At 57.3% G+C, this 56529-nt stretch carries 56 protein-coding genes (1 of these 56 only partly in view); 35 read left to right on the forward strand and 21 right to left on the reverse strand.

Features of this window, described 5'->3' with window-relative positions:
- Positions 1-73: 73 nt before the first annotated feature.
- The 7 genes from ADIMK_RS10560 to ADIMK_RS10590 all read right to left on the reverse strand — a co-directional run bounded on the left by ADIMK_RS10560 (position 74) and on the right by ADIMK_RS10590 (position 8871).
- Positions 74-493 (reverse strand): acyl-CoA thioesterase, encoded by a 420-nt coding sequence (locus ADIMK_RS10560; RefSeq protein ID WP_036187566.1) that lies wholly within the window; start codon positions 491-493, stop codon positions 74-76.
- 26 nt (positions 494-519) lie between these two features.
- Positions 520-2376, reverse strand: a complete 1857-nt coding sequence (locus tag ADIMK_RS10565; protein ID WP_036187570.1) for a feruloyl-CoA synthase — start codon at positions 2374-2376, stop codon at positions 520-522.
- A gap of 95 nt (positions 2377-2471) precedes the next feature.
- Positions 2472-4253 carry an acyl-CoA dehydrogenase family protein gene (locus tag ADIMK_RS10570; protein ID WP_036187573.1) on the reverse strand — a complete coding sequence of 594 codons (1782 nt, stop codon included), beginning with the start codon at positions 4251-4253 and terminating at the stop codon, positions 2472-2474.
- 15 nt (positions 4254-4268) lie between these two features.
- On the reverse strand, positions 4269-5036 hold the full coding sequence (locus ADIMK_RS10575; protein WP_036187574.1) for a 3-hydroxyacyl-CoA dehydrogenase: 768 nt from the start codon (positions 5034-5036) through the stop codon (positions 4269-4271).
- A 29-nt stretch (positions 5037-5065) separates the two neighbouring features.
- The gene (locus tag ADIMK_RS10580) at positions 5066-5827 is read right to left on the reverse strand and encodes a crotonase/enoyl-CoA hydratase family protein (RefSeq protein WP_036187581.1); all 762 of its coding nucleotides are present in this window, start codon (positions 5825-5827) and stop codon (positions 5066-5068) included.
- A gap of 233 nt (positions 5828-6060) precedes the next feature.
- Positions 6061-7269: a thiolase family protein gene (locus ADIMK_RS10585; RefSeq protein ID WP_036187583.1), complete on the reverse strand. Its 1209-nt coding sequence runs from the start codon at positions 7267-7269 to the stop codon at positions 6061-6063.
- A gap of 39 nt (positions 7270-7308) precedes the next feature.
- A complete protein-coding gene (locus tag ADIMK_RS10590; RefSeq protein ID WP_036187585.1) occupies positions 7309-8871 on the reverse strand; it encodes an acyl CoA:acetate/3-ketoacid CoA transferase in 1563 nt (520 codons plus the stop codon).
- Between the two features lie 275 nt (positions 8872-9146).
- Here ADIMK_RS10590 and ADIMK_RS10595 point away from each other — a divergent pair, with 275 nt between their 5' ends.
- From ADIMK_RS10595 to ADIMK_RS10625, 7 genes are all read left to right on the forward strand, one after another.
- Complete coding sequence (locus ADIMK_RS10595; RefSeq protein WP_036187695.1) at positions 9147-9629, forward strand: MarR family winged helix-turn-helix transcriptional regulator; 483 nt, start codon at positions 9147-9149, stop codon at positions 9627-9629.
- A 156-nt stretch (positions 9630-9785) separates the two neighbouring features.
- On the forward strand, positions 9786-10841 hold the full coding sequence (locus ADIMK_RS10600; protein WP_036187587.1) for a TRAP transporter substrate-binding protein: 1056 nt from the start codon (positions 9786-9788) through the stop codon (positions 10839-10841).
- 5 nt (positions 10842-10846) lie between these two features.
- Positions 10847-11359, forward strand: coding sequence for a TRAP transporter small permease (locus ADIMK_RS10605; protein ID WP_036187589.1), 513 nt, complete (start codon positions 10847-10849; stop codon positions 11357-11359).
- On the forward strand, positions 11356-12675 hold the full coding sequence (locus ADIMK_RS10610; protein ID WP_036187591.1) for a TRAP transporter large permease: 1320 nt from the start codon (positions 11356-11358) through the stop codon (positions 12673-12675). The genes ADIMK_RS10605 and ADIMK_RS10610 overlap by 4 nt, the downstream gene beginning before the upstream one ends.
- Positions 12676-12851: 176 nt before the next feature.
- The gene (locus ADIMK_RS10615) at positions 12852-13301 is read left to right on the forward strand and encodes a MarR family winged helix-turn-helix transcriptional regulator (protein WP_036187593.1); all 450 of its coding nucleotides are present in this window, start codon (positions 12852-12854) and stop codon (positions 13299-13301) included.
- Between the two features lie 168 nt (positions 13302-13469).
- A complete protein-coding gene (locus ADIMK_RS10620; RefSeq protein WP_036187595.1) occupies positions 13470-15797 on the forward strand; it encodes a putative bifunctional diguanylate cyclase/phosphodiesterase in 2328 nt (775 codons plus the stop codon).
- On the forward strand, positions 15794-16666 hold the full coding sequence (locus tag ADIMK_RS10625; protein ID WP_036187596.1) for a phosphate/phosphite/phosphonate ABC transporter substrate-binding protein: 873 nt from the start codon (positions 15794-15796) through the stop codon (positions 16664-16666). The genes ADIMK_RS10620 and ADIMK_RS10625 overlap by 4 nt, the downstream gene beginning before the upstream one ends.
- Here ADIMK_RS10625 and ADIMK_RS10630 read toward each other — a convergent pair.
- Positions 16656-17579, reverse strand: coding sequence for a LysR family transcriptional regulator (locus ADIMK_RS10630; protein ID WP_036187598.1), 924 nt, complete (start codon positions 17577-17579; stop codon positions 16656-16658). The genes ADIMK_RS10625 and ADIMK_RS10630 overlap by 11 nt on opposite strands.
- A gap of 132 nt (positions 17580-17711) precedes the next feature.
- Here ADIMK_RS10630 and aptA point away from each other — a divergent pair, with 132 nt between their 5' ends.
- Positions 17712-19046 carry an omega-aminotransferase AptA gene (aptA, locus tag ADIMK_RS10635; protein WP_231517037.1) on the forward strand — a complete coding sequence of 445 codons (1335 nt, stop codon included), beginning with the start codon at positions 17712-17714 and terminating at the stop codon, positions 19044-19046.
- A gap of 54 nt (positions 19047-19100) precedes the next feature.
- On the forward strand, positions 19101-20594 hold the full coding sequence (locus ADIMK_RS10640; RefSeq protein ID WP_036187602.1) for a CoA-acylating methylmalonate-semialdehyde dehydrogenase: 1494 nt from the start codon (positions 19101-19103) through the stop codon (positions 20592-20594).
- A 136-nt stretch (positions 20595-20730) separates the two neighbouring features.
- On the opposite strand, the gene thpD is transcribed toward ADIMK_RS10640, so the two are convergent.
- Together thpD and ADIMK_RS10650 are read right to left on the reverse strand one after the other, a co-directional pair.
- Entirely contained in the window at positions 20731-21651 is a 921-nt protein-coding gene (gene thpD / locus ADIMK_RS10645; protein WP_036187604.1) for an ectoine hydroxylase, read from the reverse strand.
- 367 nt (positions 21652-22018) lie between these two features.
- Positions 22019-22912, reverse strand: coding sequence for a D-hexose-6-phosphate mutarotase (locus ADIMK_RS10650; RefSeq protein ID WP_051692856.1), 894 nt, complete (start codon positions 22910-22912; stop codon positions 22019-22021).
- A 167-nt stretch (positions 22913-23079) separates the two neighbouring features.
- On the opposite strand from ADIMK_RS10650, the gene ADIMK_RS10655 reads away from it, so the two are divergent.
- Together ADIMK_RS10655 and ADIMK_RS10660 are read left to right on the forward strand one after the other, a co-directional pair.
- The gene (locus tag ADIMK_RS10655) at positions 23080-23487 is read left to right on the forward strand and encodes a GFA family protein (RefSeq protein ID WP_036187606.1); all 408 of its coding nucleotides are present in this window, start codon (positions 23080-23082) and stop codon (positions 23485-23487) included.
- A gap of 34 nt (positions 23488-23521) precedes the next feature.
- The gene (locus ADIMK_RS10660; RefSeq protein WP_036187608.1) at positions 23522-23944 is read left to right on the forward strand and encodes a GFA family protein; all 423 of its coding nucleotides are present in this window, start codon (positions 23522-23524) and stop codon (positions 23942-23944) included.
- 7 nt (positions 23945-23951) lie between these two features.
- Here ADIMK_RS10660 and ADIMK_RS10665 read toward each other — a convergent pair whose 3' ends face one another.
- The 4 genes from ADIMK_RS10665 to ADIMK_RS10680 form a co-directional block, all read right to left on the reverse strand.
- A complete protein-coding gene (locus ADIMK_RS10665) occupies positions 23952-24638 on the reverse strand; it encodes an SRPBCC family protein (RefSeq protein ID WP_156042884.1) in 687 nt (228 codons plus the stop codon).
- 33 nt (positions 24639-24671) lie between these two features.
- A complete protein-coding gene (locus tag ADIMK_RS10670) occupies positions 24672-26414 on the reverse strand; it encodes a sugar phosphorylase (protein WP_036187610.1) in 1743 nt (580 codons plus the stop codon).
- Positions 26411-27634 carry a glycosyltransferase family protein gene (locus ADIMK_RS10675; RefSeq protein WP_036187612.1) on the reverse strand — a complete coding sequence of 408 codons (1224 nt, stop codon included), beginning with the start codon at positions 27632-27634 and terminating at the stop codon, positions 26411-26413. Before ADIMK_RS10675 ends, ADIMK_RS10670 begins: the two co-directional genes overlap by 4 nt.
- An 86-nt stretch (positions 27635-27720) precedes the next feature.
- The gene (locus ADIMK_RS10680) at positions 27721-28548 is read right to left on the reverse strand and encodes an HAD-IIB family hydrolase (RefSeq protein ID WP_036187614.1); all 828 of its coding nucleotides are present in this window, start codon (positions 28546-28548) and stop codon (positions 27721-27723) included.
- 350 nt (positions 28549-28898) lie between these two features.
- Here ADIMK_RS10680 and hexR point away from each other — a divergent pair, with 350 nt between their 5' ends.
- The 11 genes from hexR (at position 28899) to ADIMK_RS10730 (ending at position 36779) form a co-directional block, all read left to right on the forward strand.
- Positions 28899-29762, forward strand: a complete 864-nt coding sequence (gene hexR, locus ADIMK_RS10685; protein WP_036187616.1) for a transcriptional regulator HexR — start codon at positions 28899-28901, stop codon at positions 29760-29762.
- Positions 29763-29985: 223 nt separating this feature from the next.
- Positions 29986-30240: a hypothetical protein gene (locus tag ADIMK_RS10690; RefSeq protein WP_036187618.1), complete on the forward strand. Its 255-nt coding sequence runs from the start codon at positions 29986-29988 to the stop codon at positions 30238-30240.
- Positions 30241-30488: 248 nt separating this feature from the next.
- Positions 30489-31652, forward strand: coding sequence for a homocitrate synthase (gene nifV / locus ADIMK_RS10695; RefSeq protein WP_036187621.1), 1164 nt, complete (start codon positions 30489-30491; stop codon positions 31650-31652).
- Positions 31636-31791, forward strand: coding sequence for a hypothetical protein (locus ADIMK_RS21970; RefSeq protein ID WP_156042887.1), 156 nt, complete (start codon positions 31636-31638; stop codon positions 31789-31791). The genes nifV and ADIMK_RS21970 overlap by 17 nt, the downstream gene beginning before the upstream one ends.
- A 23-nt stretch (positions 31792-31814) precedes the next feature.
- On the forward strand, positions 31815-32603 hold the full coding sequence (gene cysE / locus ADIMK_RS10700; protein WP_051692858.1) for a serine O-acetyltransferase: 789 nt from the start codon (positions 31815-31817) through the stop codon (positions 32601-32603).
- 4 nt (positions 32604-32607) lie between these two features.
- The gene (locus ADIMK_RS10705) at positions 32608-33132 is read left to right on the forward strand and encodes a hypothetical protein (protein ID WP_036187623.1); all 525 of its coding nucleotides are present in this window, start codon (positions 32608-32610) and stop codon (positions 33130-33132) included.
- Positions 33133-33143: 11 nt separating this feature from the next.
- Entirely contained in the window at positions 33144-33476 is a 333-nt protein-coding gene (nifW, locus tag ADIMK_RS10710) for a nitrogenase-stabilizing/protective protein NifW (RefSeq protein ID WP_036187625.1), read from the forward strand.
- Between the two features lie 4 nt (positions 33477-33480).
- Complete coding sequence (locus ADIMK_RS10715) at positions 33481-33951, forward strand: nitrogen fixation protein NifZ (protein ID WP_036187628.1); 471 nt, start codon at positions 33481-33483, stop codon at positions 33949-33951.
- A complete protein-coding gene (gene nifM / locus ADIMK_RS10720) occupies positions 33935-34813 on the forward strand; it encodes a nitrogen fixation protein NifM (protein WP_051692859.1) in 879 nt (292 codons plus the stop codon). The genes ADIMK_RS10715 and nifM overlap by 17 nt, the downstream gene beginning before the upstream one ends.
- Complete coding sequence (gene clpX, locus ADIMK_RS10725) at positions 34810-36108, forward strand: ATP-dependent Clp protease ATP-binding subunit ClpX (protein ID WP_036187631.1); 1299 nt, start codon at positions 34810-34812, stop codon at positions 36106-36108. The genes nifM and clpX overlap by 4 nt, the downstream gene beginning before the upstream one ends.
- 170 nt (positions 36109-36278) lie before the next feature.
- Positions 36279-36779, forward strand: coding sequence for a DUF6653 family protein (locus tag ADIMK_RS10730; protein WP_036187633.1), 501 nt, complete (start codon positions 36279-36281; stop codon positions 36777-36779).
- Here ADIMK_RS10730 and ADIMK_RS10735 read toward each other — a convergent pair.
- Positions 36773-37714, reverse strand: a complete 942-nt coding sequence (locus ADIMK_RS10735) for a LysR substrate-binding domain-containing protein (protein ID WP_051692860.1) — start codon at positions 37712-37714, stop codon at positions 36773-36775. The genes ADIMK_RS10730 and ADIMK_RS10735 overlap by 7 nt on opposite strands.
- Before the next feature lie 199 nt (positions 37715-37913).
- Here ADIMK_RS10735 and ADIMK_RS10740 point away from each other — a divergent pair, with 199 nt between their 5' ends.
- Positions 37914-39443, forward strand: a complete 1530-nt coding sequence (locus tag ADIMK_RS10740) for an AAA family ATPase (RefSeq protein ID WP_036187636.1) — start codon at positions 37914-37916, stop codon at positions 39441-39443.
- Between the two features lie 73 nt (positions 39444-39516).
- Here the strand turns inward: ADIMK_RS10740 and ADIMK_RS10745 are convergent, their stop codons facing one another.
- The 5 genes from ADIMK_RS10745 to ADIMK_RS10765 form a co-directional block, all read right to left on the reverse strand.
- On the reverse strand, positions 39517-40062 hold the full coding sequence (locus tag ADIMK_RS10745) for a flavodoxin (RefSeq protein WP_036187638.1): 546 nt from the start codon (positions 40060-40062) through the stop codon (positions 39517-39519).
- A 224-nt stretch (positions 40063-40286) separates the two neighbouring features.
- Positions 40287-41429, reverse strand: a complete 1143-nt coding sequence (gene modC / locus ADIMK_RS10750) for a molybdenum ABC transporter ATP-binding protein (protein WP_051692861.1) — start codon at positions 41427-41429, stop codon at positions 40287-40289.
- Positions 41426-42091: a molybdate ABC transporter permease subunit gene (gene modB, locus ADIMK_RS10755; protein WP_036187639.1), complete on the reverse strand. Its 666-nt coding sequence runs from the start codon at positions 42089-42091 to the stop codon at positions 41426-41428. The genes modC and modB overlap by 4 nt, the downstream gene beginning before the upstream one ends.
- Positions 42092-42096: 5 nt before the next feature.
- Complete coding sequence (modA, locus tag ADIMK_RS10760; protein ID WP_036187641.1) at positions 42097-42849, reverse strand: molybdate ABC transporter substrate-binding protein; 753 nt, start codon at positions 42847-42849, stop codon at positions 42097-42099.
- 39 nt (positions 42850-42888) lie between these two features.
- Positions 42889-43647: a TOBE domain-containing protein gene (locus tag ADIMK_RS10765; RefSeq protein ID WP_051692862.1), complete on the reverse strand. Its 759-nt coding sequence runs from the start codon at positions 43645-43647 to the stop codon at positions 42889-42891.
- A 272-nt stretch (positions 43648-43919) separates the two neighbouring features.
- Between ADIMK_RS10765 and ADIMK_RS10770 the strand changes: the two genes are divergently transcribed.
- From ADIMK_RS10770 to ADIMK_RS10780, 3 genes are read left to right on the forward strand one after another with little or no spacing between them, the layout of a single operon-like run.
- Positions 43920-45320 carry a Wadjet anti-phage system protein JetA family protein gene (locus tag ADIMK_RS10770; protein WP_036187643.1) on the forward strand — a complete coding sequence of 467 codons (1401 nt, stop codon included), beginning with the start codon at positions 43920-43922 and terminating at the stop codon, positions 45318-45320.
- Complete coding sequence (locus ADIMK_RS10775; protein WP_051692863.1) at positions 45320-46081, forward strand: DUF4194 domain-containing protein; 762 nt, start codon at positions 45320-45322, stop codon at positions 46079-46081. Before ADIMK_RS10770 ends, ADIMK_RS10775 begins: the two co-directional genes overlap by 1 nt.
- Positions 46068-49505 (forward strand): SbcC/MukB-like Walker B domain-containing protein, encoded by a 3438-nt coding sequence (locus tag ADIMK_RS10780; RefSeq protein WP_036187645.1) that lies wholly within the window; start codon positions 46068-46070, stop codon positions 49503-49505. The genes ADIMK_RS10775 and ADIMK_RS10780 overlap by 14 nt, the downstream gene beginning before the upstream one ends.
- A 40-nt stretch (positions 49506-49545) precedes the next feature.
- Here the strand turns inward: ADIMK_RS10780 and ADIMK_RS10785 are convergent, their stop codons facing one another.
- Complete coding sequence (locus tag ADIMK_RS10785; RefSeq protein ID WP_036187647.1) at positions 49546-50202, reverse strand: hypothetical protein; 657 nt, start codon at positions 50200-50202, stop codon at positions 49546-49548.
- 50 nt (positions 50203-50252) lie between these two features.
- Here ADIMK_RS10785 and ADIMK_RS10790 point away from each other — a divergent pair, with 50 nt between their 5' ends.
- From ADIMK_RS10790 to ADIMK_RS10830, 9 genes are all read left to right on the forward strand, one after another.
- Positions 50253-50603, forward strand: a complete 351-nt coding sequence (locus tag ADIMK_RS10790) for a hypothetical protein (RefSeq protein WP_231517038.1) — start codon at positions 50253-50255, stop codon at positions 50601-50603.
- A 36-nt stretch (positions 50604-50639) separates the two neighbouring features.
- A complete protein-coding gene (locus ADIMK_RS10795) occupies positions 50640-52010 on the forward strand; it encodes a DUF3422 family protein (RefSeq protein ID WP_036187649.1) in 1371 nt (456 codons plus the stop codon).
- Positions 51994-52314: a BolA family protein gene (locus ADIMK_RS10800; protein WP_036187652.1), complete on the forward strand. Its 321-nt coding sequence runs from the start codon at positions 51994-51996 to the stop codon at positions 52312-52314. The genes ADIMK_RS10795 and ADIMK_RS10800 overlap by 17 nt, the downstream gene beginning before the upstream one ends.
- A gap of 40 nt (positions 52315-52354) precedes the next feature.
- Entirely contained in the window at positions 52355-52918 is a 564-nt protein-coding gene (locus ADIMK_RS10805; RefSeq protein ID WP_036187654.1) for an acyl-CoA thioesterase, read from the forward strand.
- Between the two features lie 241 nt (positions 52919-53159).
- Positions 53160-54053, forward strand: a complete 894-nt coding sequence (locus ADIMK_RS10810; protein WP_231517039.1) for a MotA/TolQ/ExbB proton channel family protein — start codon at positions 53160-53162, stop codon at positions 54051-54053.
- The gene (locus tag ADIMK_RS10815; protein ID WP_036187656.1) at positions 54043-54435 is read left to right on the forward strand and encodes an ExbD/TolR family protein; all 393 of its coding nucleotides are present in this window, start codon (positions 54043-54045) and stop codon (positions 54433-54435) included. The genes ADIMK_RS10810 and ADIMK_RS10815 overlap by 11 nt, the downstream gene beginning before the upstream one ends.
- On the forward strand, positions 54432-54863 hold the full coding sequence (locus ADIMK_RS10820; RefSeq protein WP_051692864.1) for an ExbD/TolR family protein: 432 nt from the start codon (positions 54432-54434) through the stop codon (positions 54861-54863). The genes ADIMK_RS10815 and ADIMK_RS10820 overlap by 4 nt, the downstream gene beginning before the upstream one ends.
- The gene (locus ADIMK_RS10825) at positions 54860-55654 is read left to right on the forward strand and encodes an energy transducer TonB (RefSeq protein ID WP_036187659.1); all 795 of its coding nucleotides are present in this window, start codon (positions 54860-54862) and stop codon (positions 55652-55654) included. The genes ADIMK_RS10820 and ADIMK_RS10825 overlap by 4 nt, the downstream gene beginning before the upstream one ends.
- Before the next feature lie 127 nt (positions 55655-55781).
- Positions 55782-56529: the beginning of a TonB-dependent receptor gene (locus ADIMK_RS10830; RefSeq protein WP_051692865.1), read on the forward strand. It continues 1493 nt past the right edge of the window; only the first 748 of its 2241 coding nucleotides appear in the window; its start codon is at positions 55782-55784; its stop codon lies beyond the right edge, outside the window.

Here is a 56529-nt window from a genome sequence, read left to right on the forward strand (position 1 = left end):
ACGCGTTTGACGCTGACAAGTAGTTTCATGTTGTGCTTAACCCTCGGATATCACTCAAGCGCTTTGTGTCTGCTTAGGTGTTAGCGCTGCTCAGTAACGCAATCACATCATCGGGAATCGCTCTGGGTTTTGGCTTTTCAGGATGCTCGCCAAGCCAGACGCGGGTCTCCCAGCATTCGATGGCCAGCTGGCCATCCTCTTTGAACACCTGATGAAGGATGTCGAAACTGGTTTTTTTAAATTTTTCGACACACGTGTGGATCTCGATCACCTCGCCGTAGCGGGAGGGGATCTTGAAGCTGGCGCGTGTATCGACCATCGGAAAGCCGACAATGTTGTATCGCTTTCGTAGATCGAATTTTTCCAACCCGGCCGTTCTGAACAGATGTGCGGTCGAGGCGTCGAAATAGGCGAAGTAGCGGGGGTAGAAGACGATCCCAGCAGGATCGCAGTCTCCCCACTCAATTAAAACCCTACGTTTGCTGATCAGCATGACGTCACCCTCATCTCATGCTGCTATCAGCGACCCAGCCCAAACACCTCCTCTGACGGCGTGTCGCTGTAGAGATCCTGCACCAGATCGGCGCGGTTCTTGAGCACAGCGCGCTGGTTAATCGAGCCTTTGTCAGTTACCTCGTTGAGATCGATCGATGGCGGCTCAGCCAGCAGGCGCATACGGCGTACGCGGGTTGAGCTGCCGGTGCTGGTCTCGGCCATTTGCTCCAGCAGGCGCTGGAAGGTCTCGCGCAGATGCGGGGCCTGCAGAATCTCTTTGTCCGACAGGTTTTCACTGTTCGGCACCAGCGAGCGGCAGTGGCCGATGTCGGCAAACACCATGGCCGAAACATAGTCTTTGTCGTGACCGGCAATCACCACGTCCTGAACATAGGGCGCGAAGAAGTGGATGATATGGGCGCGAAGCATGCCGACGCTCACCCAGGTGCCGGTATCCAGCTTGAAATCTTCCGATACACGGCCGTCGAAGCGGAAGCCGCGGTTGGGCTGCTCCGGGTCGATATACTTCACCGCGTCGCCCAGGCAGTAGAACCCCTCTTCGTCATACGCCTTGGCGGTCTGCTCCGGCGCGCGCCAGTACCCCGGCGTTACGGTAACCGCGCGAATACGTGCTTCGAGCTTGTCGCCGTTGGGTACCAGCTTCATCTCGACGCCGGGCAATGGGGTGCCGATGACACCGGAGGCGCACTCTTCGATGGAGGCAAACAGTGCCGACGGGGCGGTTTCGGTGGCTCCAAGCCCTGTGATCATCGGCACTTTCTTGCCGGTGTGTTCGATTGCCAGCGCATCCAGTGCATCCCAGATATGCTGTGACAGACCCGCAGCGGCAAAGTGCGTGAGCTTCAGGTTGGAGAAGAAGGTCTTGGCGACATCCGGAAACTCGCGCAGCTTCTTGACCAGCAACTCGTAGCCCTTGGGCACGTTGAAATAGACGGTCGGTGCGATATCACGCAGGTTGTTCAGTGTAATGTCGAACGCCTTTTCGGTCGGTTTGCCGTGGTCGATATAGAGGCTGCCGCCGTTATAGAGCGCGATACCGATATTGTGGTTGCCGCCGAAGGTGTGGTTCCAGGGCAGCCAGTCCAGCATCATCGGGGGTTCGTCCTTCAGAAAGGCCATGATGCTGCGGATCATCTCCTGATTGGCGCAGATCATGCGCTGGGTGTTGATCACCGCTTTCGGCATGCCGGTGGAACCGGAGGTGAACATGAACTTGGCGATAGTATCGCCGTTGACCTGTGCCTTGGCTGTTTCTGCCTCGACCGAAGGCGCGGTTGAGAGCAGTTCGCTGAACTTTGTTACCGGATTGGACAGGTCGTCGTCACCGTGAGCGCTGGATACCGCCACGATCGGCAGATCCTCCGGTACCACGGCATCGATAGCGTCGCGGTAGGGCCCCAGGTTATCGACAAAGACCAGCCCCGGTGTCAGCACATCGAATACGTGGCGCAACTTGCCATAGTCGGTGGAAACCAGTGAATAGGCCGTTGAGATCGGGGAGTAGGGGACGCCGATATACATCGCCGCCAGCATCAGCAGCAGGTGTTCGTTGCTGTTGCCCGAGAGGCAGATGATCGGACGCTCGACGTCCAGATCGCATTTCAGCAGCCAGGCTGCGATGGCGCGGACGCGGCTCAGGGCCTGACTGTAGGTGATCTCGTCCCACTTGCCCTCGGCGTTGCGTTGAGCGACAAAGACCCGGTCCGGGGCCACCTCGGCCCAGTATTCCAGTCGATCGGTCAAACGCTCCGCGTAGGCTCCGAGGGGGCTATCACAGCGCACGATCTGCTCGCCATTGGCGCGCGCCTCCACCTTTACCGCGAAGTTGTTAACGTTAACGGAATGAAAGTCGGCTAACATGTTGGGCTTCTCCCTCACCAACCGTTTTTTTCTATTTGTCACGGTTGGCGATGTTGTGAATTTATTTTTGTTCTGTATATCCGAGCCGTTGCCGCTCAGATGTCGAATCTGTACTGCTCTATGCCCGCATCCGCCTGCCTGAATGTTGCCAGACGTGCAGCGATGTTGGGTACTGAATGTGCGAAGTAGAACTTCGCCAGCGCCATCAGGTTGCGGTGGTAATCCGGATCCTGACCCTCACTAAGACGCGATTGCGCCACTTGCGCGAGCTCGGCGAGTTGCCATGCACAGCACAGAGTACCCAGCGCTTCGAGCAGGGGGACAGCACCTGCGTTGAGTTGCAGGAGGTTGGCGCCATCGCGGTTGACGATAGGAGCCACTGCATTGGCAACACCGGTGCAGATATCGCCCAATAGCTGTCCGAGACCTGCCAGCTCTGAATCACTGCGCAGCGATTCGGCCAGCGTGCGGATCTCGTTCAGCAGGGCATTGATTGCGGCACCTTCATCGCTCTGGATCTTGCGGAACACCAGATCACGCGCCTGAATACCGGTTGTACCCTCGTAGATCGTGGTGATGCGGGCGTCACGCATCAGCTGGGCTACACCTGTCTCTTCAACAAAGCCCATGCCGCCAAATACCTGAATAGTCGTACCGGCCATCAAGTTGCCGCGCTCAGTGGCATACGCCTTGAAGATCGGAGTCAACAGGGCGACACGGGCGTGCAGCGCTCGGCGCTCGTGGGCATCGCCGGTAAAGTCAGCCTTGTCGATAAGTGCGGCGATCAGGTAACCGAGCGAGCGCAGCCCCATCACTTCCGAGCGCATCGACAACAGCATGCGTGCCACATCCGGGTGATGGGCGATCAGTACACGCTGTTTGCCGGTCTCGAAATCGCTGCCCTGGGTACGTTCAAACGCGTACTCATGAGCACGCTGATAGCCCATCTCGCCGATGGACACACCCTGCATACCGCAGCTCAGACGGGCTTCGTTCATCAGCACGAACATGGCGGCCAAGCCTTTGTTCTCCTCGCCGATCAGCTCGCCGTAGCAGGCGTCATTGTCGCCATAGCTGATCGAGCAGGTCGGGCTGCCGTGCAGACCTGTCTTGTGTTCGATGCCGGTACAGCTGATGTCGTTGGCCTCGCCGAGGGATCCGTCGCTTTCGATGCGGATCTTGGGCACGGCGAACAGGGATATACCGCGACTGCCCGCCGGCGCATCCGGCGTGCGTGCCAGTACCAGGTGCACGATATTTTCAGCCATATCGTGCTCGCCGTAGGTGATAAAGATCTTCTGGCCCTTAATCAGGTAACGGCCATCGCCCTGCGGAACTGCCTTGGTGCTCAGTGCGCCGAGATCGGATCCTGCATTGGGCTCGGTCAACGCCATGGCGATGGTCCACCGGCCGCTGATCAGCGGCTCCAGATAACGCGCCTTCTGTTCATCGGTGCCGAAGTGCAGCAGGATCTCACTGCCACCCTGAGTCAGGGCCTGAAACATGACAAACGCGAGGTTCGCCGACAGCCACATCTCGTTGACCGGCTGAGCAATAAACTTTGGTAGCGACTGGCCACCAAAGTCAGCCGGCAGCGCCAGACCCATCCAGCCAGCCTCACAAAACTGCTGGTAGGCCTCTTTCCAGCCCTCGGGCGTGGTTACCTTGCCGTTGTCGAACCGGCAACCCTGGGTGTCACCAACGGCGTTCAGCGGGGCCAGCTCACCCTGTGCGAACTTGCCGGCCTCTTCGAGCACTGCGCCGATCAGTTCGTCATCGAACTCTGCAAGCTCCGGCAGATCGCGCAGGCCAGCCTTGGCAACCGCCAGGCCGACCAGAAGCTGCATATCTTTCAGAGGCGCCTGATAAAGACTCATGCGTCACCCCGTCGCTTACTTGGCTGCCATGCGGATACCGCCGTCAAGGCGGATCACTTCGCCGTTGAGCATGCGGTTTTCGATGATGTGTTGAGCCAGGGCAGCAAACTCGTCAGGATCGCCAAGGCGCTGCGGGAAGGGCACGGAAGCGCCGAGCGATTCCTGAACCTCCGGTGGCAATACATCCATCATCGGCGTCTTGAAGATGCCCGGGGCGATGGTCAGAACACGAATGCCGAAGCGGGCCAGTTCACGAGCGATCGGCAGTGTCATCGCACAGACACCCCCTTTCGAGGCGGAGTAGGCGGCCTGACCGATCTGGCCATCAAATGCGGCGACCGAGGCGGTGTTGATGATTACGCCGCGCTCGTTGTCGATGCCGGGCTCGTTGTGCTGCATCTTGTCGGCACATATACGGATCATGTTGAAGGTGCCTAGCAGATTGACGCGCAGGGCACGTTCGAAACTGGCCAGGCGGTGGGGGCCTTCGCGACCGATTACACGCTCTGCACCCGGGATACCGGCGCAGTTGACCAGACCGCTGATCGGGCCAAAGCGGTCGATGGCGGTGTCGATACTGCTCTGGACGGACGCCTCGTCGCTGATGTCGGTTGTGCAGAACTGGGCGAGTTCACCCATTGATGCGGCCACCTGCTCGCCGCGTTCGGCGTTGACATCGGCCAGGGTTACGCGTGCGCCAAGACTGTGCAGGCGGCGGGCGACGGCTTCACCAATACCGGAAGCGGCACCGGTGACGACAAAATGGCTGTTCTGAATATTCATCTGTTATCTCCTTCTGGTCGGCGGTCGGCTTACTTTTTCTTGCGGTTCAGGAAGGCGTCGATGCGCTCTTTCACCTCTGCGCTGGTCTGGGTAATACCGGTGATCAGTGATTCGGTATACAGACCGTCGTCGGCCGACATGTTGTCGATGCGGGACAGACCGGTAGCCATGGCCCAGTTGGAGTAACGGGAGTTGGTCGCGATGGTGGCCGCCAGCTCGCAGGCCTTTTCGTACGCCTTGCCCTTGGCAACCACATAGTGTGCAAGGCCGATGCGCTCGCCTTCCTCTGCATTGAGGGTACGTCCGGTCAGCATCATCTCGGTCATGCGGCCTGCACCGATGACACGTGCGACATTCACCGAGGCACCTCCGCCAACGAAGATGCCGTGGCGGCCTTCAGGCAAACGGTAAAAAGTGGTTTCGTCGGAGACACGTACATGGGCGCAAATCGCAAGCTCCAGTCCACCGCCGATGACGGCGCCGTGCATGGCGGCAACGACCGGCACACCCGAGTTGCGGATGTAGCTGAACACGCGGTGCCACATGCGCGAGTGCTGCACAACTTCGAACGGCTCGCGTGCGGTGTGCTCGGACAGATCAAGGCCGGAGCAGAACTCGGCGCCGTTGCCGGAGAGGACGATCACATTCAGGTCGGCGGGAAGGTTGCGGAAAACGTCCTCGATCTCAAGGCAGAGCGCATCGTTGATGGCGTTCTTTTTCTCAGGACGGTTCAGGGTCAGGTAGCCGGTACCATCCTCAACGGAGAAGGTCAGGTGGCGGTATTCACTCATCGGTTGACAGCCTCTTCTTATTCTGGGAACCGAGCATCGGAAGTGCCCTGTGGGCGTGCGAGCTGCTCTTTGTTCGAATCTTGTTTAGTTTTTAATAGTTGTATATTACAACAAATATAATTGCAAATTATTTGTGCGCTCCAGTTGTGAGGCGCAATCGACCGGCGCAGTACCGGACTCTATTGGGAAAAGCGTAGAAGAACCGGGAGCCGTCCAGCGACTCCCGTTCGAGATCAACGTGCTTCGACGCGAATCACCGTCGCCATGCCGGTATCGCCTGCTGCACAGCCTGTGAACAGGCCGTAGCCGCCGCCGAGCAGCACCAGCTCCTCGATCAGCTCGATCACGGCGCGCATACCGGTGGGGCCTTGCGGGTGTCCCCAGATCATCGAACAGCCATAGTTGTTCATCTCCATGACATCGACACCGGTGGCTTTGGCAAAGGCGACATCGTTGACCGCAAAGGGGTTGTGGGTCTTGATCGCCTTGATCTCCTTGTACGTTACGCCAGCCATCGCCAGCGCCCGGGCCGCAGCTTCGATGGGGGCGGCCGGCATATGGGCCAGCTCGGTACGGGACTGACCAAATCCGCACAGGCTGATCTTGATCGATTGATCACGACTGAGCTCGCGCGCCTTATCCGGAGTGGTCAGGATGACAGACGCATTGCCGTCGGCCGGGTGGGTCATGTTGCCGTAGGTGACCACGCCGCCTTCATAAACAGGGCGCAGCTTTGCAAGCCCCTCGGCGGTCGTCGGGAAGACCCCTTCGTCACCTGTGAGGACAGTGGCTTCTTTCTTGAACGAGGGGTTGGGCACACTGAACGGTAGCGTCATGTAGCGCTTCTGGAACGCCTGGTCGTCCGCCAGTGCCGCCTGATACTGCTCGAAGCGGCGCAGTGCCACGGCATCAAGCTCTTCACGGCTGATGTTGAACTGCTTGGCCACGTTCTCGCCGGTCTGGATCATCGAGTGACCGGCAATGGCGTCGTTCTGCATGTTGTAGGTAACCTGATCCTCCGACTGCCCATAGCCGCCAGCACCGTTGGGGGAGGGGTAGTAGATATGCGCACCGTTGGAGCAGCGGTCGGCCGTCATCAGAAGCGTTGTTTCGGACATGCCCAGAGCAATTTCAGAAGCGGCGGAGAACAGGCCGCGCACACTGGTGGCACAGACCTGACCCACCACATGGCCCGGGGCCAGCTTTGCGCCGAGCTCATAGAGCGGCCAGGGGGCGCCATAGAAAGACTGATACTGAGCGTTGGTCATGCCCAGTACGCCCGAGTCGAAAATGGCCGGGTCGATGTCGCGCTTGGCCAGCTCGTTCTTGGCCACCCAGGCGGCAAACTTCATTGAGTGCAGGTGTTGCAGCGTACCCTGCCATTTGGTGAAAGGGGTGGACCAGTATGCGCCGTAGGGGATCTCGACATTGTTCAGTGACATGGGATCTCTCTCTTTATTAGCTGTGGATTCGCGAGCCTGTTACTGGCCGGCTTTCATGATCTGTTTTAGGCCGCCCCAGCGTTCCTGGAACAGCTCGATCGGCATTTCGCGCAGGTCGTCGGCGACTAGAGGTCTGAAGTCCATCGCGGCCAGTACGTCGCGCTCGAGGTCCAGTCCGGGGGCAATTTCAGTCAGCGTCATTCCCTCATCGCGCAGTTCAAATACGGCGCGCTCGGTGATGTAGATAACCGGCTGGCCATTCTGACGCGCGATATCGCCGCTGAAGGTGATGTGATCGACAGCCTCTACAAACTTTTTCGCCTTGCCTTCCTGCAGCACCTTCACGCCGGTTTCGCTGAATTCCACCTTCGCACCGGCTGTCAGCGTGCCGCAGAACACAACCTTCTTGGCGCTCTGGGTGATGTTGATGAAACCGCCGGGGCCGACAACACGGGGGCCGAACTTGCTGACGTTCAGGTTGCCCTTGGCATCCGCCTGAGCCAGACCCAGGAAGGCGATATCAAGACCGCCGCCGTCGTAGAAATCGAACTGGGCATGGTGCTCGATGATCGCATCGGCGTTCCAGGCGGCGCCGAAGTCGCCGCCGGACGCGGGTACACCGCCGTAGGTGCCAAGCTCAGTGGTAAGGGTAAACTGGTCGACGACGCCCTCTTCGGCGGCCACGGAGGCAACACCGTCAGGTACGCCGATACCGAGATTAACCAGTACGTCCGGGCGCAGCTCCATCGCCGCACGGCGGGCGATCAGTTTGCGCTCGCTAAAGGGCATAGGCGGGATGGCGCCAAGCGGTACGCGCACATTGCCGGCCAGTCCCGGGTTGTAGAGCGTGGTGATGGTTTGTTTGTGGTTTTCGGGATCGGCGACTACCACGTAGTCCACCAGCACGCCGGGAATCTTCACATCTTTCGGGTGTAGCGACTTGGCCTCGGCGAGATATTTAACCTGGGCGATGACGATGCCGCCGGTGTTATGGGCGGCTTGCGCCATCGGCAGAGCTTCGCTGATCTGAGCCTCTTCCTCGACGGTGAGGTTGCCGTTCTCATCGGCAGTGGTGGCCCGGATGATGGCAACATTGACGGGGAAGCTCTTGTAGAGCAGCCACTGCTCATCTTCGATGTCGATCAGCTTGACCAGATCTTCGGTGGTCTTGTCGGTGACCTTGCCACCGGAGATGCGGGGGTCGACAAACGTACCCATGCCCACCTTGGTGATGACGCCCGGCTTATGCCCGGCAATCTGGCGCCACAGTGTTGCCAATACGCCTTGCGGCAGAAGATAGGCTTCAATCTGGTTGTCGGCGATCAGTTGTCCCATCTTCGGCGCTTGACCTGTGTGCCCGGATATCAGGCGCTTGACCAGTCCGGGATAGGCCAGATGGGACATGCCCGCGTCCTTGCCGTCGCCACAGCCGCAGTCGTGCACAGGTGTTATGCCCTTGGGCGAGCCCGTTTCAACAAAGCGCTTTTCCAGCGCCTGTGCAATCTCTTCAGCGAAGTAGGACATGCCGATGGTTGTCCATGCGACGGTATCGCCATCCTTGATCAGTTCGGCGGCCTGGTCGGCGGTAATCACTTTAGTCATCGATGAGAACACCTTTTTATTCTGTTGAGTAGCGACAGCCGGCGCGCAAGAGGGGCGATAGGCTGTTGCCGATGTTTGGTTTATATATTTAATTGTTGTGCATATCAACAGTAATGACCATTAATTTGTTTGTGCTTCATCTTTACGGGTCGTTCGGAACGCGGGGCGGCAGGGGAGAAATCGATGGATTTACAATATGTTTTGTTTATCTACAGTTAATATGTGCTATTGATAATCTATAAAAATAATTTTCGTAACATGTGATGGGTTTTGCTGTGAAGACAGATGACGATGCCAAGCCGGGTGATGCCGATATCGATTTCGGTACGCTTCATGAATTGACGGGTTACTGGTTGCGCAGGGCGCAGCTGAACACCTACCGCAATGTAAGAAACTTCTTTTTCGATGAGTTCGAGATGACGCCCGGGCTATTCGGTGTGCTCGAGATTGTCTTTAGAAATCCGGGTCTGACACAGACAGCGGTGGCCAACGCGATGGGCAACGACCGGTCCGCGATGGTGGCGATCATCGACAAGCTCGAAAAGAGGGGATTGATCGAACGTCGACCTTCACCGGTGGACCGGCGGTCGAAGGCACTGTACATGACCACTCAGGGTGAGGCATTCCAGGCGCGCGTGCGTAGCCGCGCCTTGCAACACAACCAACAGTTTTTTGATCTGCTCACAGTCGAGGAACATCAGCAGTTCGTCGACATGCTCAAGCGGGTGGCGGAGCGGGCAGACGAAAGCAGGTGTTGATACAACTTGTGTTAAGGGTAAAAAATTGGATCCAACATATGTTGTATTGATAAACAATGTGTGCCATAAATAGTGCCAGCAGATGAGTGACGGACCCCTTCCAGTTGCTGACTGCAAGCGTTACAGATCTGATAAAACAATAACAAGGTGCTGAAAATGCGTATAAAAACTCTCGTTGCAGCGGTTTCGCTGTCCATCGCCGGGGCCACTCTGTCTACCAGCAGCCTGGCGGCTGATCCTGAATTCTCCTTCAAGCTGCATCACATGCTGCCGCCGATGTCGATGGCGCATACCAAGATCCTGACCCCCTGGGCTGAAAAGATCGAAGAGGAGTCCAACGGTCGGATCCATATCGAGGTCTATCCCGCCATGCAGCTCGGCGGTAAACCGCCCCAGCTGTTTGATCAGGCGCGCAAGGGTATTGCCGATATCACCTGGACCGTAACCGGTTACACACCGGGTCGTTTCCCGAAATCCACCGTCTTTGAACTGCCGTTCATACCGGCCAGTGCCAAGACAACCAGCATGGCGATGCAGGAGTACGCCGAGAAAGAGATGGGCGAAGAGCTGAAAGATGTCCATCTGCTGGCGGTGCATACCCATTCACCGGGCTCATTGCACTCCCGTGAGAAGCCTGTTCAAACGGCTGCCGATCTGGAAGGCACGAAGCTGCGTGCGCCTAATAAGGTAATGGCCGACGCATTCTCGGTATTCGATGCCAACCCCGTGTTTATGCCGGTAACCCAGATGCCCAGTGCACTGTCCAAGGGTGTTCTCGATATCGCGGTTCTACCGTTCGAGGTGGTTGCGGCACTGAAGATCCACGAATTGGTCAAGTATCACACCGAGATCGAGGGACAGCGCGGACTGTACGTTAACACCTTCCTGTTCACCATGAACAAGGATGCCTACGAGTCGCTGCCGCCGGATCTGCAGAAGGTGATTGACGATAACTCCGGTATCGAGCTGGCCGGTCGCATGGGGCAGCTGTTCGATGAAACCGAGGCGGTGAACCGTCAGATCGCGGTAGATCAGGGTAATACCTTCTACACCCTTCCCGACAGTGAACGTGATGCTTGGAAACAGGCAATGCAGCCGATCACCGATGCCTGGATTCAGGATATGACCTCCGAAGGCTTCGATGGTCAGGGCCTATATGAAGAGGCCAAAGAGCTGATCAGCAAATACGAAAAACTCAACGGGGAAGCATAAGCGTCATGAACCTGGATCAATCTGCTTGCCAGACGGCTGTCGGCAGGGGGTTGGCATGGTTATCCCGCCAGTTTGCGCTGGCGGGAGGTCTCATCATGCTAGCGCTGGCCGTCATGACCGTTGTCAGCATCATCGGTCGAAGCACCATCGGTGTATCGGTAGAGGGTGATTACGAACTGGTTGAGGCCGGGCTCGGTATAGCGGTGTTTCTGTTTCTTCCCGAGTGCTACGTCAAACAGGGACACGTGGTCGTCGATCTGTTTACCGCACACTGCCAGATGGTCACGATCAGACGGCTCGAGATGATCAGTGATCTGCTCTTTACCCTTGTGTCGGCTGTTCTGATATGGCGCATAAGTCTTGCCGGTATGGAAGCCTACGAGTACATGGAGCAGTCGATGATCCTTGAGCTTCCGCTCTGGTGGGTATTCGCCGTTGGCGTTGTGTCGATGTCGCTTCTGGGCTTGTGCAGCCTGAACAATCTCTTTATCTATTTCTTCCGGAGGCTGGTGCGATGACCGATATACAGCTGGCTTTCGCTATGATGGCGCTGCTGATGGTGCTGATGGGGTTCCGTATCCCGATTGCACTGTCGATGCTGGGTTGCGGCGCGCTGGGCTACACGCTGTTGGCGGGTATGCCATCACTTCTGGAGTATCTGGGGACCGCTCCGGTCGACAAATTCTCCACCTACGATCTGTCCGTCGTGCCGCTGTTTATCCTCATGGGTGAACTGGCGACGCGGGCGGGTATTACCGCCGAGCTGTTCCGTACCTGTAATACCTGGGTGGGTCACATGAAAGGCGGGCTGGCGATGGCAGCGGTCGCCGGCTGCGCGGCATTCGGTGCTATCTGTGGTTCCTCGCTGGCCACGGCATCGACCATGGGTAAGGTCGCGTTGCCCGAGATGAAACGCCTGAAATATGCCGGTGGACTGTCGGCCGGCTCATTGGCAGCCGGGGGCACCCTGGGCATTCTGATACCGCCCTCCATGGTGTTGATCATCTTTGCTGTGCTGACCGAGCAGAACATCTCGAAGATGTTTATCGCCGCCTTCGCGCCGGGTTTTCTTGCAGCCTTCGGTTACATGCTTGCGATCGCCATTTATGTGCGCCTCTATCCCAACTCGGGGCCGCGTGGCGAGAAGACCAGCTTCAAGGACAAGCTGCGCTCGACCAAGGACGTCTGGCACATCACGCTGATTTTTCTGATTGTACTGGGCGGTATCTACCTCGGTTTCTTCACGCCTAACGAAGCAGCTGCGGTGGGCGTCGTGCTCACGGCGATACTGGCCTTTACGCATGGCCGCATGTCCCTGGCGGATTTTCGCGAGAGCATCCTGCGTACGGCGGTATCCTCGGCGATGATCTTCTTTATCGTGTTCGGGGCTGACCTGTTCAGTGTGTTTATCGCACTGTCGCAGCTGCCGGCAGCAGGTGTCGAACTGATTGAAAACTCGGGCCTGTCGCCTTATACAGTGCTGATTCTGATGCTACTGACCTATCTGGTCATGGGATGTTTTCTGGACAGTCTGGCGATGATTCTGCTGACCATTCCGATCTACTTCCCGATGATCATCGCCATGGACTTCGGCTTCCCGGTTGATGATGTGGGGATCTGGTTCGGCATCCTGGCACTGGTTGTGGTTGAAGTGGGCTTGATCACGCCACCAGTGGGTATGAATGTCTTCATCATCAAGTCATTCGACAGTTCGCTGACGCTCGGTGCCTGCTTCCGCGGAGTAGTGCCATTTTTGATGTCGGACATCGTGCGTGTGGGCATGCTGGTCGCTTTCCCGTCGATCACACTCGCTCTGGTTCATCTGTTGGGTTGATGCCCGACAACCCCGCCTGAGGTTTTTAAACCTTGTGTCGCCTTCAGGGGAGCCGTTGCTCCCCTGTTTTTTGCGTTAAAGAAATAGGCTTGTGCGAAAAATTTATATGTTTAAAATTTAATTGTTGAGATTTTAAATATATCGTTTTTTGGCCTATTTTCGGCTGTGGAGGTTTGATGAGCAGCTCTCAAGGAGCGACGGACGAGATCAGCTTCGGTGTTCTCGGTGAAATGCTGGGTTACAGGTTACGGCGTGCACAGCTTACGTTCTTCAACAATTTTTCGTCTGTTTGCTCAGACCTCGGCGTCAGTCCAGGGCTGTTCGGGGTGCTGTCGATCGCCAAAGAGAACCCGGGCCTGACCCAGACTGCAGTTGCGCAGGCGCTGGGCAATGACCGCTCTGCCATGGTGGCCGCGGTCGATCGGCTGGAGAAGCTTGAGCTGATCGAGCGTCGTCCGTCCAAAAAGGATCGGCGTTCATATGCACTCTACCTTACCGAACACGGTGAGCGTTTTTATGAGGATCTGGTCAATCGTGTCCAGCGCCATGAAGAGCAGTTGTGTGAACGTTTGAAGCCGGGTGAAAAGGAGTGGTTGCTCGAAGTATTGGGACGTTTTTCCTCGTAGAAACGGGTGTCTCGATAAAACCCTACAAGAAGGTGCCGTCCGGCACCTTTTTTGCGTTATCTCCCCTGTTGCTGATCTGTCTGAAGCGACCGCTGTAAGATGCCTGTCACCGAATTGAAGTAGTTTTTTAAAGGCTATTTAACGTCGGAACGGATACCGAAACGCTTCATGAAAGGCACAGCTTTGTCGTCATTCAATCCAATCCAGTTGGCTACTGCTTTACTGGGGCTGGTGTTTACCGGCTTTCTCTGGTCTTTCACCTATCACCAGATGGAGACGATTCGTCTCGAAACCCTTGATGCCAGCGCCGCCGAGCAGACGAATCTGGTGACGATCGTGACCGAAAACCTGCGCCAGATAACCGAGCGTGCGCGTCTGATTGCCAACCTGACGGTTCTGGGCAGTGCGCCGAGCGCCAGTCAGCTAGCGGCCCTGGATGTGCTGTTGGCCAGTGACCCGGTATTCAACCGGATCTCGATCTACGCGACCAGCGGTGGCCTTATTTACGCCTCCTCACCCGGAGCAGGACAGCATCTCGAGGCGGATGTGCTGCAGCTGCTCGATAATCATCAGGACCGATTCGGATCGGGTACACCTCTGTTGAGACCGGAGCCTGCCCACACCGAGTCTTACTTTGTTCCGCAGTGGCGTTTGCCGTTCGTGGTGTCGGTGCGTAATCCCCGAGAGCCCGGGAAGGATCGGGTACTGTTGATTGAGCTGGACCTCGGTTACCTGTTGAGTCTGTACCAACGGATGGATTTAGGACGTTCCGGACTGATTCAGATTTATGACGCTGGCGGACAACAGCGGGTACGCGCCAACAGCGCCGGTATCATTATCGGTGGTGGCGAATTTCCGCAACCGCCCGAGGCTCAGGGGAGTGACCCCCTGCGTTTCCGGCAGCAGATCAGCGGTGAGAATGACCCCTATCAGTCGGTGCTGATGCCGATGCCGGAACTGGGACTATCCTTTGTTTTACGCCGCAGCGAAGCTGAGATACTTAAGCCTTACCAGGCGATTAAACAGCGCTATCTGATTGTACTGATGCTGACCAGTGTGATGATTCTGAGCGTGGTCGCCTGGCTTTTATGGATGCTGCAGCGACGACAACGCACGTTGAGTGCACTGCATCTTGCGCATGACGACAACAGCCGCCTGATCGAAAGGCTAGAACGTGAGCATCAGCGCAGTACTCATGCCGCCGCCACCGATCATCTTACTGGGTTATTGAACCGCCGCAGTTTTGTCGAGCAGGCGCAGCAAGTGCTAGACGATTTGGGCGCTCCGGCGCTGATTGCTGTGTTATTCATCGATCTGGACCGGTTCAAGTCAATCAATGACTCGCTTGGTCATCGCACGGGCGATCTGTTGCTCAAAGCGGTGGCGGGCCGAATCGAAACGCTAGTCACCTCGTCGGATCGTGCGGCGCGCTTCGGTGGCGACGAGTTCGTGTTGATGCTGATTGGACGGTTGGGCCGCAGCGATCTTGAAAGCGTCGTCATCCGCCTGCGAGATGGCCTGAGCGCACCTTACCAACTCGAGGACAAGCGTGTTCATGTTAGTCCCAGTATCGGTATCGCCTGGACCGATGGCCGCGAGCGAGACCTTGAGACACTTATCCGCCATGCCGATATTGCCATGTACAGCGCCAAACGTGCGGGGCGTGGCCAGTATCGCTATTTTCAACGCTCGGAGAGTGAGCACCGCACCGAAGAGTTTGAACTGGAGCAGGGACTACAGGCTGCCTTGAAACATAGCGAATTCGAGTTGGTTTACCAGCCGATCGTCGATCTGGTCAGCGAGCGCCTGCTCGGGCTGGAGGCGCTGGTTCGCTGGCGTCATCCTCAGCGAGGAGTCTGGCCCGCTGAGCGATTTATACCGGTAGCCGAGCGTGCCGGACTGATGAGTGAGCTGGGTATCGAGATTCTGCGCATCGCCATGCGTCAGATGAGTCGTTGGCGCCAAGCCGGTGTAGATCGTATGCCGGTATCGGTGGATGTCTCGCCTCAGCAGCTGCAACACAACGGCTTCTCGGAATGCGTGCTGGAGTTGCTCGATAACCTGTCGATCGACGGCGCTGAACTCAGGCTCGAAGTCAGTGAGAGCGCGATTTTGGGCACCAATACACAGGTTTATGACCAGCTTGAACAGCTCAGTCAGGCGGGTATCGGCATCACGCTGGATCACTTCGGACGCGGATATGCGGGCTTTGCCCAGCTGCAGAGGCTGCCGTTCAGTACCGTGAAGCTGGATCGAAAACTGGTTGGCGAGATTCGGCGCTCAGACGAAGATCCGGCGATTTTGTCCGCCACCATAGCCCTTGCCAGAAAGCTCTCGCTTGAGGTTGTTGCCGAAGGGGTCGAGACGCTTGAGCAACTCGCTTGCCTTCAGCGTCTGGGCTGCAATAGCGGGCAAGGGGCTCTGCTGTATCCACCTCTTGTCTGCGACGAGATTACACCGTTACTGCAATCTCAAATAGACAGGAGAGACACATGATCCGAACACTGCTGTTGGGCGTGATACTTCTTGTGTGGGGGCCGCTCAGTATTGCCGCCGGCTCTGATGATGAAAGCTGTAATGTCAGTACGCTGCGTTTCTCGATGATACCCAAGAACAATGTGGAACGTCAGGTCGAGGGCTACAAAAGCCTGACCGAACTGCTTGAGCAGCGCTTGCAGGTGCCGGTGCAGATTATTCGTCCTACCTCTTACAACTCGGTTGTGGAGGGGGTGGTTACCGGAGCTGTTGATTTAGCTGTACTGGGCCCTGCCGCCTATGTGCGTGCGCACGGGATGGATTCGCGTGTGACCGCTTTTGCCTCGCTCTCCTATGCGGCTGATTTTTTCACGCCCCGAGGCGAGTATTACTCCTCTATTCTGGTTGCGAATGCCGACTCCCCATTCACCGATATAAAGCGACTTCGGGGCGCACGCGTTGCCTTCACTGACCCTGGCAGCACTTCCGGCGAGTTGATACCGTCGACGCAGTTTGTAAAGGAGATCGGCGGTGATTTGAACCGCTTTTTTGCTTCGCGCATCTATGCCGGATCACACGATAAGGCGATGGAGGCACTGCTGGATCGCCGCGTCGATGCAGCATTCGTTTCCAGCAGTCGGGCCGATCGGTTTCTGGACCAGGGGCGTATCGACAAGAGCAGCTTTCGGGTGCTCTGGCGTTCGGAACCGATACATTTCGATCCCTTTGTGTTCGGCACGAGCCTGTGCCCCTCACTGCGTAAGCGCATCGCTGAGTTTATGCTCTCGGGTGATGACCAGCTTGAACCTTACCTTGGGTTTGAAGGGGCCAGTGCCATCATTCCGGTTACGGATGACGCCTACACGCCCATAGCCGAACTCAGTCAATAACCGCGGCGCCGTGGCTCTCCTGCAAGGCGGCGAGAAAGCGGCGAACCAGTCGGGTCGGGGCCGGTGATTTACGATAGAGAGCGGCGAATTCGCAGTAATAGTTGAATTCCGACTGCGCGATCTGGCGCATCTGACCTGCGCTGACAAAGGACGCGGCGTAGTGGTCCGGCAGATAGCCGATAAACACACCGGAGCGGATGAGGGTGGCGATCCCCTCCTGATCGTTGGCGACCGCGCTCTTCTCCAGACCGTGCTTGCGGCCGGTTTCCATATTGGGGCTATGAAAGCTAAGCCCTGCATAGCGCTGAGCTTTGATCTCCTGGGCGCTGGCGCTTGTGGCGCGCTCGAAAAGCGGGTGTCCCTTGCCGCAATACAGATGCATCTGTTCACCGAACAGCGGGATGTATTTGAGGCTGCTTGAGGAGCGGTGGGTGGGGATGATGCCGACATGGTAACGTCCATCCAGTATGCCTTTCTCGATCTGATTGACCGGCACCACGTGGATGTCGATCAGCACCTCGGGCGCGTTGGCCGTAAAGGCCGCAATCGCATCGGGCACCCGGCATTCGGGGTTGCTGACGGTTTTGTCGAACATGGCGACCGAGAGCTGCCCTTGAAGGGTGCGGTGCATGTCGTTCACCTGGTGTCGGAAGTCTTCGATCGACGTGATCAGCCGCTGCGCGTATTCGTATATCTGCACCCCCTCCTGCGTCATCGAGAACCCGCCGCGCCCGCGTCGGCACAATGTCAGCCCCAGGCGAATCTCCAGATCTTTCAGGTGGCGGCTGATGGTGGAGCGGCCGATATTAAGCTCCAGTTCGGCAGCGCTTAGCCCCCCGGCTTCGACTACGGCCATGAATACTCTCAACAGGCGTATATCGGCATCGGACAGGTTACCCAGAAGTGCTCTCATCTTTGGCCTTTTAATGTTTCATAAAACTGCAAATAAGTTTCGATTAATTGTAATTTATCAAACTTAACCCCTGTCCTAAAGTGCATCGCAGATACTGAACACACCCCCACTTTTTATTGAATGAGTATTGCGATGAACCAAGCCGAAACCGCCGGGCTGACTCAGGCTCAGCTCGATGCTTACTGGATGCCTTACACCTCCAACCGCGAGTTCAAGGCGAATCCCCGTATCGTGACCGCTGCCGAGGGCTCCTACCTGATCGATGCTGACGGTCGTCGAATTCTGGACGGTCTTTCCGGCCTCTGGACCTGCGGCGCCGGTCACAACCGACCGGAAATTGCCGAAGCGGTTGCCAAACAGCTGCAGACCCTGGATTACGCACCGGCATTTCAGTATGGCCACCCGCTGGCGTTCAAACTGGCGGAAAAGGTGGCATCGCTGGCGCCGGAAGGGCTGAACAAAGTGTTCTTCACCAACTCCGGTTCTGAGTCGTTCGATACCTCGACAAAAATTGCCCGGGCCTACTGGCGTCAGAAAGGCGAGGCCACCAAAACCCGCATCATTGGCCGTGCTAAGGGCTATCACGGTGCCAGCTGGGCCGGCATCAGCTTCGGTGGCATTGGCGGTAACCGCAAACTCTGGGGTCAGGCGATGGAATCCGATCACCTGAACCATACCTGGCGTCCGGAGATGGCGTTCTCCAAAGGGATGCCGGAACAGGGTGCTGATCTGGCCAATGAGCTGGAAGATCTGGTGGCACTGCATGATGCATCCAACATCGCAGCGGTTGTGGTTGAGCCCTTCTCCGGTTCGGCGGGGGTAATAGTACCGCCGGTGGGCTATCTCAAGCGCCTGCGCGAGATTTGCGACAAACATCGCATTCTGTTGATTTTCGATGAAGTCATCACAGGTTTCGGCCGTGCCGGTGCCATGTTCGGGGCCGATGCCTTCGGTGTGGTGCCGGATATGATCAACGTTGCCAAGCAGATCACCAACGGTGCTATTCCGATGGGTGCGGTGATCGTCAAAGATGAGATCCATGATGCGTTCATGGAGGCGGGCGGTGCTCACTACAACGTAGAACTGCCGCATGGTTACACATACTCCGGCCATCCGGTTGCCTGTGCCGCGGCTCTGGCAGCCCTTGATGTACTCGAACGTGACCGTCTGATCCCGCGAGTTGCGGAGATGGCGCCTATCTTTGAAGAGAAGGTGCACAGTCTTAAGGGCTGCAAGCATGTAACCGATATCCGCAACTACGGATTTGCGGCGGGGCTGACGATTGCGGCCAAACCGGGTGAGCCGACCCGTCGTCCCTGGGAGATCGCGATGGCCTGCTGGGCGAAGGGACTTTACGTACGTTACGGCGGTGACACCCTGCAGCTGGGTCTGCCGTTTATCATCGAAACGGACGAGATCGACCAGATCGTCAATATCCTCGGTGATGCACTGAACAGCGCCGACTGATACGCAGTCGGCACTACATTTAAATAGAATAATCAGAGTGACAGGAGATCAGTTGTGACTCAGACAGTTGGACATTTCATTGGCGGCGAATCCGTATTGACCGAGGGCCGCACCCAGCCGATCTACAACCCCTCCACCGGGCAAATCTGTGGTGAGGTAGAGCTGGCCAGCGTCGAAACCGTCGAGCAGGCGATCGCCAACGCTCAGGCGGCTTACCCGGCCTGGCGCAACACGCCGCCAGCCAAGCGGGCTCAGGTGATGTTCCGCTTCAAGATGCTGCTTGAGCAGAAGTCGGACGAGATCTGTCAGGCGATCAGCCGTGAACACGGCAAGGTGCTGCACGATGCAGCCGGTGAGCTGCAGCGCGGTATCGAAAACGTCGAATTTGCCTGCGGTATTCCCCAGCTGCTCAAAGGTGAGCACAGCAAAAATGCTGGCCCAGCAATCGACAGCTGGAGCGAGTTCCAGCCGCTGGGCGTTGTGGCCGGTATCACGCCGTTCAACTTTCCGGCGATGGTACCGCTGTGGATGTGGCCGGCAGCGATCATGTGCGGCAACACCTTTGTGCTGAAGCCCTCCGAGCGTGACCCATCCAGTGCTCTTATGATCGCGCAGCTGGCGGTCGAGGCGGGGCTGCCGAAAGGGGTACTCAACGTGGTCAATGGCGACAAGGAGGCGGTGGACACACTGCTTCAGTCACCGACAGTACAGGCGGTCAGCTTCGTCGGATCGACTCCGATTGCACACTACATCTACGAACAGGCCGCTGCCCACGGCAAACGCTGTCAGGCGCTCGGTGGCGCTAAGAACCACTCTGTGCTGATGCCGGATGCGGATCTGGATAACGCCGTCAACGCACTGATGGGCGCGGCCTACGGCTCCTGTGGCGAGCGCTGCATGGCGATATCGGTGGCGGTGGCTGTCGGTGACGAGATTGCCGATAAACTCGTGGCATCGCTGAAGGATAAGATCGCCGGTCTCAAGGTCGGTTCAGGGCTTGATAACAGCAATGAGATGGGGCCGCTGATTACGGCGCAGGCACGTGATCGTGTAAAAGGCTACATCGATGCCGGTGTTGAGCAGGGCGCAGAGCTTGTCGTTGATGGGCGAGATATTGTCGTGCCCGGCCATGAGAATGGATTCTATGTCGGTGCTACCCTGTTCGACAAGGTGACCGAGAACATGACGATCTACACCGACGAGATATTCGGTCCGGTGTTGGTCGTGGTGCGAGTCGATAACCTGCAGCAGGCGATCGATCTGATTAACCGCCATGAGTATGGCAACGGCACCTGTATCTTCACCCGCGACGGTGAAGCGGCGCGCTACTTCTGTGACCAGATCATGGTTGGCATGGTGGGCGTCAACGTACCGCTGCCGGTGCCTGTTTCCTACCACAGCTTCGGTGGCTGGAAGCGGTCTCTGTTCGGTGATCTGAGCGCCTACGGTCCGGATGCGATCCGCTTCTACACCCGACGCAAGACAATCACTCAGCGCTGGCCCTCCAGTGGCGTGCGTGAAGGTGTGACCTACTCCTTCCCAAGCTGAGTTCTGTGCGCATCGTTGGAAGCCTGTGAGGCTTCCCGATATACTGCATATGCGAAATGACCGCGTCAGCGATCCTTCGTAACTTCTGGAAAGGGGGCCTTTTGGCCCCCTTTTCCATTTAGGGTACGCCTTAGTGTTACACCGCTTTTTTCTGGGGCTCGGGCGCTAGCAGCGGCGAGAAGGTTTCGCGTGTGGCGAGAAACTCGGGCCGCGGCGTGTTGCCGTTGAAAGGCGCTACGACGCGGTTGGATACCGCGTTGTACACGAAGAACAGGTTACTGCGCGGGTTGGCCGTGATGTTCGAGTTGGAACCGTGCATCAGGTTGCAGTCGAACAGCAGTACAGAACCCGCTTTGGCGGCAGTCGAGCGCAGCCCGTAGCGCTGCTGAAAGGTCTCCAGTGAGGCGGTGTCCGGTGTGCCGACCGTCTGTGCCTTGAGTGACTTTCGATAGTAATCCTTGGGCGTTCTGCCGACGCAGCCGATAAAGGTGCGGTGGGAGCCGGGCATGACCATCAGTGCGCCGTTGAATTCGGTATTGTCGGTCAGCAGAATCGACGCGCTCAGTGCCCGCATGCCTGGCATCCCGTCCTCCGCATGCCAGGTCTCGAAATCGGAATGCCAGTAAAATTCGCGGCCGTTGAAGCCGGGCTTGAAGTTCAGCCGCGACTGATGGATATACAGGTCGTCATCAAGGATGAAGCGTGCGATGTCAGCGATGCGTGGGTCGGTGGCAACCTGGCTGAAAAGGGCGTTGTTGCGGTGGATCTGAAACACCGAGCGTAGCGCCTGGCTCTCAGGCTCGGTAACGGCCGCTTCAGTTGCCAGCAGTGCTTCATCCTGCTGCATGGCATCCAGCTCCGCTAAAAAGCGTTTAACCTCGCTCTGGCTGAACAGGTTGGGCAGCAGCAGGTAGCCGTCTCGGTCGTACTGGTGCAACTGTGCTTCGCTGATAGGGGCGTTGTTGAGCGTATTACCGTGAAACACGGGCTCTTTGCGCTCGATTAGCAAGGGTTCTTCTATGTCTCGCGAGGGATAGAGATCCTCGAAAGTACTCATTTCACTCCTCCTTTCGTTCGTGCACCGGCCGATGACCCCAGGGGACGAGTGGCGGTGCTCTGATTGTCGGGTATTGTGACGAGTTGCATGCGGCGGCGATGAAGACCGGGCCGTGATGTCGATAGCGCTGGGTCTGTTGAGTGTGCCGCCGAAGCGGAGTTGGGACGGCTCGCGTGATCAGTCAGGCCCTTGCCGGGCCCAGAGAGGAGACACCGTTTATCGTTAGAGCGGGTATAGCACCTGTTGGAAAGGGCGCTGCCGTCAGTGAACCGGCATCTCCCGTGTGGCCGTCATCATGAAGCGCAACAACTCCTCATGACTCGCGCTGTATTCTCCAGCATGAGCCACGAAGAGTCAAAACGGGGCCTCAATCGACCGACAGCGGTGTGGATGTCAGCTCCATTACCAGAGCGTGGCAGGTATCAGGCGGGATCGATACGGCGTTCTGCAGCGCGTTGCCCGATTCGATACAGATATAGCGGGTTGAGGCCTCGGCTCCTATATCCTCGATGGTAGCGGCCACCGCCTGACCCGGGTTCCAGACAATGGTGGATTCGCTGCTGCGCTTGTCGATTGTAATGACACGCCCCAATCCGTTATCGATCAGCCTGAGGTTGGATTCTGCATGGTCATAGACCCGATCCAGCGGCGGCGTCGGGGTCAGTTCCTCCTGTTGAGGTTTAACCGCAAACCCTTCCAGCTTGTCGCGGTATCGGCAGTCCTTTAAGCCCTCGATCTGAATCTTGTCGGTGCCGCTCACAGAAAAATAGGTATGCAACGCTTCCGTAATCACAACACTATGGGGGCCTGTATTACGGGTGGTCAGCGTCAGTTTCAGCGTCGTGCCGAGTTCGATATCCAGAGTGAGATCAAAGGGAGTTGGCCAGAGCCCTTCGGTGGTAGCCGATTCGGTAAGCCCAAGCTGGATATGGGTTTTTTCATCGTCGGCGAAGCTGGAGCGAACCTGCCAGAGTGCGTTGCGGGCAAAACCGTGCGCAGGCTTGTCGGCATCTTCGGCATGATCGCCAAACCAGGGCCAGCATACGGGGATACCGCCGCGAATCGATTTGCCCTGCTGATACAGGGACAAGGGGCTTACCCACAGAAGATCGGGCTGCCCGGTGGGTGTGTAGCTCAGCACCTGTGCACCCTGTAGCGAGATAACGGCGCGCCCGGCTGGAGATGACAACTCACACAGCGGTAGTTGACCGGGGCCTGGGTGGAAACAAACGCGCTCCGGCAGGGTGAAGGATTCGAACATTCCAACCTCTCGATACGGGTACATATTCAGGAACGGCCATACTACAGTAGTGCAGGTGTTGCTGCAGGTTCAGGATAGGCTGTTGATCCTCAGATTGCCTGTTGGAACCGGCTCACAGACGTGTGTTCTGTGCAAAGACTGCACACAACAGAAAGGAAGGCAAAAATATGGATGCTGTATATCGGGGAGGCTGTCTGTGCAATCAGGTGGCATTTGAGATCAAAGGTGGGTTCGATGCATTTTTCCTGTGCCATTGCGGGCATTGTCGCAAGGATACGGGATCGGCCCATGCGTCGAATCTGTTCTCCTCCAGCGCACAGCTACGCTGGCTTAAGGGCGAACAGAATGTGCAGTGCTATCAGGTGCCTGATACCCGGCACGTAAAGAGCTTTTGTTCGCACTGCGGTTCTGCGCTGCCCACTATTCAGGAGGAGGGGGCTATGCTTGTGGTTCCGGCTGGATCCCTCGATACGCCCGTTTCCATAACGCCCAATGCACATATATTCGTTGCCGATAAAGCCAATTGGGATGAGCAATTGGAGCGTGTGCCCCGTATCGATGGTGCGCCCGTTTAAGACCAACCGTTACCGATCATTCAAGGAGAGCATGATGAGTAAGACCGTTGAAGCCCGGGGCCCGTGCCTGTGTGGGGCCGTTACCCTTGAGGCTAAATCGATGTCCCTGCATCTGGGGACCTGCCACTGCAGTATCTGCCGTAAATGGGGTGGTGGGCCGATGTTCGCTGTGGATTGTGGCACGGATGTGAGCTTTTCAGGCGCAGAGCATGTCGCGCGATTTTCGTCGTCCGACTGGGCCGAGCGCGGGTTCTGCTCGCACTGCGGAACCCACCTGTTTTACCGGCTCAAGGAGAGCGGCCAGTATATTGTGCCCGCGGGCCTGATGGAGTTCCCAGAGGCTCCGGTATTTGATCACCAGATCTTCATCGACGAAAAGCCCGCCTACTATGACTTCGCCAATCAGACCAAAACTATGACCGGTGCTGAGGTGTTCGCGCAGTTCTCGCAAGAGTAGCGGTCGATCACTTTTCCGGCTCGACAATAAACGGCAGGGTACGGCGCTGGTACTCGGGGCGCTGTAGCCTGCTCCTAAGCCCGACGAACGTGTTCAAGGTCGATTGCAGGCTCTGATCGCGAACGATCCAGCGGGGAATCTTGCCTGCCGGGTCGATGACACCCTGATAACGAATGTGAACGCGACCATCCGTTAATGGGGTTAGGGTCCATGTTGCTTTCAGGTACTTAACCTGAATGCCGGGTTTGCGAAGTGAAGGGCGGTAGTCGTTTGCGACTTCAAGGGTCAGTCGCTGCTGTGCATCCTGAGAGATGGTCGAGCGGGTCAATACCCAGCGCTCCTGAACCATAAAGAAACCCTTGATGTGCGTTTCGACCAGGCTGTCGGTTTCGGAATAGCGAATCACTTCATCCACCGATTTGACGCGGTCGATCCAGGTATCGGCCTTTTCGGTATCCCGTAGCAGGTTAATAAACGCAGATAGGGTCGTGGTGAGCGTGGTGTCGGCGCGGATTTCGGTCAGCCCCGAGGGCTCCAGCGTGCGGTAGTCTACGCTGATCTGCTGCTGGGTTTTCCAGTGCTGCCACGGCTGGGCGTAGCCGTAGCGGGCGCTCATCAGCAGAACGATGAGCAGCACGCCAACCCACCATGGGCTGTAGCATTTGCACAGGGATCTGGACGGGGCAGCAGACATGGGCGTCCCCTCCTCGTTGATAAAGAGCTTGCCCTAACCCTGAGTATTGCACAGCCACATGCTTTGGTAGGGCTGTAGCGTGAGCGTGGCGAAACGGTCGGTAAACTCCATGCCGCTGATAAGGTCGGTCCATTTGTCTGCGATGGGAAGATTTACCTCGCCAAGCGATACCTGCCGTGGGCAGTTGGTGACGTTGGTGATTGCAAAGATGTGCTGTTGACGGTCCAGACTCTGGCGCCAGAGCGCCAGTATGTGATCGCCCAGTTGCAGTGTGTACTGCACCGCATTGGGATGGAACGCCTTCTGCTTGATACGCAGATCGATCAGCTTTTTCAGCCGGCCGAGTACCCGGGCCTGTGCGGTTTCCGGGTCATTCAGCTTATCTTCCAATATCTGGCGATCCCACTGATGGCGGTTGATGGCGCGATTGTGTTGCGAAAGCTCCACGCGACGCTCGTCATTGGGGGTCGCAAGGAAACTGTGGATATAGAACGCCGGGATTCCCTCCATTGCCAGCATGACGGTATGGGCGCAGATGAAGCGCTCGATCTGCCAGTCGTCCGCCCCGCTTTGTGTGCCGCGCATCGCCTCGAACAGCGCGATGTTGATCTCGTAGGGGCGCGCCTGACCCGTTGCGAGGGTTCGCCATGACACTCGGGCGCCGAACCCTTCCAGCGTGCGCACCAGCTGGTTGAGTTCATGCTCGCTGAGCAGCCCCTCGGCAGGGCGTAGACCGATACCGTCGTGGGAGGCGATGAAGTTCAGGTAGCAGGTGCCCTGCTGAGTGGGGGGCATACTCATCAGCCAGTCGCGCAACGCGCGGCAATCGCCCGTGATCAGTGTATTGACCAGAAGCGGCGGCAGCGGGAAGTTGTAAACAGTATGCGCTTCGTTGGCGTTACCGAAGTAGGAGAGGTTCTCCTGTTTCGGGATGTTGGTTTCGGTAATGATGATGGTGCCGGGCGAGGCGTGCTCGACCAGCAGCCGGAGCAAACGGATGATCTCGTGCGTCTGGGGCAGGTTGATGCAGGTAGTTCCCAGCTCTTTCCACAAGAACGCGACGGCATCCAGGCGGAAGATGCGCACCCCATGATCCAGGTATTGGCGCACTATGCCCGCGAACTCCAGTAAAACCGTGGGGTTTGAGAAGTCCAGATCGATCTGGTCGTGGCTGAAGGTGCACCAGACATAGCGGGTGCCGTTGAGTGTTTCCACCTCTTTCAGCAGAGGGGAGGTGCGCGGTCTCACCACCATGCTGAGATCGTCGTCGGGCGATGCAAGGCGAAAGTAGTTCTGCCCCGGGTCGCGCCCGGCTTTGAAGTTTTCGAACCAGAGGCTGCGGCTCGAGCAGTGGTTGATCACAAGGTCTGACATCAGGTCGAATTCGGAGGCGATCGCCTCCACATCTTTCCAGTCGCCCAGCGCGTCATTAACCTCAACGTAGTTGATCACCGAGAAGCCGTCGTCGGAGCTCCACGGAAAGAAGGGCAGAATGTGCACAGCACTCACGCAGCCGTGAAGGTGCTCGTGCAGAAACCGGCGCAATGTCCTTAACGGCTTCTCATTGGGGCACAGCAGGCTATCGCCGTAGGTGATCAGAAGAATGTCTTCCTGATCCCAAAGGTTGCTATGGGGCTCGGGCATAGAGCAGTCGGCGCTTAACGCCATCTTCTCGATCAGTTGCTCAGCTAGCGAGCTGTTGTCGTTGCCGCCGTAAATTCTGTCCAGATGGGCGGTCACCCTCTGGCGCAGCAGCTCCAGATCGGCCTGACTCATGATGAGAACTCCGCGGTGTCGGCCTCGACTGCTTCCACAAGACGATCGAAAACATCCGGTACTGCGCTGATGACACGGTTCCAGCTGGGTATAAAGGGGGTTTCCATCGGCTTGCTGAGGAAATCCTCGCCAGCGCGCATCACGTTGCGCGAGAACATCTCAACCGCGAGCTCTTCACTGTGGATATCGAACTCCAGTCCGTTGATCAGCGCGTCGTTGCGATAGGTCTCGACAAAGTCCAGTGCGATACGGAAGTAGGTGGCCTTGATGGTGCGGAAGGTTTCGGTATTAAAGACCACGCCTTGAGTTGCCAGTTTACGGAACATCGATTTGCTGATGTCGATCGACATCTTGGAGAGTCCCGCTTCGGCATTCTCGGCCGACATCGGCTGGTGTTTGTGATCGTATGTTTGGGCAATATCCACCTGGCAGATTCGGTTGTGAGAGTAGTTGCGGTTCATCTCCGAGAGCATCCCCACCTCAAGCCCCCAATCGCTGGGGATACGGATATCGTTGATAACGTCGCGACGGAATGAAAACTCCCCGGCCAGTGGGTATCGAAAGGAGTCCATGAAGTCCAGATACTCCATCGGCCCCAGCACCTTTTTCAGCGCTCGAATCAACGGGGTGACGAGCAGGCGGCTGACGCGACCGTTGATGCGCCCGCTGGCTACGCGTGCATAGTAGCCTTTGCAGAATTCGTAGTTGAAGTTGGGGTTGGCGACCGGATAGATCAGGCGGGCAAGCAGGCTGCGATCGTAGGTCAGAATATCGCAGTCGTGCAGGGCGACCGACTCGGCGCGTCCGGTGGCGAGCACATAACCCAGACAGTACCAAACATTACGACCCTTGCCCGGTTCGCGCGGGGCGAGATCCAGATCGCTCAGCAGCTTGTCGATCTCCCTAAGGCGGGGGCCGTCGTTCCAGAGTACGCGGTGGTGCTGGGGCAGGCGGTCGAAAAACGCCAAGGCGTTACGGTATTGCTGTTCATCGGCGCGGTCGAGACCGATCACGATCTCGCTCAGGTAGGGAACCTGCGCCAGCTGATCGATGATGGGCGAGAGTGCCGGGCCTTCAAGTTCGGAGTAGAGCGAAGGCAGCACCAGCGACATGGGGCGTCGGCGGCCATAGTGGGTCAGCTCCTGTTCGAGCTCATCAAGAGGACGGTCACACAGGTTATGCAGGGTCGTAATGACACCATTCTGATAAAAGTCGCCCATTACTTTCTCCTGTCAGGCAGTGCGCAGCGGCGCTTTAAAGCTCTGTGAGCTCCTGGTCAGGCGGCTGAAAAACATTAATCCGTTGCTTAACGCTTTTCATCGGCCTGAAATCGATCCAGCAGCTGCTGGATCACTTCATTCCATCCTTCGGGCCCAGTGGCCCTGCTGTATATCACCTCGGGTGCGTTGACTTGGGGGGCGCGGCGGTGCGCGTTGGCGATGACGACAGCCACATCCGCCGTCTCCAGCATGGCGATATCGTTGTCGCTATCGCCCAGCGCGATAACAAGAGGTGTCTCGCCCAGGACCGAGCGGTAAAGCTGTCTCAGGCGCTCCAGCGCGCGGCCTTTGTCCGCACCCTTGCCCAGAACGCTCAGAAAGCGTCCGCCCTGCAGGGCATGCAAGTGGTGGCTGGAGAGTATGTCGACGAACGCCCGTCTGGCTGCTTCACTGTCGTGCCAGAGCAGTGCTTCGCTGTAGCGTCGTTCAAGGGCGTCGGCGGCGTCCCCGGGAGAGAGACCCGTGTGGGATATGACCTGATCAATGCTCCACTGGGCGAATGTCTCGAACCGGAATTGGGCGTGCAGCGGATCCAATACCGCTCGAATCTCGGTGATTGGGGTGCCAAGCGGGAGCTCGATAAAACCCTCTTCTGTTTCATCGTGCTCCGGATACAGGTGCAGGTGTTGCTCGGGAATACAGATCGCCGAGCCGTTTTCGATCACGAATGGGTCGGCGTTGCCGAGTCTTTCGCGCAGACCGAGCAGTTCAGCACGGGTCTTGCTGGTATTGGGTATGACCGGTATCGAGGCGGCTGCAGCGCGCTTCAGCGCTGGCAGGGCTGCGTCGAAGCTGTAGCTGTCGTGATCGAGCAGTGTGCCGTCCAGATCCGTCACGATCAGAAGTGCAGGCATCTCTCGATCTTGTGTTGTTTTATACGTCATCGCTGTTGCCGACCGCATTCCATACTTGAGGGTCGCAGGTCGATCAGATCTCCTGACACGTTTATCAGGTTATTAGCGATCTTTGTGCCAGATTGGTCAGATTGCAGCGCCGTAACCCTGTTCGGGGCCGCGTTAATCATTTATCTGGTTGTTGAGTGCTCTATTTTGGTGCGGTTGTCTGTCGGTGTCTGGCCTGTGGTCCGGATTGGTGCATTTAATCGGAATGTTCGGGTTTGGAGTCTTTCGGTTGCAGAGTTGTTATAGTTAGGCGCTTGTTTAAAAAAACATTCAGTGTTTGTCTCTTGGCCGCAAGGAACCACATGACAACGTTCAACCTCGTTCAGGAAATCAGCAGTGCTCTAGAGAGTCTGAATCGCTCGGAGCGTAAAGTCGCAGATGTGATACTGTCCGACCCTCAAGCCGCGACGCGTGCTTCCATTGCCGCGCTTGCCCAGCTGGCCAAGGTCAGCGAGCCGACGGTCAACCGTTTTTGCAAACGTTTTAATACGGCCGGTTTTCCTGACTTCAAACTTCATCTGGCCCAGTCTCTTGCCAGTGGCGTGCCGTATGTGACGCGCAATGTTGAACCTGACGATACGGCAGAGCGCTATACGCCGAAAATTTTCGAGGCCACCATGGCCAGTCTCACGATGGCCAAGGAGCGACTCAGTATCGCTGAGGTCGACCTGACCGTCGATCAGCTGATTCAGGCCAAGCAGATCCTGTTTTTCGGATTGGGAGCCTGTGGGTCGGTTGCGCAGGATGCGCAGCACAAGTTTTTTCGTTTCAACATTCCGGCAGTGGCATATGACGATGTATTGATGATGCGCATGGCGGCTGCTGCGTCGGGTACCGGCGATGTGATTGTCATCTTTTCCAATACCGGGCGTACCCGGGAGCTGGTGGAGGTGGCAGAGATCGCCCGAAACAGCGGCGCAACAGTGGTGGGTATCACCAATCCCGGCTCACCCCTGACACAATACTGTACCTCGGTACTGGGCATTCAAGAGCCGGAAGACACCGATGTGTACATGCCGATGGTGTCGCGCATTGTGCATTTGGTGGTCGTTGATATTCTGGCGACTGGGGTGACTTTACGGCGTGGTCCGCATTTCCTGCCTCATCTGCGTCGGATCAAGGAGAGTTTGCGAGGAACGCGATACCCGGCCAAACCCGAAGAGTAATGTGCGTGTACGACGGATCTCCTCAGCCCAATCAATGAGGAACCTGGCAAGGGATTAGTGGTCACTCCTGGGAGTCGGAGAAATAGAAGCCTGACGTTGTGTATGACAGTCCAGTGTTGCAGTAATAAACGCTTCAGTGTTAACCAGTTAGCGGATACACTAGTCATTAACATGTTTCGGGCGGCATTCTCCACGCCCATTCGCTACTTTTCAGCACTCCGATATGAAAGACGACGATATTACCGCCTATCTACAGCAGTTTTCGCTTGAGCAGCTGGATGAAATCCGTCAGTTGGTCGATAAAAAGGCCGATGAGAAAAAACGTCAGCTAGAAGAGAAACTTCGCAAGCAGCAACAACCGATGCGTAGGACCGGTGGCATGCCACCTAGTCCACCCAAGGATATAGCCGCACTTGCTGAAGCTGCCGATCTTGATATAAGTGGCCTCATGCGCGATATCGATCGGCGAAAGCGCTGATTCACTATTCAATAAAATCCTACGTCTTGAAGAGAAAACCGGCCATTGCGCCGGTTTTTTTATACCACGTCCTCACTGTCTGCTTTACGACAATTCTTCGTGAATTGTGTCTTTGTGTGGGCTGCGATCCAAAGCCTTATTTCTTAAATGTCTGAAAGTAAATGGTTTTATTCGTGGAACGCAGTTTGCAGCTGTCATCCTGACTATAGATTCCAGCGTCGATCCTGAAGGGTTGCGGGGGTAACAGGATGCTAGCGACACAGCGCAAGATCGCGATCAACGACACAACACTGCGTGACGGTGAGCAGACCGCGGGCGTGGCGTTCAATGCCGGGGAAAAGGTGTTGATTGCAACGGCGCTGGCTACAGCCGGTGTTGCCGAGCTTGAGATCGGTATCCCTGCCATGGGCGAGTCGGAGCGCGAGGTGATGCGGATGATCGCTGCCCAGAACCTGGGAGTGCCGTTGATGGCCTGGTGTCGCATGTGCGACAACGACCTGCTCTCGGCTGTGGGCACTGGAGTTGATTTGGTGGATCTGTCAATCGCGGCATCAGATCAGCAGATTGCACATAAGCTGCGACGCGACCGGCACTGGGTGCTCCAGCAGATCGACCGGCAGGTGCGTAAAGCGACAGATCTTGGCTTTGAGGTCTGTGTCGGTTGTGAGGATGCGTCCCGCGCCGATCTCGACTTTTTGCGCCAGATACTTGAAACCGCCGAGCGTGCAGGTGCCCGGCGCATTCGCTATGCCGATACGCTTGGCATTCTGGAACCCTTCTCCGTGCTCGCGCATATACAGCAACTGCGCAGTGGCAGCGATATTGAAATCGAGATGCATGCCCATGACGACCTTGGCCTTGCTACCGCCAATACACTGGCAGCAGTGATGGGTGGGGCGACGCATATCAATACCACAGTCAACGGTTTGGGTGAGCGCGCCGGTAACGCCGCGCTTGAGGAGGCGGTAGTCGGGCTGCAGCAGCTCTATGGCATTGCTACCGGCGTCGATATCGCCCAGTTGCCACTGCTCTCCACGCTGGTTGAAGCCGCCTCGGGGCGTGCTGTGCATTGCCAGAAAAGCGTGGTTGGAAGCCACGTTTTTACTCATGAGGCCGGTATTCATACCGATGGCCTACTCAAGGATTTTCGCAATTACCAGGGGCTGGACCCGCTGCTGCTGGGACGTAACCACGAGATGGTGCTGGGTAAGCACTCGGGTACGCAGGGGGTGATACACGCTTTCGCGCGTATCGGGATTGAGCTGAATCGAGACGAAGCTTCCCGCCTGCTGAACGAAATACGTGAATTCGCGACCCGCCACAAACGGACGCCTACCACACTGGAGCTGCAGAAGTTCCACCTCGATATCCTCAATGCTGAAGGAGATCTTCACTATGAAGCCGGAAACTGAACGCACAGAAGAGAACAAACGTCTGCAAGCCGAGGATCAGCACGCGGCGGCGATGAAAAGGCACCTGGTCTTAAGCGGGTTCGTGATGGGGCGCGGCGTGCCGGTGGCCCGACCGGTGACACGCTGTACCGGCAAGTGAGCGTTCAACCGAGGAGCCTTGCCATGAATGCAGGTATCACCCGTCACACGCCCGGGAAACCCGGGTTGATGGCAGCCTGGAAGGAGGATGTGTGCTGCGTCTTCAAACGGGATCCCGCTGCACGCAACTGGGTCGAGGTACTGACCACCTATCCCGGTGTGCATGCGGTCTTGATGCATCGACTGGCACACAAGCTTTGGCGAGCAAACTGGCGCTACAGTGCGCGCCTGATCGCCTATCTGGTGCGCTTGCTGACCAACGTCGATATACATCCGGGCGCGACTGTCGGTGCGCGGCTGTTCATCGATCATGGCGCAGGGGTGGTGATCGGTGAAACTGCGGTGATTGGCGATGATGTCACCCTGTATCACGGGGTGACCTTGGGTGGTACCAGTTGGAATAAGGGCAAACGCCACCCCACATTGGGTGATCGGGTGCTGGTGGGCGCCGGTGCCAAGATTCTGGGTCCGATCACCATCGCGAATGATGCGCGGGTCGGTGCCAATTCTGTGGTTGTACAGGATGTCCCGGCAGGCGGCACGGTTGTGGGTATTCCCGGGCGGATCGTGTCGGACCAGCCGGTCTCCAGTGGTGAATACGGAATCAATCTGAACCACCATCTGATCCCTGACCCGGTCGGGCGCGCCATCAGCTGCCTGTTGGAACGGATCGACACGCTCGAATCCAGACTGGAGGGGCTGGGCCATCTGGAGCCGCGCTATCAGGCCAACTTTTACACAAGTTGCACACCGTCCAGCGAGATCTGTGAAAACGAGTGCGCCGGCGGCAAACAGCATTTTTCCCGAGGGTAGCGCGATGGACCTGCACGAATTCGATGTAAACGACCTCTACTTCGAGTCACCGCCAGATGCTGGGGTGATTGAACTGCTCGAGCGCGCGAGTGAAGCGTATGGCGAAGGCGACGCCGAGCCCTATCTCCAGCAGGCGCATGCTTTGGCTCCCGACAACCTGATGGTGCACGTGGCGTTATACCGCTTCTACTACTACCAGCACCGTTACGCTGATGCACTCAGTGTGGCCGAATGTGCCATTGCCCTCTCGGGCCGCCTGTTTGGCTACCGTGGCAGCTGGCGCCAGATGACGCTGGAGATCCTGGCCCACGGCATGGTGCAGTCGTTCAGCATGGTGCGTTTCTATCTGCTGGCGCTCAAGGGGGCGGGTTACCTGCTGCTGCGCATGGGCGAGATTGAAAACGGTATCGAGCGCCTTGAAAAGGTGAGGGAGCTGGATACGGCGGACCGTCTCAATGTCGCGATGCTGCTTGAGGTCGCCTACAACCACCTGGGTATCTACACACTGAAACAGCGCATGACTGCGTAAGGGGAAGGGCTATGAGCGACATCGACTTTCTTGACGACCTGGAAGAGCTGAGTTCAGCAGAGGAGTTTCTCGAATATTTCGACATCGAGTTCGATCCCAAGGTGGTGATGGTCAACCGTCTGCACATCATGCAGCGCTACCATGATTATCTGCAAAGTGCAGACGGGGCGGGTAGCCTGCCGCAGGACGAGAGCGCGCTTAAGGCCGCCTATTGCCAGATGCTTGAGCAGGCCTATCGCGATTTTGTCGAATCCGACGCGCTGACGGAGAAGGTGTTCAAGGTGTTCCGCATGCATGAGCCGCAAACCACCTTCGTACCTCTCGATCAACTGCTGGAGTTATAGCCCTATGCGACCCAGGTATGAGTATGGCGACGAAGTACGCCTGACCCGTAATGTGCGCAACGATGGTACCTACCCGGGCAAGGATGTCGGTGAGCTACTGATGCAGCGGGGCGCTACTGGGGTGGTATATGACGTGGGCACCTATCTGCAGGACCAGCTGATCTACCGTGTCCATTTTATCGAAGCCGGCAAAACGGTCGGGTGCCGTGAAGAGGAGCTGATCCCGATTGCACAGAAGTGGATTCAGAACCGCTTCGAGTTTCGCGACAAGGTGCAGGTGCTCTGTGCCCTGAAGCTTGATGGAGAAGTGATCGCGCGCAGGGGCGATGTCGGTGAAATCGAGAATGTGCTGCGTGAGGAGGATGAAGACGAGATCTTCTACAACCTCTACATCAACAGCTGCAACATCATGATCCCCGAGCGGGCTCTGGATGCGGCGCCGGCGCAGGAGGTGAAAGATGAAACCCGACACTGATAATCCATATGCGGTTTATGCGCTGTTCAAGTTGGCCTGGAGTCACTATGGCTGTGCGCCTTCGGAGCTGACCGGGGAGCGCGGTAAAGAGGCCGCGGCCAGAGTTGCGCACCAGTTGAGCATCGAAAGTGCGATTCTCTACTCCGATGAAAACAGCGGCATTGTGGTGCCGTCAGGGCAGGTCAATGCAGCGATTATCGAGATCAAGGGACGTTTTGCCAACGAGGCCGAGTTTCTGCAGGCACTGGAGCAGGCCGACCTGAATCTGGATCTGCTCAGGGATGGTTTGAAGCGAGAGTTGCAGGTGGAAGCCGTGCTCGATCGCGCGTGTGCCGGCAAGGTCGCCGTCAGCGTTGAAGATGCAGAACTGTTTTATTACCTGCATCCCGAGCGCTTTGCGGTAGCGGAGAAGCGAGAAGTGCGGCATATCCTCATTACCGTTAATGAGCAGTACGACGAGAACACCGAGGTGCGGGCATTGGCGCGCATCGAAGCGATACAGGCCCGTCTGGAGAAAAAGCCCGAGCGTTTCGAGGAGCAGGCCCAGAAACATTCCGAATGCCCCACAGCCATGCATGGTGGTCTTGTTGGTCGGGTTGAGCGCGGCAAGCTGTTTGCCGAACTTGACGCCGTGTTGTTCGACATGAAGCCGGGCGAGATCAGTGCTCCGGTGCGCTCAGAGCTGGGCTTTCATCTGCTCCAGTGCGGTGAGATCGAGCCACCCCGGCAGGTCCCCCTTGTTGAAATCCTTCCCAAGCTGCGGCAGAGCCTTGAAGAGCGGCAACGCGCTCAGTTCCAACGTCAATGGATCGCGGAACAGCTCAACCGTCTGAATACACCAGCCCAAGTGGTGAACGCATGACCGACAAATCCAAGCTTAACTGCTCATTCTGCGGTGTCGAACAGTCACCGGAAACACCGCTGATTTCGGGGAATGATGGCTACATCTGTTCGGCCTGTGTGGAGCTGGCGCATCAGGTGGTCAACAGTTGGGGGCAGAGTGCCAAACGTGCTGAGTTGGCAGAGACACTGCGGGTACCCAAAGAGATCAAGGCGCATCTCGATCAGTATGTGATCGGGCAGGACGGTGCCAAGGAGATTCTCGCCGTTGCCGTGTATAACCACTATCAACGGCTTATCAATCTGGGGCAAAACGGCAGTCTGCTTGAAGCGGATCAGGCGGTGGAACTGGAAAAGTCGAATGTGCTGATGGCAGGGCCCTCTGGTACCGGTAAAACACTGCTGGTCAAGAGCCTGGCGCGGGTGATCGGTGTGCCGTTCGTAGTCGCCGACGCCACAACCCTGACCCAGGCCGGGTATGTCGGCGATGATGTGGATACTATCCTGCGTCGTCTGGTTGATGCCGCCGAGGGTGACATTCAGCGCGCCCAGTGGGGCATCGTCTACATCGATGAAGTCGACAAGCTTGCCAGCAAAGGCATGGGGGCGACTGCCACTCGTGATGTGTCCGGCGAGGGGGTTCAGCAGGCGTTGCTGAAGATGGTTGAAGGTAACGAGGTGAAACTGCCCAAGGGCGGAAGGCGGCATGAAGGCGGTGACGATGTGATCGACACCACCAATATTCTGTTTATCGTCGGCGGCGCCTTCCCCGGTCTTGAAGAACTGGTGCGAAAGCGGCTGAAGCCGGAAAAGGGGGGGATCGGGTTTCAGGCCGCCTTTGTGGAGGACCCTCAGCATACCCACGACCAGCTGCTTGCGGCGCTACAGCCGGATGATCTGCAGGGCTTTGGCCTTATCCCTGAGTTTATCGGACGCTTTCCGGTTATCACCTTCCTGCACGAGCTGGACGCTCACGCATTGGTGCAGGTGCTCAAGGAGCCCAAAAATTCGCTAGTGAAGCAGTATACCCAACTCTTTGCTTATCAGGGGGTTGAACTGAGCTTCACCGACGAAGCCTTGAACCGCATCGCCGAGTTGGCCTGCGATCGCGGTACCGGAGCACGTGGCTTGCGCTCGATCATGGAGTCAGTATTGCGCCGTACTATGTATGAAATGCCCTCCAATCCAAAGCTCAAGAAGGCCGTAGTCGATCGTGAACAGGTCGATGATGCCAGCGAGTTGATCGTCCGGGAGGTCCTCGGCGATGGGGAAACCGGGGATGAGGCGGTGCTCAATAGCGCCGAGTGTGCCCAATAAGTCCTGGGCTCTAGTGTCTGGCCTTTGGCTAAAGCGTGCGGAACCAAATCACCTTTTTGCGGTATAACTGGGATGCCGACCGGGTGATCATCGGTTCAGGGAGTAGCGTTCAAAGAAGCTGGGTGATGCGTCGAAACCGCAAGCGCACGATGCAGGAGTGAGGCACTGTTATGGATATTATCAAGTGGTCGGAAAAGCTCATGTCCATGGATGACAAGAGCTGGCAACGGCATGCGAATCCATGGAGTGTCTATTCCCGTTTTTCTGCATTGCCGCTGATCTCACTGGCATTTTGGTCGCGTGAGTGGTTGGGGGCCTACGCGTTGGTGCCGATTCTGTTATCTCTGCTTTGGGTATGGATCAATCCCCGCGTGTTCGGTGTGCCTGAGCGTACCGACAACTGGGCATCCAGGGGCACGTTCGGCGAGCGTATCTATCTGAACCGGCATACTGAATCTATACCTGCTCATCACCTGCGCGCTTGCCGTGTGTTACAAGCGTTGTCCTTGGCCGGTGTGCCGGTGTTTATCTACGGGCTCTATACACTGGATCTGGCCACGCTTCTGTTGGGGAATCTTTGGGTGATGGCGTTCAAGGCCTGGTTTGTTGATCGTATGGTGTGGCTCTATATGGATATGAAAGAGGCCCGGCCAGAGCCTGAAGCTCAGTGAAGGCTGAAGAAATCGGCCATGAAAGAGGGGCCTTCGGTCGTGACGAACTCCTGGAATTGCGTTGCCGCTGAACTGAGTTCTTTCCCTATCATCCTGACCACGAACCATTGGCGAATATCAGGCATGCCCTGGACTTTCAGCTCTTTCAGACGCCCGGTCATCAGTTCCAGCTGAAGGGTGTGTTGGGAGATCACCGCGAGCCCCATGTTCGCCATCACGGCCTGCTTGATATTTTCGTTGCCGCTCATCTCCTGAATAGGGGGCAGGTCCAGCCCTCTATCTTCGAAAAAGTGCTCCAATACCATGCGAGTGCCCGATCCCGACTCGCGCGCCAAAAACGTCTCGCTTAGCAGCTGCTTGGGGTCGATATTCTCCGCCTCGGCCAGTGGGTGCTTGGGGCTGGCGATGATGACATAGGGGTGTTTGGCAAACGAGGTCGCCTCCACTTCAATGCGTCTTGGTGTGCGTCCCATAAGCGCCAGATCCACCGCTTCGCTTTCCAGCAGGTCAATCACGTCGCTGCGGTTGGCGATCTGGATGTCGAGTTTTGCTTCCGGGTGACGGGCTTGAAATTGAGCCACGAGATGCGGTCCGAAGTTACGTGAGGTACTGACCATCGCCACTTTCACCGTGCGGCGCTCTCTGCCGAGCATCTCCTGTATGGCGTTGTTGGCCTCCCTGAGGGTCTGGGTGATGCGCCGTGCGTAGGGCACCAACTTTTCGCCTGCTGGTGTCAGCTCGATGCTGCGTCCCTTCTTTTCAAAAAGCGGTGAACCGAGCTCCTCGCCGAGGCTTCCCATCTGCATGGAAACCGCCGGCGGCGTAAGCCCCAAAGACTCGGCAGCGCGCTGGAAACTAAGGGTTTCGGCAGCGACCAGAAATATCTGGAGCTGCCGCAGCGTGACCTTTTGCAACTTGTCCCGTGGTTGTTTCATGGTGACCGAATTCCTATGGATCAGGCTCAGCATATTACCACCCCGCGGCCATAGGGCCAGTGCCCCTAAAAGCAAATACGTCATGTATGTGCGAGCTGTGTCATGAGCGTAGCGGCAGGACAGCGGGGGCTGTGATGGCATGACACTTTGAGGTATTAATGTCGACTGATTAACCGTTTGGAACAAGTGACCCGGCGCTATGGATCTGCACAATCTGAAACTGAAGCTTAACGACCATTTTCCCATCATCGTTATTGAGACCCATGACGAGCAGCGGGTGGTCGATCTGCTTAGAACGGCCACCGCTGAAGATGCAAAACTCGGTACGCTGCGAATATGGAGTGCCAGCGAGGGGGTGGATCTCTATCGCAAGCCGGATGTTTCAAAGTGGCAGGTGGAGGGGCTTGAGAGTGCCGCGCGCAGTGGTGCCGGCAGCGCCGACATGACCGACCCTCAATCGATGCTCAAGGCGGTCAAGGAGCTGGTAAAGGACAGCATCCTGTTATTGCCTGACTTTCACACATATCTGCAGGATCCCGTGGTGCTGCGCCTCGTTAAAGAGATAGCCCAGCAGTATTACGTCAACAACACCATGCTGGTGTTTGTCAGTCACGCGTTTGATGTACCCGCCGAGATCGAGCGCATGTGCATTCACCTCGAGATCTCCATGCCCTCAACCGAACAGATTACCGAGCTGGTCAAGAAAGAGGCGCGTATCTGGGCGTTAAAAACCAATGAGAAGCTTAAGGGCGATAGCCGCGCGATGGACCTGCTGATCCGGCATCTGGTCGGACTGACCGAGGCCGATGCGCGTCGATTCATTCGCAGTGCCATATACGACGACGGGGCGATTACCCACAGTGATATTAAAGCGGTGATGGATGCCAAGTACCGCATGCTCTCCAAGGGCGGGGCGATCACCTATAGCTTTGATCTGGCGGATTTTTCGGAGATCGGCGGTTTTGGTCGGCTCAAATCCTGGCTGGAGGTGCGCAAGCCGTTTTTCCTCGGCGAGGTCGAAGGCGCTGCGATGGATATTCCAAAGGGGCTGATGCTGATCGGTGTTCAGGGCTGCGGCAAGAGCCTCGCGGCAAAGTCTATAGCCGGCAGCTGGGGCGTACCCTTGCTCAAGCTGGATTTCGGCGCGCTGTTCAACAAGTACATCGGCGAGACGGAGAAAAATCTGCGTGAGGCACTACGGGCGGCCGAGATGCTGGCCCCGTGTGTGTTGTGGATCGATGAGATCGAAAAGGGGATCAGTTCCGGTTTCGGGGATGACTCGGGCACGGCCGGTCGTGTCTTGGGCACGTTGCTGACCTGGATGGCCGAGAACAGCAGTCGTACTTTCATTGTTGCGACGGCGAACAACATCGAGCAGCTACCGCCCGAATTGCTGCGCAAGGGGCGTTTGGACGAGATCTATTTTGTGGATCTGCCGGATCTGAGCGCACGCCGTGCGATCTTCTCGGTGCATCTAGCCAAGCGGGAGAAAGATCCGCAACTATTCGATCTCGACCAGTTGGCAGAGCGCTCGGAAGGGTTTGCCGGTGCCGAGATCGAGCAGGCGATTGTCTCGGCCGGATATTGGGCGCACTCGCAAAAGGAGGCGCTGGCGACTGGGCATATCCTCAGAGAGCTTGAAAACACCCAGCCATTGTCAGTGGTGCGTGCCGAGTCCATCGCGGCATTGAGAGCCTGGGCGGCGGGACGCACTGTGAGCGTAGGGTAAGCGAAAAAAAAAGGCGCACCCGAAGAGCGCGCCTGACAATAGGGAACGTGATGAGAGATGTACGCGACAGACCTTAGAGATTGAGGTCGAACGGTTCTGCAATCTGTGACAGCCAGGCGTTCAGGCGCTCTTCGGTCAGGTTGGACTGGTTGTCCAAATCCAGCGCGAGTCCGACAAACTTGCCATCCTCGCCAACAGCCTCGGAGTGGTTGAACTCGTAGCCCTCGGTGGGCCAGGAGCCGACAATGTTGGCGCCGCGCTCGGTGAAAAACTCATGCAGTTCACCCAGGGCGTCGACGAACTCATCGGGGTAGCCAACCTGATCGCCAAGACCTATCAGTGCGATGGTTTTGCCGCTGAAATCCTTGTCTTCGATCTTGGGCAGGAACTCCTCCCAGCTTTCATCTTCGAGATCGGCCGACAGGCCCGGCAGTAGTCCTTCGCCAAGTGTCGGGGTGGCGAGGATCAGAAATTCGTAACTGGCGAATTCATCCGGATCGGCTCGGTTGATGTTGAGCGGCTTGGCCATCGTCGCTTCATCGAACTTCTTGCCGATCATTTTGGCAACCTTGCGGGTTTTACCGGTGTCGGTACCAAAGAAAAGACCGATACGTGCCATGATGTTCTCCTTCAGGTCATCAGCTGCAGCAGGTTTGCAATCCCGGCGGGCGGGTGTGTGCCTTAGCTGCTGCGAATTGCATACCAGTGAAGGGGGCTGTTTCCAACTGATTGAATTAAAAGGTATTGGGCCGGCCGATAGCGAGCGTGCCGTGTGGGTCTGTCGCAAATCGCACAGCGACTATTCAGACCCTTCTGTGCGCTTTGCGACAATGTGGGGGCGCTTTAGCCATGACCGGTTGTAGGCGTCATGTGTTGGGTGCGCGGCTTCGAGGTGGTTTGTGAGCCCAGTAATGATGCGCCCTTGATCTGTGCGTACACCTGCTGTCCTGTCCTCAGATCCATCGTTTCCACTGACTTGCGGGTGACACTGGCCAGCAGTGCATTGCCTTCGCCCATGTTTCCAACGCGAAGCAGTACATTGAGGCTTGGGCCTCCGGTGGGCAATATTTTCCAGATGACCGCCGGCAGGCGGTTGAGAATACTGCTGCTGTGGTCCAGATTCAGCGCCAGGCTCACGTCTGTGGCGGCAATTCGCAATCGCTTGTAGACACCGGTTGGCCCTAATGTATCCGGTACTTCAAGGCTGCCGCCGTCGATCTGAAGGGTACTTAGCCCGTAGCGGGCATCAAAATGGAGGACCTTGCCATCGAGCACCGTGACCGCATCCTGAGCGCTCGCGAACGGGAGGTCGGGGCGGGTCATGATCTCGCCGATCTCCCCCTGTGCCAGCAACGCTCCATTTCGCAGTAGCAGTATCCGATCGGCCAGACGCTCCACCTCGCGTCGGTCATGGGTGACATAGAGTACGGGAATCTCAAGCTGGGCATGGAGTTGTTCGAGATAGGGCATGATCTCGTTTTTGTTGTCCTGATCCAGTGCCGAGAGCGGCTCATCCATCAGTAGAATTCTGGGTTTCATCAACAGCGCGCGGGCGATCGCCACACGCTGCTTTTCGCCCCCGGAAAGCGCCTGTACACGACGCTCTAACAGGTGGTTGATGCCCATGAGGCGGGTCAGCTCCTCAAGGTCCTGTGTGTCGCGCCCGGCGATTCCGGCACGGCGCATGCCGTAGGTAAGATTGTTTATCACATTCAGGTGGGCAAAAAGTCCCGGCTCCTGAAACACATATCCGATCGGGCGCTTGTGTGTCGGTACGAAGGTGCGCCCGTGCTGCCAGATGTCGCCGTTGAGCGAGAGCGAGCCGTCGGGGAGACGGGTGAGGCCCGCGATACAGCGCAGCAGGGTGGTTTTACCGCAGCCGGAGGGGCCAAACAGCGCCGTGACACCCTGAGCCGGAATGGAAAACTCGATATCAAGCCTGAAATCGCCGACCTGTCCTTTGAAGCATGCGGCCAGAGTGCTCATCCGTTTAATCTCCCCCAGCGCTTCTCAATCAACATCATCGCCAGTATCAACAGGAAGGAACCGGCGAGCATCCCGCCGGAGAGGATGTGTGCCTGTGTCCATTCCAGGGACTCTACGTGATCGTATATTGCGATGGATAACACCTTGGTTTCCCCTGGCAGATTGCCGCCTATCATCAGTACCACACCGAACTCGCCAACCGTGTGGGCAAAACCGAGTACGGCACCACTTAGAAATCCGGGGCGCGCCAGCGGTAATGCCACGCTGAGAAAACGGTCCAGAGGCGATGCGCGCAGAGTGGCTGCAACCTCCATGGGTGCGCTGCCCAGCGCTTCGAAGGCGTTACGAATTGGCTGCACGACGAAGGGCAGGGAGTAGATGACCGACCCCACCACCAGCCCTTCGAACGTGAAGGGCAGGGTGACGCCGAATGTCTGTTTGAGAAAAACGCCAAAGGTGCTCTGAGGCGACATGACCAGCAGCAGGTAGAAACCCAACACTGTCGGCGGCAGGACCAGCGGCAATGCGACCAGGGCGTTGATGATCTCTTTCCACCAGCTCCGGTTGCGTGCAAGCCACCAGGCCAGCGGCGTGCCAATTAGCAGCAGTATCAGGGTTGTCAGCGTGGCCAGTTTCAGCGTCAGCAGAATCGCCTCGGTCATTGCGTCTACTCCAGTCCGTAGCCGTATCGCTCGATAATGGCCCGAGCGGTGCCGCTGTGAAGAAAGTCGATCAACGCCTGTGCGGCTTGGTTGTCAGCCCCGTGATTCAGTAGCACCGCCTGTTGGCGAATTGGACTGTAGAGACTGGTAGGGAGCAGCCAGCTTGAGCCGCGGCTGTCCAGTGCAACCTGCGCGCGGGCGACGAGTGCGGCAGGGACTGCGCCGGTGTAGGCCATCTGATAGGTTTGGGCGATGCTATCGCCCCGGACGGTAGAGTCCTGATAGTGGTGCCAGACGCCCAGGTTCGTCAGTGCCTCCACTGCGGCGGCGCCGTAGGGTGCGGTTTTGGGGTTGGCGATGGCCAGACGTTCCAGTTGTTGCTCTTTCAGGATGAAGCCTTCGGCGTCGATCAGTGTCTCGTCCGCGCTCCACAACACGAGTTGACCCACAGCATAGGTAAACAGGGATGATGCTACGGCCTGCCCCGACTCGACCAGTTTCGTCGGGCGCGCAGCATCAGCGGCCAGAAACAGGTCGAAGGGCGCTTCGTGGGTAATCTGGGCATAGAGCTTTCCGGTTGAAGCAAAGCTGAGTTTGACCTGATGCCCGGTCTGCTTTTCAAATTCCCTGGCAATCTCCTTTGCCGCCGCCGTGAAATTGGCCGCGACCGCTGCGTTCACCTCTCCTGCCATGCTTTGGGGGCTCAAGAGTGAGAGGCTCAGGGCAGCTGTTGCAATCCAGTGCATATACTTTTTCATCGGGTGATCCTTTTGTGTCTGTTTTGGTTAGGACGAGGCTCAAGCCCCGGCCGTCGTTGCCAGCATGATCTCTTCGGGCTGAATCAGTACCCTGACCTCAGCACCCTGTTGTATCCATGTCTCTTCCGATGGGTCATAGGTGCGGGCCAACGTAATGTTGAAGCCGCCCTTGAGGTGCAACTCGATCTCGCGACCCTGCGGGCTGCTCTCGCAACTGGTTATCCGCGCCGGGAGGCAGTTGATATCGCCTTCGGGAATCCGGTGGTGTGGTGGCACAAGATCAATCGCACTGGCCTTGATAATGGCGAATACGTCCCCGCCGGGGGTGAGCTCAAGGCGGGCAATACTGCTACGGGTAATATGGCTGTTGAGTTCTATATCGCCGATTCTGAGTACGATGCGGGCGATAACGCCCTGGGCATCAATAGCGCTTATTCTGGCCGGAATCTGGTTGCGGGCACTGAATCTCAGTGCCGGTAGAGACTGAGCCAACTGCTGTTGGCTGCCGTTACGCTGTATGCGCAGCAGCTTGAGCAGTGCTTCTCCTGCCGGGGTGAGCCGTGACCCGCCCCCCTTGGCACCGCCGATTGTGGTGTCGACCAGCGCTTCTCCACTTCGCGCGCTGAGTTCGCGTATATGGTTCCAGGCCGTTTTGTAGCTCACGCCGGTCAGCCTTGCGGCAGCGGCTAGCGATGCTGTATTGGCAATGGCATCAAGCAGTCTGAGCCTTTTTTCAAGGCGTCGGCGTTTGTCGAGTTCGGCTGCCAGATTTTCGAGTATCGGGTTCTGTGATGCCACGTGCCTGTACCGTTATGTAAAAAAGTGCTGTTGCTGTGTTGAAGCTTAATCTGTGCCAGATTCTTAACTCCCTGAATTATAGGTAATGATGCCTCAATTGAAGGTGTCGTGTCGTTATGTAAAAAATGTTGCGATCGAAACAAGTGTTGGCTTTGCGACAAACAGACAGCCCCTGACGCCGATACCTGAAAGGGGGACGGTCAACCCTTATCCCGTGCCGGGTTTTCCGTTAGAATCGCTCTCTTAAAGCTAAGCGAGTGGACCCGAATTCAGTGCTCTTCAATAAGCTTCCGGATGACATATTCCTGCCATTGTCCGGCCAGAACCGCCGTATCTACGAGGTGGTGCTGCTGGAGTTGGCGGATCTGTTTTTTGATGAGGATCTGATCGATCCGTTTATCCCCAAGGATCTGGTGCGCTCGACCATCGAGAATGCGGTCGTGCGCTACGGTATTCGACGCTGGGCCGTCGAGTCGGATGACGAAAACGACGGCGACCTGCCGCTCTCCAGTGCCGACTACACCAACCGGATCTACCGGCGTCTGGTGCAGACCGGATGGCTCGAAGAGGAGCAGCGGATCTACCGTACCTATGTGTTGATGTCGCCGGCGAACAGTTATTTGCTGCGATCGTTGGCGTCGATCTCCAAGCTGGAGAAGCGCAGTTATGGTGGTGCGGTGCTCAACGTACTCAGCTCTCTGGAGTCGGCAGTGTCCGATCCTGTCGGGCGCGGTATTGCACTGGAGGAGGCCGCGCAGACAGCAGCCGATTTCAGTGCCCACCTGACCGATATGCTGCTGGGCCTCCGTGAGCTGAAGATCAGCCTGGCCGATAGCTTGACCCCGCAGGAGGTCGTGCGCAGCTTCTTCGACCGCTTTGTCGAACACATCCTCGTGTCCGACTATAAGACGCTGAAGACCAAGAACAACCCGTTCCGTTTTCGCCGCCAGATTTTGTCGATGATGCGCGACCTGCAGTTTGATCCGCTCAAGCTCGATCAGCTCGCCGAGCATTATCAGATGCAGTACGAGCTGGATGTGGAGGAGGCGGAAGCGCTGGTACAGCAGCACATCAACCGCGTCATCCGCATCTTCGAATCGGTGGATCAGCGTCTGGCGGCCATTGACGATTTCCGCTATCAGCTCGAGAAGCGCGTGGCCGACACCGTGCGCTACATGGACAAGACCACGCCAGGTATGGCCGCGCGTCTGTCGCGCTTGATTGCCGAGCTGGCCAAGAAGGACGAGAGCGATATTCCGCTGGTTGATAGCCTTGAGCAGGTCGGCTTTATCTCGCCCTCAAGCGTACGCTCGCCGATCCGCCGTCGTATTGAGACCAAGCCGCGCATCATCACCCAGGCTGAAATCGACCCGAAGGTACTTGCACTCAGACAGTTGTTCAAAGAGTGGAAAGAGCGTCGTGAGGTCAAGGTGGACAAGATCGAAGCCTACCTTGAGGAGCAGTTTGCTGGGCGCGATCAGCTCAACGCGACGGAGTTCCGAATCGACAGCATCGAAGACTACATCTGCTTTAGCTACGTGCGCCACCTGAACTCGCTCGGCAAGAAGGCGCGCAAGACCGCTACGCGCTACCAGATTCAGTTTGAAGACCGCTACGTCAACGTCGCCGATATGGTGGAGTGTCGTGGCTTCGTGATTCACAGGACCCAATAATGCTAGGTGATCTGCAAAAAGTCGTTTCCCGCAACGAACAGCATCAGCCGGACGATTTTATCCGTGCCGCCAATCTGCTGCTGACCAGTCAGTTCCTCTACGCGGACCGCCCTGTGCACCGCGAGCACTACTTTCTGATTGCCGGCAATGTGGATTATTTCCGCAATCTGTTTGCCGCCATCGGCTGGAGCCTGATCTACCAGCCGGACGAGGCCTATCTGGGCATCCTGCCACAGGGCGAGGAGCGCGTGCTGCGCCTGCGACTTGATGAGTCGCTGTTGCTGCTCTGCCTGCGCCAGATCTATGAGGCGAAACTTGAGTCTTTCGAGGTGGAGGATGGCAAGGCGTTCAGCTCCTCTGACGACCTGCTGCGCCTGTATGACACGCTGACCGGCAAGGAGATTCCCAATGAGACCCGTCTCAAGGAGATCCTGTCGCTGTTTACCCGTCACGGTGTGATCGAGCGTGGCAAGTCCGACGAGACCGATCCTAAAAACGTGCCGATCCGCATCAACCCGACCATCCGCCAGGTGGTGGTCGAGGATTATATCGGCCAGCTTGAAGCGCTCTGCGATATCGATAATCGGGAACAGACGGACGAACCGGTCGAGGATGAGGCCGAGCATAACCGCCGTGCCGAGGACAAGGCAGGCGAAGGCGAGAGCGTCGAAACGCCACCGGAACCTGCGGCCGATCAGTCAGCCGCCGAAGACGTAAGCGAAGAGGAAACAGCCGGGGAGCGCAGCAATGAAACAGCTTAATCGCATGGTGCTGGTCAACTGGTATGTGCTGGGGGCCATGGAGATTCCGATCAAGGGTAACGTGGCAATCGTCGGCCCTAACGGCTCCGGTAAATCCTCGCTACTCGATGCCATGCAGACCGTTCTCATGGGTGGCCACAAGCGCCACCTGAGCTTCAACGCCTCGGCGGGTGAGAAGAGCGAGCGCTCGCTGCGTACCTACTGTCTTGGCTTCCTCGACGATATGGGCAAGAAAGGCAACGCCCGTGAGGACTCGATCTCCTATCTGGCGATGAGCTTCTTCGATACCGAAACTGCGCAGGAGAGCTGTGTCGGCATCGCTATCAGCGCATCCACCGCCAGTGCCGATGAAGAGATTCTCGGCCGGTTTATTCTGCCCAACTTCTCGGTGACGCTCGATGACTTCACCGTCAAACAGGGCAGCGGTCGCATGCCGAGAGCCTGGAATGAGGTGCGTGACGGTCTGCTCAAGCAGTGCCCGGAGATGATTCTGGAGAAGCGTGCGGCACGCTTCGTCAAAGAGATGGTGACACACCTGAGTCACGATCCGCAGATGCCCAACGACGACGACAAGTTCGTCAAGAACTTCAAGAACGCGCTGAAGTTTGTGCCGATCGACAGCCCGACCCGATTCGTGCGCGAGTTCGTGCTCGATGAGAACATTGTCCACGTCGGCGCCTTCCGCAAGTCACTCGACGAATACCGCGCGATGGAGCAGAAGACCCAGGAGGTTGCCAACCGTATTACCGAGTTGGAAAAAGTGCAGGAGATGTGTCGCGGCATCAGCCGTAACCTGCGCAACTCGGTGGAGTATGAGTGGGTTGTGCACGAGAGTCGCTTCGAGCAGGCCGACCTCAAGAAGGAGGAGGCTGCCGAGCGTCTTGAAACGTCGCAGGAACAGGAAGAAACGCTGCAGGTTGAGCTGGCCGAAACCAGCGAAGCGCTGAACAAGGCGATTCAGGATCTGGCCAATGCCCGCGCGGAGCTCAATACCTCCGATTCAGCCCATCAGATCAATGCGCTTGAGTCCTCTATTCGTGCCCACCAGCACGAGCTGAATGTGGTCAAAGACCGTATCCAAAGCGTCTATAGCCTGCTGCGTACCACAGTCAGCTTCTCTGATCATACCGATATGTTGCCCGAGGCGTTCCGCCCGGTGGTGGCGCAGTCGGTGGAGCTGTGGCGCTCCGGCGAGAATGTGCTGGCCGAGGCCTGGCCGATCTCCCCGGTGGAGGTGGACAACACCCTGGAGCAGCTGCGCGGTAATATCGACTCGGTGCGTAAGGCGGTATCGCGCCGTTACGAGGAGTCGGTGATCCGTATCAACGAGCTGCGCAGCACCATCCAGAACCAGAAGAGCGCCGTCGAGCAGCTGCAGCAGGGGCGGGCGCCGATCCGCCACAACACCCGCGAGCTGATGGAGCTGCTGGAGGGGTATGGCATCAAGTCGACACCGATCTGTGAGCTGGTCGATATCAACGACGACAAGTGGCGTATCGCCATCGAGTCCTTCCTCGGCGCCCGACGCGAAGCGTTGGTGGTGGCCCCGGACCGGGTTAAGGAAGCGATCACGCTGTACCGTCGCAAGGGTCGCCACCTGAAGGGCTGCCGTATCATCAATACCACCAAGAGTGGCGACTGGCTCAACCGGACCAAGAACGGCTCACTGGCGCAGTTTATCGACACCGACAACGACGATGCCCGCGCCTACATGAACCGCGCCTTGGGCGGCGTGATGGCGGTGGAGACCGAAAATGAGCTGTTGCGGCATGAGCGTGCGCTGACCTATGACTGCATGTTGCAGTCCGAGGGCTCCACCACTGCGATCAACGAGCTGAGCCCGATCATGGGCATCCGCCGTCGCGGCGACCAACTGCAGGTGCAGGGCCGTCAGGTAGATGAGCTGATCAAGGAGTTCACCACCCTTGGCAAGAAGCATGAAACCCTGGAGAAGCTGCGCGACTCGCTGATCAGTCTGGCCAATGGCCTGATGGGCGTGAACGAGCGGGTATATGATCTGTGTACCCAGCGCGAACAGCTCAGCGGCGAGGTGCGTGGCTTCGAGCAGGCGATCACCGATCTACGCAACCATGACGATTCCGGCATTCAGGCGCGCATCGCCGAGCTGGCAGAGCATCAGAAGGCTGTCGAGAGCAAGCAGAAGTCCCTGATGGACAAGCTGCAGAAGGTGCGTACCAACATCATCAAGGATAACGCACTGGTCGAAGCGCTTGATGGCGAGCTGGTTGAGCACGTTCAGCGCCGTACCGTCTGCGAAGAGAAGGGCGAGTTCGATGCCCAGTCTGCGCAGGAGAAGCGTGACTATCTTGACGAAGCCTGTGATGGCGAGCTGGAACGTATCATCTTCGAAGCGGCGAAGAAGGCTCAGTCCGAGCTTCAGCTGCATGAGAAGAAGAAAAACGGTGTGCGCGATGCCGTGGCCCAGTACAAGGCCCGCTATCACGGCGGAGGCATGAGTCATCAGGAACTCGACAAGATCGGCCCCGACTCTACCCATGAGGACCTGGAGAAGTTTGTCGACAGCACCGTCGAGGCGTTGCGTGAATCGGAGCTGGCGCAGTATGCGCAGAAAGCCGAACGCGCCCGCCTGGAAGCGGAAACCGCCTTCCGCTCCGACTTTGTGGCGCACCTGAACGACCAGATCAACAAGATTCGCGATCTGATCCGCGAGCTGAACTCCCACCTGAAGAACCGTCCGTTTCACAAGGAGATGTACAGCTTCGAGATGAGCCCCAACCCGGAGCTCAAGGATATCCTCGAGCTGGTCGAGGCCTATACCCGTATGGATCAGGCCAATGTCGGCTCACTGTTCGATCTGCAGCACTCCGGTGACAGCACTCACCGCAACGCGCTGGCCAAGATCCATGACGTACTCAAGGATGAGGGCGAAAGTAGCCTGTTGCAGGATTACCGTAACTTCTACAATTTCGAGTTGGTGGTGAAGGACCTGCAGGGTAACCGCAAGACCACGCTGACCCAGCGTATCAAGACCGGTTCCGGTGGTGAGCACCAGGTACCGTTCTACGTTGCCATGGCGGCGGCACTGGGCGCGACCTACCGGTTGAAAGAGGGCAGTGACGGCAAGCCGGTGGGTGGCTTTAGCCTGTCGGTATTCGATGAGGCGTTCAACAAGCTCGACTCGGAGAACACCGTCACCTCACTGGGCTTTATGTCCGACCTCGGTTTGCAGACGATCATTGCCGCGCCGGATGAGAAGTACTCATTGCTGTCATCCTGCATGGATACGATCATCAACGTCTGCCGTGATGGCCGCGTGGTCGATATTGACGTGGAGTTCCCCACGGAACGGGGCAAGGAGCTATTGGCGTCAGACCACCCCTATAAACTGATGCCGCGTGAAGAGCTTGAAAGTGAGGATGAAGATCAGGCTGAACTGGTCTGATCCGGCTGTGTATAGAGAGGGGAGCCGTTGGCTCCCCTCTCTATATGATGCCTCGGTCGGTCAGGCGGGGAGCCGGCGGGCTTGAGTCAGGTATGAAACTCACCATTGGTGTACCGGCGTGGCGCAGTATCAGGCGTTCGCCGCGGCGGGCAACCTGCCACTGCTCGCAGCTCTGTTGCAGCGCCAATAGCAGAGCGCGGGGGCTCAGGTTCTCTCCCTCGCTCTCCGATTGCCAGTCTCGCCACTGTTCGTTGGCGAGCAGGCGGCAAAGGGCATCTCCGGACCACTGCTCGGGCAGAGCATCGAGCGGATGTAGCAGGCCCGATGCCGTGGGTGACAGCAGATTGCGCTCGTTGGCGAATCGCTTGCGTACGCTGACATCGCCGTGCAGGCCCAGCAGTGCGTTGTCCCGCACGTTAGTGTTGAAATCGAGCTGTTGAAGGCCCTTGATAATGGCGCGTAGCGACCAGTTGCAACCGCGGATAAGATCCCAGGCAGGCTGCATGGAGCTGCGGGCACCCAGGGTGTAGCGCTCGGGATCGCGGTTGTCCTGATTGAACAGCGTCAGTTGCAGGAAGCTGGTTTGGAAATCGACCAGACACTCCGGCTGTTCTATCAGGCAGTAGGGCTGTTCTCGGCGCAGAAACGCGAGCCACTGGTCGCGGTTTTCCAGCTCCGGTAATACACGAATAATCATGTGCGATGAGCCTATGGGGTTCGTCGATATTCTAAAGGACATATGGACCGATGACGATCAAGTTACTGAACCGATCCGCAATAGTGATTCGTCCGAAGCAGCCGCTGGCTGACTGGGCGGCCCGTGTGGCGCCGGAAGAGGAGATCGATCTGGCCACCCTGCGTATGGAGGGAACGGTCTACCTGATCGATGAGGTGGAGCAGGAGAGTGGTTTTGTCGAGGCGTTGGGCAGAGGCTGGCGCACGATTTTCGAAAATGAGCTCTCGGCCTGGGATGAGTTTGGTGACGATTGGCCTGCACCACTGAGCCAGATGATGTTTGAGCAATGGTTCGAAGCCGAGCCCCAGGTACTGGCCTTTGATATTTCCTCTGAGCCGCTATTGCGGGCGGAGTTGGCATAGCTGTGCGGCTGCGCCGAGAGTGATGGAGTAAGTACGATGAAGGATGTGATCCGGCATCTGGATATACACCCCTTGCGCGATATGCTCTACGACGAGCTGCACTCGCGCCCCTTTCAGGTTATACCGAGCCCTGCGCGTATCACCCATCTTGCACTGCAGGTGAACGAGGAGCAGAAGCGCGAACAGTTCAAACACCTGCAGAAGCTGCATGAGCTGCTTGGCTATGAGGTCCCGACCCGGGAAACGCAGTGTTACGAGCAGACCTTCGGTGAGCTGCGGATCCGCTGGGAAAAGCATCTGGAATTCACCAGCTACACCTTTACCAACCTGGCTCCGGCATCGCGGCAAGATCCGTTTTCAGAGCAGGGGATCAGCGTACTGCCCGCCGGTTGGCTGGAGCAGCTCCCGGGTACCGTGATTGCGGCTTTACATGTCGCCATCGAGGATGCGCGCGAGGCAGCCGAACCTGAGCCCAACGAGGTCAAACCCTGGTTTGAGCAGATGCGCCTGGTCGGCTCCAGCCCGCAGAACGGAGATGCCAGGGTCTGGACCAGCTTTAAACTGCACTCCGATGGTTTCGGGCGTCTGCTGATCTACAACAAGCGGATGAGCGACTCCCAACTTGGCCGTCTGCTACAGCGCCTGGTGGAGATCGAAACCTACCGTCTGATGACCCTGCTGGCGCTGCCGGTCGCCCGCGATACCGCGCCCATATTGGGTGAGATGGATACCCAACTGGCGCGGATCACCGAAGCGCTGGCGGAGAACGGTGCGGCCGATGAGAGCGCACTGCTCTCTGAGTTGACCGAGATGGCCGCAAGGATCGAGGCGTTTCGGGCTCAGACGACCTTCCGATTTACCGCCACTCGCGCCTACGCGGATCTGATCATCAGCCGGCTGGAGGAGCTACGTGAGGATGAGGTGTCCGGCCATCTGACGATTACCGAGTTTCTCAGTCGGCGTCTGCTGCCGGCCGTGCGTACCTGTCAGGGGGTTGGTGAGCGTCTGGAAGACCTGTCACGTCGTGTCGACCGGGTCTCGGACATGATGCGTACCCGGGTTGAAATGGCGATCCAGCACCAGAACCGTGAGTTGCTGAGTTCCATGGACAAGCGCTCTAAAATTCAGCTGATGATGCAGCATACGGTGGAGGGGTTGTCCGTTGCCGCGATCAGCTATTATCTGGTGGGCCTGGTGAAATATTTGCTCGAGGCGCTCTACGGTGCAGGTGTTGCATTCGATAAAGCGGTGGCAACGGGTATTATGGTTCCTGTAGTGTTGTTGGCTGTCTGGCTGGCGACACGCCGAATTCATCATCACTTCCATGAGCTCGCCAAAACGGATCTGTCCGTCGATGAGCTGCACGAGGTGAAAGCGAGGAAAAAGCGCCATGAGCGTCGAAACTGAAATCAAACAGCGCCTGAGTGATGGATTGGAGCTGATCGAGTACCGGCTTGAAAATGAGAGCCATATGCACTCGGGCGATCGTATGGATACCCACTTCAAGCTGGTTGCTGTCAGTTCTGCTTTTGAGGGCAAGCGTCTGGTGCAGCGTCACCAGATGATCTACGGACTGCTCTCGGACTTGATGCAGAACCCCATTCATGCCCTGGCAATGCACCTGCACACCCCGGCTGAGTGGCAGGAGTCACAAGGGTTTGTGCCGGCTTCGCCTAACTGTATGGGCGGCTCCAAGGCTGATAAGCACTGATAGAGCGTTAAATCGATACCGATGACAGGAGAGCCACGCTGTGTCCGAGCAGGAGTACCGCCCGGTAAAAGCTTCACAAACCACACTCAAAGAGCTGATGGTCCCACATTACGCCAACTTTGGCGGCAAGGTTCACGGCGGCGTGATCCTGTCGCTGATGGACAAGATCGCCTATACCTGTGCAGCGTCCCATGCGCGTTGTTACTGCGTGACGGCGTCCATCGATTCCGTGGATTTCCTCAACCCGGTTGAGGTTGGGGAGTTGCTGACCCTGCATGCGTCGGTGAACTATGTCGGACGTTCCTCCATGGAAGTGGGGATCAAGGTGGTGTCTGAAGATTTCCACAACGGCGTCGTCAAGCCGACCAATACCTCCTACTTCACTATGGTGGCCGTGGATGAAGAGACGCGTAAACCGGTGCAGATTCCCGGTTTGGTTCTGGAAGAAGATGTTGAGGTGAAGCGGTTCCTGGAAGGGATGATGCGCCGCAAGTTCAAGCAGCATCACCGCGACGAGATGAAAGCCGCGCGCAAGGCGCTGGATATCGAGAAAGAGCTGCACAAGTTGGACGGACAAAACTGCCAGCTCGCCCGCACTCGCTAAATGCGAGACGGCCAACCCCGCCCGAATCCGGGCGGGTCTTAATTCCCCCATCCTGATTTACGATCATCGGTCAACGCACGCGTCCTGCGCGTAGCGCTGTTTGCCTATCCCGGACTCTGGCGCGCGACAGCAACTCGCGCGCTTCGTTCATATATTTTTCAAAAATAGTATTTTAAACAGTAATGATAATGTTTATCATTGGCGTTGTTGTTTAGATGTGTTGTTCAGGAGATTGGCGGATATGGAAAACGATCAGCTGGTAGCAGCCGGTGACGGGGTACAGGTAGAGGGCGCCGACGCGGCTGCATCGCAGATGCCCGTCGATCAGGTGGCTGCGCAAGCCGATATGCATCAGGCGCTGCCGGTTGATGCTGTCCAAGGCGTTCCGGATGTTGGCGTGCTTGATACTGCAGCGACGCCTGTAGATGCCATGCAGCCGGATATTATCGTACAGCAGGGCTTGCAGACACAGCTGGGTGACCGGGTGATTGAGTTTCTGACCGTCGGTGGCCCTGTTGTCTGGATTCTGATGGCGTTCTCGGTTGTTGCGTTGACGATTGTGCTGCTCAAAATCTGGCAGTTCGCGAGTCTTCGTGCCGAGAGCGCCCGGAATGCCGAGGCCGCATTGACACAGTGGCAAACAGGTGACGTCGAAGCGGCGTTGTCGAGTTTGAATACACGTCGACCGGTGTCCGAGCTGGTAGCACTGGCGATTCGCGGACGGCAGGAAAAGCGTGATGCGGAGCTGCTGCGTGAGGAGTTGAGCCGGGTCGCGACGCTTCGCCTCAACCAGATGCGTGCTTTTCTGCGCCCGCTGGAGGTGATCGCTACATTGAGCCCGCTTCTGGGGCTGTTGGGGACCGTGCTTGGGATGATCGTCGCGTTCCAGCAGATGGAGGCAGCCGGAAGCCAGGTGGATCCTTCTGTGCTCTCCGGTGGTATCTGGCAGGCGCTGCTGACCACGGCGGTCGGTTTGGCTGTTGCCATTCCGGTGATGACGATCCACAACTGGCTCGAGCGTAAAGTCGAGCGTGTTGCGGTGCTGATGAATGATACCGTCACCCGGGTGTTTACCTCCGAGGTGTTCTTGGGAAAGCGCAAGGATGAGCCCGAGGTGTTAAGGCATGCTGCTTGATACCGGGGCTGCGCGTAAGCCTGCACGGATCAGCCTGACGCCCCTGATTGATGTGGTGTTTATCCTGCTGCTGTTTTTCATGCTCTCCTCCAGCTTTACCCAGTGGCGTCAGTTGGATCTGCCGATTCCAACCGCTGCCACGTCGCAGGCCAAGGAGGTCAGTGTGGTGCGACTACTCGATAACGAGGGCAGCATCAGCATTGAGGGAGAGCATCTGGTGCTGACGCAGCAAGCGCGTTTGGCTGCAGTGGTGGCGGCGCATCCCGGGGTGTTCGGTATCGATGTGGCTGAGGGGGTGAATACCCAGAGTCTGGTCAGACTGGTCGATGCGTTGAAATTGGCCGGGGCCGAGAATGTTTCGCTTGGAGGCGTGTTGCCGTGATTGTCGATACAGGAAAGATCGGGCGACGTGATAGTACAGACGATAATGTGATTCCCCTGATCAATATCGTTTTTCTGATGTTGATCTTTTTTATGGTGGCGGGTCAGGTTTCAAAATCCGATGTGGTTAAAACCGACCCTCCTGAATCGGTTAATGACGCGAAGCTTCAAGATCAGGATTCAATAGATCTTATAATGACCTCAACCGGTGCTTTATATATAGATGATATGACTATTGAAGTGGCGGGTTTAAAATCGGCTATTGAGCATAAGCTCGCTGAATATTCGGATCTGGATAACCTTCAGGTTCGCGTAAAAGTTGATGCCGATCTACCGGTTACCGAGCTTCGTGCACTGTTGCGACAGGTGAGGGATGCAGGTCTGGTGCGCGTATCGCTGATCACCCGTTTGTCGGAGTCTGATTCATGACATTGGGCAAGCGGCACTGGACAATCGCGCTGTCGCTGGCGCTGATGCTGCATCTCTCATTACTGGTGGTGGTTTTGGCCGGTGATCGAGAGGACGGTGCGAAAGATGAGGGCGAGCAGGGTATTGAGATCGATCTCGGCATGCTGGGGGATCTCGGCGAAGCGAGCGAGACGCTTGAGGAAGCAACGGTCGAGCCGGCTGCCGAGCCAGAACCCGAAAAGGTCGTCGAAGCGCCTGATCCCGAGCCTGTAGAACAGCCGGAGCCTGTGGTTGAGGAGCCGCCTGCGCCACCGGCGATTCAGAAACCGGTGGTCAAGGCCAAGGAGCCGATCGCGAAACCCAAGCCCAAACCGGTGGTAACCGACACGAAACCAACCGAGAAGCCCGTACCTGTCGAGACACGCGACGCGCCGGCCGAGAAAGCCGATACGACACGTGAAGCTCAGCAGAAAATGAGTACAGGTCGTGCCAATGCGCTGACTCAGGGAGGCAGTCCCGCCGCCAGACAATCCTGGTTTGCCAAGGTGGCAGCGGAGTTGGCCCGGCACAAGCGGTACCCGATTGCCGCGCGTAGGCGAGGGCAGGAGGGCGTCGCCAAAATATCCTTTTTGGTTAACCGAAAAGGCGAGGTGTTGGAGTACAAAATAAGCGAAAGCTCAGGTTATAAGAAACTCGATGATGCGGTGATTGATATGCTTTTAAAAGCGAAACCGCTACCTGAATTTCCCAGTGAAATGACTCAGGAAGAGATACGTATAACACTGCCAGTGGAATTCGCACTAGAGTCCTAAAAAAGGACCGTAAATACAGTTTAAAGCCGTCAAATACGCCGTTTATACGGATACCAAAAAACACTGTCTTTTATGCACCGGACGTTTGTTCAAGGTGTATGGATTACTATTTTCGAAAGGAAGGATAATGGCTGATTTGAAGGTTAAAAATAGACCGTCCGACAGCGGGAGCAACCCATTGCGCGGCCCGGTTACCATGGCGGGAACACTTACATTCGCTATATCGACAGCGATGATGGGAACTCTGCATGCCGAAGAGGTGGCACTGGATACATTGCTGATTGAAGACGGCCGTATCGCTGCCGACTCCAACCCCTACGCTGAGCCGGATGCCCCGTATAAAGCCAAGCGCACATCCGATGCTCGCCGCACGCGGGATATCGCTGATACGCCACAGACGATGACGGTTCTGACCAAGGACAGCATCGAAGATTCAGGCAAAACCGAACTCAAGGATATTCTCAGCGCCCAGCCCGGGATTACGCTCGGCACCGGTGAAGGCGGTAACTCCTTTGGCGACCGCTACATCATCCGCGGCTATGAGGCACGCAGCGATGTATTTACCGATGGTCTGCGTGAACCGGGCCTGATTAGCCGCGATACCTTTGCGCTGGAGCAGGTTGAGATCAGTAAAGGCCCGAGCTCAACCTTTGCCGGTCGTGGCTCCACCGGCGGTGCTATCAACACGGTTACCAAAAAGGCCAGCATGGAGGATGATTTCCTCAACCTGCAGGCGGGGATAGGCACCGGTGATTACAAGCGTTATACGCTGGATGCCAACCGTGTTATTACCGGTGATCTGGGTGTGCGCTTTAACGCGCTGTATTCAGAAGCGGACACGCCCGATCGCGCACCGGCTGGCGAGCGACGGGACG

Origin of the sequence: Marinobacterium lacunae (assembly GCF_000705555.1) — a bacterium.
GTDB lineage: Bacteria > Pseudomonadota > Gammaproteobacteria > Pseudomonadales > Balneatricaceae > Marinobacterium_D > Marinobacterium_D lacunae.

What these genes read in the sequence shown, in the direction of transcription:
- ADIMK_RS10670 (WP_036187610.1), bottom strand. Translation starts at nt 26,414, where the DNA reads ATGAGTCAGGCCGATCTGGAGCTGCTGCGCCAGAGGGTGACCGCCCAT.
- aptA (WP_231517037.1), top strand. Translation starts at nt 17,712, where the DNA reads ATGAACCAAGCCGAAACCGCCGGGCTGACTCAGGCTCAGCTCGATGCT.
- ADIMK_RS10800 (WP_036187652.1), top strand. Translation starts at nt 51,994, where the DNA reads ATGAGCGTCGAAACTGAAATCAAACAGCGCCTGAGTGATGGATTGGAG.
- ADIMK_RS10585 (WP_036187583.1), bottom strand. Translation starts at nt 7,269, where the DNA reads ATGTCACTGAACAATGTCGAGATCCCCTACGGCGCATACTGGTCCACC.
- ADIMK_RS10680 (WP_036187614.1), bottom strand. Translation starts at nt 28,548, where the DNA reads ATGCCTGCACTTCTGATCGTGACGGATCTGGACGGCACACTGCTCGAT.
- nifM (WP_051692859.1), top strand. Translation starts at nt 33,935, where the DNA reads ATGAAACCCGACACTGATAATCCATATGCGGTTTATGCGCTGTTCAAG.
- cysE (WP_051692858.1), top strand. Translation starts at nt 31,815, where the DNA reads ATGAATGCAGGTATCACCCGTCACACGCCCGGGAAACCCGGGTTGATG.
- ADIMK_RS10780 (WP_036187645.1), top strand. Translation starts at nt 46,068, where the DNA reads ATGAAACAGCTTAATCGCATGGTGCTGGTCAACTGGTATGTGCTGGGG.
- ADIMK_RS10655 (WP_036187606.1), top strand. Translation starts at nt 23,080, where the DNA reads ATGGATGCTGTATATCGGGGAGGCTGTCTGTGCAATCAGGTGGCATTT.
- hexR (WP_036187616.1), top strand. Translation starts at nt 28,899, where the DNA reads ATGACAACGTTCAACCTCGTTCAGGAAATCAGCAGTGCTCTAGAGAGT.
- ADIMK_RS10675 (WP_036187612.1), bottom strand. Translation starts at nt 27,634, where the DNA reads ATGGGCGACTTTTATCAGAATGGTGTCATTACGACCCTGCATAACCTG.
- thpD (WP_036187604.1), bottom strand. Translation starts at nt 21,651, where the DNA reads ATGAGTACTTTCGAGGATCTCTATCCCTCGCGAGACATAGAAGAACCC.
- ADIMK_RS10825 (WP_036187659.1), top strand. Translation starts at nt 54,860, where the DNA reads ATGACATTGGGCAAGCGGCACTGGACAATCGCGCTGTCGCTGGCGCTG.
- ADIMK_RS10605 (WP_036187589.1), top strand. Translation starts at nt 10,847, where the DNA reads ATGAACCTGGATCAATCTGCTTGCCAGACGGCTGTCGGCAGGGGGTTG.
- ADIMK_RS10575 (WP_036187574.1), bottom strand. Translation starts at nt 5,036, where the DNA reads ATGAATATTCAGAACAGCCATTTTGTCGTCACCGGTGCCGCTTCCGGT.
- ADIMK_RS10565 (WP_036187570.1), bottom strand. Translation starts at nt 2,376, where the DNA reads ATGTTAGCCGACTTTCATTCCGTTAACGTTAACAACTTCGCGGTAAAG.
- ADIMK_RS10740 (WP_036187636.1), top strand. Translation starts at nt 37,914, where the DNA reads ATGGATCTGCACAATCTGAAACTGAAGCTTAACGACCATTTTCCCATC.
- modB (WP_036187639.1), bottom strand. Translation starts at nt 42,091, where the DNA reads ATGACCGAGGCGATTCTGCTGACGCTGAAACTGGCCACGCTGACAACC.
- ADIMK_RS10705 (WP_036187623.1), top strand. Translation starts at nt 32,608, where the DNA reads ATGGACCTGCACGAATTCGATGTAAACGACCTCTACTTCGAGTCACCG.
- ADIMK_RS10690 (WP_036187618.1), top strand. Translation starts at nt 29,986, where the DNA reads ATGAAAGACGACGATATTACCGCCTATCTACAGCAGTTTTCGCTTGAG.
- ADIMK_RS10615 (WP_036187593.1), top strand. Translation starts at nt 12,852, where the DNA reads ATGAGCAGCTCTCAAGGAGCGACGGACGAGATCAGCTTCGGTGTTCTC.
- ADIMK_RS10785 (WP_036187647.1), bottom strand. Translation starts at nt 50,202, where the DNA reads ATGATTATTCGTGTATTACCGGAGCTGGAAAACCGCGACCAGTGGCTC.
- clpX (WP_036187631.1), top strand. Translation starts at nt 34,810, where the DNA reads ATGACCGACAAATCCAAGCTTAACTGCTCATTCTGCGGTGTCGAACAG.
- modC (WP_051692861.1), bottom strand. Translation starts at nt 41,429, where the DNA reads ATGAGCACTCTGGCCGCATGCTTCAAAGGACAGGTCGGCGATTTCAGG.
- ADIMK_RS10775 (WP_051692863.1), top strand. Translation starts at nt 45,320, where the DNA reads ATGCTAGGTGATCTGCAAAAAGTCGTTTCCCGCAACGAACAGCATCAG.
- ADIMK_RS10790 (WP_231517038.1), top strand. Translation starts at nt 50,253, where the DNA reads ATGACGATCAAGTTACTGAACCGATCCGCAATAGTGATTCGTCCGAAG.
- ADIMK_RS21970 (WP_156042887.1), top strand. Translation starts at nt 31,636, where the DNA reads ATGAAGCCGGAAACTGAACGCACAGAAGAGAACAAACGTCTGCAAGCC.
- ADIMK_RS10745 (WP_036187638.1), bottom strand. Translation starts at nt 40,062, where the DNA reads ATGGCACGTATCGGTCTTTTCTTTGGTACCGACACCGGTAAAACCCGC.
- ADIMK_RS10620 (WP_036187595.1), top strand. Translation starts at nt 13,470, where the DNA reads ATGAAAGGCACAGCTTTGTCGTCATTCAATCCAATCCAGTTGGCTACT.
- ADIMK_RS10810 (WP_231517039.1), top strand. Translation starts at nt 53,160, where the DNA reads ATGGAAAACGATCAGCTGGTAGCAGCCGGTGACGGGGTACAGGTAGAG.
- nifV (WP_036187621.1), top strand. Translation starts at nt 30,489, where the DNA reads ATGCTAGCGACACAGCGCAAGATCGCGATCAACGACACAACACTGCGT.
- ADIMK_RS10665 (WP_156042884.1), bottom strand. Translation starts at nt 24,638, where the DNA reads ATGTCTGCTGCCCCGTCCAGATCCCTGTGCAAATGCTACAGCCCATGG.
- ADIMK_RS10735 (WP_051692860.1), bottom strand. Translation starts at nt 37,714, where the DNA reads ATGAAACAACCACGGGACAAGTTGCAAAAGGTCACGCTGCGGCAGCTC.
- ADIMK_RS10590 (WP_036187585.1), bottom strand. Translation starts at nt 8,871, where the DNA reads ATGACTAAAGTGATTACCGCCGACCAGGCCGCCGAACTGATCAAGGAT.
- ADIMK_RS10660 (WP_036187608.1), top strand. Translation starts at nt 23,522, where the DNA reads ATGAGTAAGACCGTTGAAGCCCGGGGCCCGTGCCTGTGTGGGGCCGTT.
- ADIMK_RS10795 (WP_036187649.1), top strand. Translation starts at nt 50,640, where the DNA reads ATGAAGGATGTGATCCGGCATCTGGATATACACCCCTTGCGCGATATG.
- nifW (WP_036187625.1), top strand. Translation starts at nt 33,144, where the DNA reads ATGAGCGACATCGACTTTCTTGACGACCTGGAAGAGCTGAGTTCAGCA.
- ADIMK_RS10570 (WP_036187573.1), bottom strand. Translation starts at nt 4,253, where the DNA reads ATGAGTCTTTATCAGGCGCCTCTGAAAGATATGCAGCTTCTGGTCGGC.
- ADIMK_RS10625 (WP_036187596.1), top strand. Translation starts at nt 15,794, where the DNA reads ATGATCCGAACACTGCTGTTGGGCGTGATACTTCTTGTGTGGGGGCCG.
- modA (WP_036187641.1), bottom strand. Translation starts at nt 42,849, where the DNA reads ATGAAAAAGTATATGCACTGGATTGCAACAGCTGCCCTGAGCCTCTCA.
- ADIMK_RS10610 (WP_036187591.1), top strand. Translation starts at nt 11,356, where the DNA reads ATGACCGATATACAGCTGGCTTTCGCTATGATGGCGCTGCTGATGGTG.
- ADIMK_RS10600 (WP_036187587.1), top strand. Translation starts at nt 9,786, where the DNA reads ATGCGTATAAAAACTCTCGTTGCAGCGGTTTCGCTGTCCATCGCCGGG.
- ADIMK_RS10730 (WP_036187633.1), top strand. Translation starts at nt 36,279, where the DNA reads ATGGATATTATCAAGTGGTCGGAAAAGCTCATGTCCATGGATGACAAG.
- ADIMK_RS10815 (WP_036187656.1), top strand. Translation starts at nt 54,043, where the DNA reads ATGCTGCTTGATACCGGGGCTGCGCGTAAGCCTGCACGGATCAGCCTG.
- ADIMK_RS10630 (WP_036187598.1), bottom strand. Translation starts at nt 17,579, where the DNA reads ATGAGAGCACTTCTGGGTAACCTGTCCGATGCCGATATACGCCTGTTG.
- ADIMK_RS10715 (WP_036187628.1), top strand. Translation starts at nt 33,481, where the DNA reads ATGCGACCCAGGTATGAGTATGGCGACGAAGTACGCCTGACCCGTAAT.
- ADIMK_RS10580 (WP_036187581.1), bottom strand. Translation starts at nt 5,827, where the DNA reads ATGAGTGAATACCGCCACCTGACCTTCTCCGTTGAGGATGGTACCGGC.
- ADIMK_RS10650 (WP_051692856.1), bottom strand. Translation starts at nt 22,912, where the DNA reads ATGTTCGAATCCTTCACCCTGCCGGAGCGCGTTTGTTTCCACCCAGGC.
- ADIMK_RS10560 (WP_036187566.1), bottom strand. Translation starts at nt 493, where the DNA reads ATGCTGATCAGCAAACGTAGGGTTTTAATTGAGTGGGGAGACTGCGAT.